Below are 55,042 nucleotides of genomic sequence, written 5' to 3' on the forward strand. Positions count from 1 at the left end.
TCCACATAATCGGCAAGAGAGGGCGACACATCGAAAGGTGCACTGTCGCCATGCCCCGGCAGATCGACCGCGCTCACCTCATAGTGCTCCGCCAGAGCCGGAATCTGCCGCGCCCAGCTTTCGGACCGGAGACCAACACCATGAATCAGAACAACGGCTGGGCCCGATCCGGAGCGGGAGAGCGCGAGTCCCGACGGACCATCAGATCGCGGCGGGATTGTCCAGGTCATGGCCAAGCTCCTCCAGATCCTGATACCGGTCGCCGATCCGGTGATGCGGGCGGCCGCCGAGGGAGCCGCCAAGAGCCACGACGATCTCGTCCGGCCCCGGCGCATCGGGAATGGCGAACTGAACGGTCAGATAATGCGACCGGCGGCCTGCATCGTTCTTGTCCATCAACGGGATCGAGATCTGCGCATTCGCCGGGCCACGCGTATTTGTGAATGCAAGATAGGATGAGGCGCCGACGGCCGTTCGGTAATGGTTCCCGAACCGCAGGGTGTGGATCAGACCGGACGCATGTTCAATCTCACCGTTGAGCCCGACAATCGCGGCTTTGCCATAGGCCTCAATCGCATCGCCACCCCCGGCAAGATCGAGGATACGCTGCGTCAACAACGCGCCAAGCTCCGGCCCATAGCTGCGGATTTCCGTCGTCAGATCCTCGACGAACCGCCCCGCCCACGGGTTTTTCACCACAGCGGCGACGGCGAACATCCGAAGCCGCGGCTCCGCTTTCCTGAAGCCCTCGATCAGGGTTTCCTCATCGAATTGAACGAATTTCCGGATCTCAAGTGACATGCCGTTGCCCTTCACTCTGTGCTGCAGCAACTCTCTCGTATGGACAGAACGACAACAAACAACCAATTATAGGCCAAGTACATTAGTCAAACTTATAGCTTGGTTTTCCATGGCACGTTTTGCCCCGCCACTGAACTGGTTCCGGGTCTTCCAGTCCGCCGCCCGCCACCTCAGCTTCACGGCGGCAGCCCGTGAACTCGGCCTGACGCAATCTGCCGTCAGCCAGCAGGTTCGCGCGCTGGAAGGGCGGCTCGGCGTGGCGCTGTTTCATCGTCAGGCACGCGGCATCGCACTCACCGACAACGGGCGCCGGCTATTGCCGGAGATCACTTCCGGCCTCTCAATGCTGGATAATGCGGTCAGCCAGTTCGACTTCGGACCGAGGGAAGAGCTGGTGACGGTGGCGACATCCATCAGCTTCGCCCATTGGCGGCTGGCGCCGGTGCTCTCCCGCTTCCTCTCGGTGCATCCCACAATCAAGGTGCGCTTGCTCAGCACTGTCTGGTCAGATGAGTTCAACAGCACATTCGGGGATATCGAAATCCGCTTCGGTTCGGCCGAGCTTGTCGGCAAGGACTCCGAACGGCTGCAACATGACAGCCTGATCGCCGTGGCTGCACCGTCCCTGCTTTCAAGCGGACGGGCATTCGAAGAGCATCCACTGATCGAAGCCGTCGGCACCTCCGGCGGATGGGCTGAGTGGTGCGCACAATCGGGTTATGCGCCAGCACCGCAGCCAAGCCTGTTCGTCGACCATCATGGCATTGCAGTGCAGATGGCAACGAACGGTGTCGGCATCGCACTGACCAGCTCACTGCTCGCCCGCCCTAGTCTGGAGAAAGGCACTCTTGTGCAGGTCAACTCCTACGAGATGGCGAGCCAGGACGGCTATTTCATCGCACTCAGGAAGCAGACTAACCCGGCGACGGCGACTCTCTTCCAGTGGATTAAGGAAGCAGCGGCGGCGTGAGACGGCACAAGGCAAGCCTATCTTGAGGTGCGGATCGAGTGCCTGCATGCAGGCGCTCTGATAGCCGAAACCAGATACTAAGAGACTTAGCCAGTTCTCGGCACCAATTCCCAGAGACGCCTCAGATCTATCGCGCTCGAATGTTCAGTTTTGGTAACAGCAAAGCGCTTTAGCCACGCTTTGCGCAGCGTGAGAATACGCACCTTACCGTGCTATCAATTAACAAAAAACCCTCAGTGATTGAAATCATAAAAACAAACGAGTATCTAATTACTCAACAACCAAAAACCCGGCTCTTCATCGCATTACGCAGACGCCGACAGCGATGCGGCGGGGGCAAGCCTCGGCAACCTATGCCGGCGGGGACATCAAGCGGGACCTCTGGGGGAGTGACTTTTGGACCTGATCAAACTGATACGGCAAGAGTCCAGCTCCTCCTGGTTCGGTTTCGCATTTTTTGCCGCCGTTTCCGGACTTGCAAATGCCCTTGTGCTTGCCGTGATCAACCTGGCGGCGAGCGATGTTGCAGAGCTCGATGACGAACGGCGGACTCATCAACTAACGATCTTTCTCATTGTCGTCGGAATCTATGTTGTTGCCCAACGAACTGTGATGATTTCCTCAACCCGCGAGGTTGAGGAAATCATTCACAAGATCCGGATACGCCTCATAGAGAAGATCCGAACGGCTGATCTCATCCCTCTGGAGCGGATTGGGCGCTCTTTCATCTATGCCAGCATCAACAAGGACACCCTGACCCTTTCGCAGGCAGCGCAGTCGCTCGTCGTCGGCGCACAGTCCGCTATTTTGGTGATCTTTACGCTGCTCTACATCGCCTGGCTCTCGCGCATCGCTTTTGCCGTCTGCGTTGCCTTCATCGTGGCAGCGACCTGGTTCTATGGGAAAAACCTCAAAGGCCTGAACGCCGAACTGCAGGAAGCTGCAATTACCGAAAACCGATTGTTCGACCTCCTGACGGACCTGCTGGAAGGGTTCAAGGAAGTTCGGTTAAACAAGGCCCGCAGCGACGCTCTCTACGCCGACCTGGAGCAGATCTCCCTAGAGGCCAAGGAAAAGAAAAAAAGCAGTCAGTCGGGGATTGCCAAAAGCTTCATTCTTTCTCAGACAATGTTCTATTTTCTTGTCGCCGCGATGGTTTTCCTCGTCCCGCAGTTTGGAAAATTCTTCCATAGCGTTGGCACCGATTACCATGAAGTCGTCATCAAAACCGCGACAGCGACCTTGTTCCTGATCGGTCCGATCGGCTTTCTCGTCAACTTCATGGCGATCTTCGCAAACGCAAATTCAGCGGCCGAGAACATCAAACGTCTCGATCAAACTCTCTCCGAAGCAGTGAGCGAGAACGAGGAGCAGCGGCCCAACCTTCTCGGCGAAAGCTTCGAGGAGCTCGAACTGAAGCAGGTCAGTTTCCACTACAAAGGCCTAAAGGACGACAATCCGTTTGTTATGGGGCCTGTTGATCTGACGATCCGGAAAGGCGAGCTGATATTCATCACCGGCGGAAATGGCTCCGGGAAGTCGACCCTGATCAAGATCCTCGCCGGTCTCTACTATCCTGTTTCAGGCTCTATTCTCGTCAACCGCCAGGAAATTGGGCCGGAGACCTATGACGAGTACAGAAACCTGATCTCCATAATCTTCGGCGACTTCCATCTCTTCAAACGCCTTTACGGCGTCAATCTCGGAGATGGCGAAAAAGCCAGGCGCCTGATGGAACACATGGAGATCCAGGACAAGACCCAATTGATCTCCGACGAGTTTTCCACAGTCGAACTCTCGACCGGCCAGCGCAAAAGGCTCGCTCTTGTCGTCAGCCTGCTTGAGGAGCGCTCCATCTACATTCTGGACGAATGGGCCGCCGATCAGGATCCGCAGTTCAGGCGGAAATTCTACCGAGAGCTCCTGCCGGAGATGAAACGGGACGGCAAGACAGTTATCGCCGTAACCCATGACGACCAGTATTTCGACATCGCAGACCGTTGCATGCATATGGTCGAGGGCCGTCTCGCGACATCACGGTCATCCGAAAATGATACTGCGCATTGAGTAGTCCGAAAGGATCACGGGACAGATGAAGCGTAACAATTCAGAAAAATACCATCAGTTGTATTTATTCGAACTAATAATCATATACCGAGAACAAGATACATCTCAGCTAATGAGAAAAACATTCGCTAGTTGGACATAAACCCTGCTTCAGCGCTGAGAGCGCTCGCGAGGAAATCCAGAGCATGAAAGCTTTGAAAAAATATGTAATGCGCAGCCTTCCCAGCGTGACCATAGCCTTCATGATCGCCGCGTTCGTCTTCGTCTATTTCATGCCAAACATGGTGACCACAATTCCAGCCGGTTATATCGGCGTCCTTTGGAAACGGTTCGACGACGGAACAGTGATCAATCACTTCTTCCGCGAAGGCAACAGGATGATCCTGCCCTGGAACAAGATCATTTCCTACGATGCACGCATGCAGAGGGTCAGCGAAGATTACGACATCATCTCGGCCAACGGACTGGCAATCGGCGCAAATATCACCTTCCGGTATCGCGTTTCCCGCAAGCGGATCGGATTGCTGCACAAATATCTAGGGCCCAATTACCTGAATACTGTGCTGATCCCGAAGATCGGGGCCATCGCCCGGGCAGAGGCGGCAAAATACTCGCCCGTCCAGCTTTACTCCACGAACAGAGGCGATGTGGAAGAAGCGATCCTTGCAGTCGCAACCGAACAACTGATTCAGGTGACCAAGGATGTGATCACGACCGAAGAGAAAGAACGTGCGGCCAGAAGGTTGCCGCGTTTACCGGATGAGCCCGATCCTATTGTTACGCTGCACGATATATCCTTTCGTAGCGTCACCCTCCCGCAATTGGTTGAGAGAGCCATCGAGCGTAAGGAAGAACAGTTCCACATCAATCTGGAATACAATTTCCGCCTGGACCGTGAGCGCAAAGAGAGTGAGCGTAAAGCCATCGAGGCCAGAGGCATCCAATCCTTTCAGAGGATTGTGAGCGATGGAATTACAGACGCTTACCTGCGATGGAAAGGCATCGACGCCACCCTGCAACTGGCACAATCGAACAACAGCAAGATTGTCCTTATCGGTTCGGGGAAAGATGGACTTCCGATCATTCTCGGCCCCATTGACACTACCTCCAACAATGCTGACCCGTCCGTGCCAAGCACACAACGTGGAGGTGGACTTGAAGCGCAATTCAATCGCCAAACAGACACCTCTGACACGCGACCAAATCAGAACGCCATACTGAATTCGAACCCCGTTCCCGACGAGACCGGGCATTCAAATTCTTCCCCCTCACGGATCACGACAACGCCTCCAACCAAGAGCACTGGCGCGACTACACCTCCTTCAGATCAAAAAACATCACTCTATTAATAATTGTATAGAAACGCCTGAAAGAAGAGCACATCAAGCTCCAGCTATCTCATTTTATGTATTTTTTATCCGGTATAGGCTTTCCGCCCCACAAGCGCCTCCTCAAAAATTGGCGACAACACCCGCATTACGATAAATATGTTTTTACTCAAAGAAAAACATGATATTCTCTTTTATAATGAAAATTATAAATGTGATGCACCTATAAATACACGCCACAAATCACGCAAAGAGCTTGCCCCCGCCAGAAGATATCGAGGTTCCAGAAGTGCCCGAAAATCCGAACAACATTCAGGACCTCAAGCGAGAAATTTCCCGACTAAAGAGGCAAGCCAAAGCGGCAGAACGCGAGAAGCTTGACGCAAAGAAGGCGATCGACGCGGCCAACGCACACCGCCGGAAGGCAGAGAATGAAACCGCTAATCTGAGAGAACTTCAGTCCGATCGCGAACGTGAGGCAAAAGCAATTCAAAGGAGAAACGACAATTCAACCAGAGCGCAAGAGAAGCTGAAAAAAGAAGCGGCGGATCGAAACCGGGAACTCAAGCGCCTCGAAAGCTCCATGCGGGCATTACAGGAACAAACGGACAGGCTGAAGAAGGAACTGGAAATAAAGACAGAGAAACCCGGCCAACCCGACGGACAGGCCGGAACCAACGTGACCAGAGTCACGGAAGTCAGTTCGGATAACCGCGAACAGCGCATTCCGAAAAACGATCGAGGCAATAGAAAGGAAACTCTAGCAATGACCGCACAAACCGACGCAGCCAGTGCTGCCAAAAACCCGCAAACCGGACAACCAGACCAGACCGGGTCCACCTCAAACGCCCATAGCGCCCAGCCTGACGAACAGCATGTCGTCAAATATGAACAGGCGAAAACCCAGATGCGTCAGCAGGAGCGGATCGCAGCAAACCAGATCGTCTCCACATACAGCGCCATTGGAGCCGGTGTCGGCATCATCCCCATTCCAGCAGTCGATATTGCCGGCCTTGCGGGTGTTCAACTCATGATGCTGAGCAAGTTGGCCGCCGTCTACAAGGTGCCTTTCTCCGGCAATCTTGCACGCGCTCTGATTTCTGCGGTTCTGGGCGCCATCATCCCGACGACGCTGAAGGCTGGCACGATCGGGCTGATCCGCTCAATACCACTCTTCGGACAGCTGCTCGGCTTTGCCGCAATGCCGGCATATTCGTGGATGGTCACCTATGCCATCGGCACTGTATTTGCCGATATGTTCGAGCAAAATCAGGACATTGGCTCTCTGAGCGTCGAAGAAACCACGGCAAAGGTCAAAAAAGTCATGGACGACATTAAGACCAAGGAAAAGGCCACCGCTGCTACCGTGCAGCAGGCCGCGTAACCGTCCATGAGCCTGACGCGCCCGCGGCGAACCTTCCCACCCCGCGGGCGCGCAGGACTCAAAGACTAAACTATCGAGACAGATATATAGACGAACACACATACCCCATTAGAAAATAGCTACAAAGAGAGGGCTAAACGTGGAGTATTTCTGGCCACCAAGACTTACATTCGCGACACTTGTTATAATTTATATAATCAGCTGTACACTGGTCGGCCTATATGGACGAAACCGGGTTCTCGGCTTCTGGGGCTTTTTCATTTTATCCTATGTCGTTTCGCCCTTTGTCACGTTTCTTTTCCTGGTTGTGACCAACACGCGAAGCACCTCGAGCTGATCCTCCGGCGGATAAAAGAGCCTTCAACTGCCCTCGGCACCCGGCCTAAAGCCGGATAGGAAACCACCTCAATTTCTCTCTCCACACCGGGTAAAAGCACACCAATCCAGCCTTGGGCGATCGACACACCCAAACGCATGAAACTCATCGGCTGCAAGAAAGAACGGCGCGACCACCATCCCCAACCACGACTTCCGGTTGGTCATAAACCAGGGCGCCATCACTACAATACCATCCAATATACAAGAGCCTTTGCACCTTGCTGAGAGGGCCGCAGATCAATTCGCGCCGTAGTTCTGTGTGCTCGCCACTATCGGACCATTGTGTTCCGATATAGGGAAGCGAGACAGTGCAAGAGTCGCGACCGTTACAGATGCGCGCCACCCACCCCCGGCCGGAGCACCACTGATCCGCAGAACCGTACTTGGCGCTCGACACCCGGATCCAGGAACCAAAGCTACCCGCAGCATCAGGCACTTTCGGGAGGTCTTTTTCGGCTTCACATCCCGCCTCAGCTTCGGCCATGCTTACTGCAACCCCAGCGGCATCTCGCATCTCCCCACGAACGCATTCGGACCGCGCGGCGTTCGAATCAAACAACGCCAAGAACAAGACCGATCCAACGATAACGGGCAACCGACTCATCATTTCCATACGCATAAGCGGTCCCCCACAGCAGACCATCCAAATCGACGTGCATGAGATTCGAGAGGCATCCGGGCAGGACTTTTCCGGACACGGCAAAGGGCGGCAAGCGCATCTGGCGTGACCTCGCGGAATCTGTAGCGCAGCGCGCCAGATGATCCGCCACGCGCGACCACTGCCAGTGTATATCCCGGCACTGGCCGGGCCAGGCGGACGCTCCAGCCTTCCCCGTCGCCAGCCTCTGGATCGGCGGACAGAGACGCACCGATCATGAGAGATGGTGGATTAAGACAAACAGAAAAAGCATCCAGAGGAATCGACAATCCTCTTCCGACAGCTTTTGTATAAGCCTCTTTCACGGTCCACATCGCGAAGAAAGCCTCCCGGTGCGCTCGCCCGGTAAATCGTTGAAGACAGGCCACCTCATCGGGCGCAAAGACCTGAGCTGCCAGGTCGCCAACATCAACATCGCGGACATCTCCCTCGACATCGATACCAATATCAAGTTCCCAGGTGACCGCACAGCAAACGAGACCGCGTGAATGTGAGAGATTGAAGCGCAACCGACCCTGCTCCGGTTCCGCATCGACTTCCGGCTTTCCGTGACGCCCAATCCGGAAGACAAAATCCCGTGCTGAGATCCCGGACACGGCTTCGAGGGCACATCTGGTTAGCGCATGTGCACAAATGTAGCTCCGCCGGTCGTCTGCAAAATGGAAGCGCCTGGCCCTGATCCGTTCTTCATCGTTGAGAACCAGATCAAAAGACTGAAGATGTCCGCCGACTATCAAGTCAGGCCTTAGCCACCAGATCTCAACCTCATTCGCTCTCACGTGACCACCTCGCCCTTCGGTCGGAACGGCTGCCAGCAGTTGACACATCCAGATCACGACCTAGAATTGAATATATAGTTATTCAACTATCTTGAAGTGCGTTTTTTGTCCATCAGTTCGCGACCAGAAATTAACAATTTTTAGTTACATCACTGAAAATTTTGAAAATGAGCAGAGTCTCGTGGAGCGCCCGATCAATGCGCTTCACTCTCTATTTTTCATCAAAAATAAGGTCTCTTGTGCTGAGTAAAATATTATGCATATACTCGACATGGTTGCATTTTAAGAGTTTCAAATTGCCATGCAGAATCCTCGACACACCATTGAAATCGGCACCGTTAGAGCTAGCACTTCACACCTTTCCGGGACCGCTATTCGTTTGCTTCAAGAGGGAGCGGTGTTGTGACATCCACCCCAGTCACACTGATGGATCTGCTCGACCGGCGCGCGGCATCATCGACGGGTAAATACCACTTCCTGAAGGATGGTCGGGACGCCACCGCAACCATTGGATACGCCACCCTCCGCGCGCACGCTCAAGCGGTCGCAAACCAGCTGAGGCACCAAGTAGGCGAAGGATGCCGCGCGCTGTTGCTCTATCCGCCGGGGCTCGATGTCCTCCCCGCATTTTTCGGATGCATGAATGCCGGCATTGTCGCGGTTCCGGTGCCGCCGCCGGACGGAGTTCGGCTCAAACACTCCCTGCCGCGCCTTCAAGGCATCGTGGCGGACGCAGAGGCCGACGTCATCCTGACGACCGCCGGCCTGCAGCAGGATCTCGAGGGCCGGCTGGGCGAAGCCATGCCGCAGGTGCACTGGATCGCGACAGACATACTGGAAGCGGCTGACGCACCTGATTTCAAACGGCCGAACATTACCTCCGAGAGCCTCGCCTATCTGCAATACACATCCGGCTCCACCTCCGCACCACGCGGCGTGATGCTTTCGCACGGAAATGTGCTGGCCAATCTGGCCTATCTGCAGGAGGGTTTTGCGTGCGACGCGGGCAGTGTCTGTGTCACTTGGATGCCCTACTTCCACGATTATGGACTGGTCGAGGGACTGCTGCAGCCCATGTTCAGCGGCGCGGACTGCTACGTTCTCTCTCCGCTCACACTTCTGAAGCGCCCTATCCGCTGGCTTGAAGCAATGGACCGGTTCGGCGGCACCCATACCCATGCCCCCAACTTCGCCTACGAACTATGCCTCGAACGCGTAACTGCGGAGCAACGCGAGACGCTCGATCTGTCACGCTGGCAGGTCGCCGGCAACGGCGCCGAGCCCGTTCGCGCGGAGACACTGCGCCGTTTCACCGAGACTTTCGGGCCGCAGGGCTTCCGGGCCGAGACGTTCTATCCGGCCTACGGAATGGCTGAGGCGACACTTTTTGTCACCGCCCGCGCCCATGATCAAAGCCCACATGCATCGCACCTGAGCGCCGAAGCTCTGGAGCAGAACCGCGTGGTTCCGGCCGATGCGCCCACTCCCAAGAGCACGACACGCACAGTTGCGAGCTGTGGCGTGCCCCGGCCCGGGACCGACCTTCGGATCGTCGATCCCGCGAGCGGGCGTACATGTGCGCCGGATGCGGTTGGTGAGCTCTGGATCTCAAGTCCCAGCGTGGGGCTCGGCTACTGGCGTCGTACTGAAGAAACCGAAGCCACTTTCCAGGCCCGCCTGAGAGACAACCCAGAAGCAGGTCCATTCCTGCGTACCGGCGATCTCGGCTTCCTCAAAGATGGAGAACTCCACATCACCGGGCGCCTGAAAGATCTGATCGTCGTCGCGGGTGTAAACCACTACCCCCAGGATATCGAATGGACAGTTCTGGACTCCTGCCCCGACCTCCGGCGAGAGCATTGCGCGGCATTCTCTGTGGAACGGGATGCCGAGGAACGCCTCGTCATTCTCGCCGAGGCGGGAAAGCGCACGAAGGACTGGGAGGCCGCATTCGGCATAATCCGTCAGGCGGTGGCCCGGAGCCATGGTCTGGCGACCGCTGAGATTCTGATCCTTGAGCGCGGGCAGATCCGCAAAACCTCGAGCGGCAAGGTTCAGCGCCGCGCTTGCAGGCAGGCTTATCTCGACGATGAGCTCAAGTGCGTTGCCCGCTGGAGCCGTGAGCAAGCATCTAGCGCTCAGACTGATCGGCCGACTGGCCCCGCGCTTCGGGACTGGCTGAGCCGAGAGCTCGGCCGGATGTTGTCACTCGCACCCGAGGCAATCGACCAGCAGGCTCTGTTCGCGGAACTCGGGCTCGACTCCCGCTCCGCCGTCGCCCTTGTTGCGGCCCTGGAAGACCATCTCGGCGGAGCGACACTTGATCCGACCCTGCTCTGGCAACATCCGACAATCGCAGCATTAGCCGACTTTCTAAGCGGCTCTGAAGTGAAACCGGCGCCCGCCCCGGCAGAGCCCGCTGCCGCTGCCTCTGCCACCGCCGGTCCGGCATTGGAAAAAGCATCCGCCATCGCGATCATCGGCCTGGCGTGCCGCCTGCCCGGCGCTCCCAATGCCGATGCCTATTGGGATCTCCTTAGCGACGGAACCTGCGCCGTTCGGACGGACCCGCGCCTTCCCGGAGTCGAAGCCGGCTTTCTCGAGGATTTCGAAAGCTTCGATGCGCCCTTCTTTGGCCTTTCGGAGAGTGAAGCCCGCAACATGGACCCGCAACAGCGCATCCTGCTCGAAGTGGCCTGGCATGCTCTGGAGCATGCCGGCGTGCCGGCGGATAGGCTGGAGGGCACGAAGACCGGCGTGTTCGTCGGAATTTCCTCAGCGGATTTCGCCTTCGATCAGTTCAGCCGGAGTGACGCCGAGGCATTGATGAACGCTTACAGCGGGACCGGCGTTGCCTTCAGCATCGCTGCCAACCGGCTTTCCTATCACCTCGACCTGCGTGGGCCGAGCATGGCCATCGATACGGCCTGTTCCTCGTCGCTCGTCGCCGTTCACCAGGCATGCCAGAGTCTACGCAGCGGGGAATGCGACGTCGCGCTTGCGGGTGGCGTCAACATCATCGGCGGCCCACATCTCCAGCTTGCCCTCGAGCGTGCGGGCATGCTCTCCCCGAACTGGAGAAGCCGCACTTTCGCTTTCGATGCGGACGGTTATGTCCGTGGCGAGGGCTGCGCAATGGTGGTGCTGAAGCCGCTCGCCGCCGCCGAACGTGACGGCGACCGCGTGCTGGCCGTCATTCGCGGCTCCGCAGTCAACCAGGACGGCCGCAGCAACGGGCTAACCGCCCCCAGCCCGCTGGCGCAGCAAAACGTCATAAGGGATGCGCTCAAAAACTCCAGACTGGAACCCGCCGACATCGATTTTGTTGAAACTCACGGCACCGGAACACGGCTCGGTGACCCCATTGAAGTTGGCGCTCTACAATCTGTTCTCGACCGGGCGCAGTCAAGCGAGCGACCGTGCCTGCTAGGCTCCGCAAAGGCCAATATCGGCCATCTGGAAGCTGCGGCCGGGATCGCCGGGCTGGTCAAAACCGTGCTTTGTCTCCGCCATGGCGAAGTCCCGGCGCAACCCAACCTCGACACGATAAACCCATTGATAAAGCTGGATGATTCAGCGCTGGAGATACCGCGTGTTTCGACACGCCTGCCGAAGGGCGCACGGGCAGCGGTCAGCTCATTCGGTTTCGGCGGCACCAACGCGCATGTGGTTCTGGAGCAGGCCCCGGATCGGGCTCAACCGGAGCAGAAACAGGCCGCGCCGCCGCCGTATCTTCTGACGCTCTCTGCCCGCGACCCGAGCGCGCTGCGCGACCTCGCAGGTCGGTACGCGGCCCTGTGCCGCAAAGAGGTCCCGACGATCGAAGCGGAACAACTCTGCCGCGCGGCAACCACGCGCCGCCCTCATCTCGATCACCGGCTCGCGATCACTGGCAACTCCACCCTCGACTTTGCCGCACAGCTCGAGACGATCGCTTCCGGAGAGGGCGGCCTTCATCGAGCACCAGTGAACCCGCCGTCAGTTGCCTTTCTTTTCACAGGGCAGGGCTCCCAGTATCTCGACATGGGGCGGTCTCTTTATGATCGCCACGCCGGTTTCCGCGCGACATTGGATCGCTGCGATCAATTGCTCGCGAAAACGCTGGATCGTTCCCTGCTATCGGTCATGTTCGGCACAGACCCGGAACTGCTTGGTCAAACCGCCTATACCCAGCCTGCCCTCTTCGCTCTCGAATATGCGCTGACCGAAACCTGGCGTGGCTGGGATATCCAGCCGGCAGCCCTTCTTGGCCATAGCGTCGGTGAATATGTGGCTGCCTGTATCGCGGATGTCTTCGATCTGGAGACAGGGCTGCAGCTGATAGCAGAACGGGCCCGGCTGATTCAAAGCCTGCCGCTCAACGGTGCGATGCTCGCCGTGATGGCCGATGAAGAGCAAGTCGCCATTGTTGCCGCGCAGTATGCCGACGATATCTCGGTCGCCGCCGTAAACGGACCTCGCAATATCGTGCTTTCAGGGCGACGCAAAACCCTGACGCAGATTGAAAAGAGCCTGGAGAGCGCGGGCCTTCGCAGCCGGTTTCTCCCGGTATCCCACGCCTTCCACTCTCCACTCATAGACCCGATCATGGAGCCGTTCCACAAGATCGCCTCCCGCTTCGGCTTTGGGACGCCCACGATACCGCTGATCAGCAATATCGACGGCAAGGTTCTGGAGACGGCTCCCGACGCGGAGTACTGGGCACGCCATATGCGTGGCGCAGTGCGCTTCGCCGACGGTATGGACTACCTGGCGAAACAACATCGTGTCTTCCTCGAAATCGGCCCGAAACCCCTACTGACCGCGCTAGGCGCGCAATGCATCTCGGAGCCGAAGACACTCTGGTTACCGAGCCTGCGCGACGGCAAGAATGACTGGTCCTCCATCACGGAAAGCCTGTCCGCGCTCTATACCGCCGGCGTCACGCCGGAATGGGCGGCCTTCCATGGTGACTCTGATGAGCCAATGCTGCCGGAACTGCCATCTTATCCGTTTCGCAGGCAGAGCTTTCCAATGCCGACCCGACCAGAACATGGCGACGCTGCAGCCCCTGTGCGCGCCGCCCTGGCTTCCGGTAAGGGTCAGCCTGTAAATGCCGCGTCAGCCGTTCCGGTAGAGGAATGGGGGTTCGTGCCGCGCTGGAAGCCGATTTCCTCCGTGCCATGCGAGGATCGTGCGCCCGCCGAATGGTTGCTCCTGGCCGACAGGAACGGAACCGCGAAAGCACTGGCTAAAAAGCTCACCAAGGCCGGTGACAACGTTACCGTTATCACCGGGGAGGCGCCTGACAGCCTTCCCGATGGGACAGACGCTTTGAACATCATCTGTCTCTGGCCGCTGGATCTGACCGCGCCGGACCAAATGACCGATGCAGAAGTCTCCGGCGCTATTTCCGCCCTCACCATTCGGCTTACCAGACTGATACGAAATCTGGCGACACAGGCTGACCGTCCGCTCAAACTCTCCATGGTGAGTCGCCAGGCTTTCGCCATGGCTGAAACAGCGGTTCCGAAGGCAGGCAGCGGGTTACTTCAATCCATCGTCTGGGGCCTCGGACGGAGCTTGCGGCACGAGCATCCGGACTGGAATCTCTGCCTGATCGATGTGGATGGTTCCCCGCGCGACGCCGCGTTGCAGCTTTTTGCCGAAATCAGCAGCAACCAGCCGGGGAAAGAGGTGCTCTGGCGGCAGGAAAAGGACAATTCGGTCCGGTTCGAACTCACGCTTGAGGCTGAGCCGCTGCCAAGACCGGAGCAGGCGCCTGAACAAGATGGAACATGGCTGGTGACAGGCGGCCTTGGCCGTCTTGGGCAACTCATGGCCGAACGGCTGGTCGAGCGCGGGGTACGGCATCTGGCGCTCATCTCCAGAAGTACGCCAGAAGGCGATGCGGCAAAACAAATTGAAGAGTGGCGCGACAGAGGTATTGACGTTCAGATCGGCGCCATTGATGTCACCGATGCCCAAGCCCTTTCGGCATTTGTAGAGGCCCTGCCGGCGCACTGGCCCTCTCTGACAGGAATACTCCATGCAGCGGGCGTTCTGGACGATGCGGTCCTGCACCAGCAATCCGCCGAACGCGCGCTCGCCGTGATGGCGCCGAAGGTTCTCGGTGGCTGGGCACTCCATCGCCTCGCGGACAACCATCCGATCCGGCACTTCATGCTTGTATCCTCCGCCAGCGGGCTGCTCGGCAATCCGGGCCAGACCGCATACGGAGCCGCAAACAGCATGCTGGATGCGCTCGCGCTTTACCGCCATCGTCGCCGACTTCCTGCACAGAGCCTCTGCTGGAGTGCATGGGCCGACGCCTCTCGCGACGCGACCCTTGCCGACAGATTGGCGCGTCACGGGCTGGCGCCCATCGAAATAGCGCAGGGCCTGGACGCTTTGGAAAGAGCCGCCGCGCGCGACCTTCCGCACATGGCGATTTTACCCCGACGGAGTGGCGCCAGCCTTGCTCACCCGCTGCTTGACAGCGCTTCGCATCAAACGCAGAGCATTCGCCCCCCGCGCGCTCCGGCGGACAATGCCTTGACTGCGGAGTTGCGGGCTCTGGCTCCGGAAAAGCGGCAGGACCGGCTCACGGCCTACATCCTCTCGCAAATCGGTGACGTTGCCCCGGCAGGGGCGGAGGCACCGGACGCCGATCGCGGATTCTTCGATCAGGGGCTCGACTCGATGAATGCGATCGAACTCCGCAATCGCCTGCAAAGCGCTCTTGGCGGCGTCCTTCCGGCAACCCTCGCCTTCGACTACCCGACCCCGAAACGGTTGGCGCAGTACCTGCTGGAACGCGACGGGCTCGACAGTGCTGAGCGGATAATCGCGGCCACGACCGAAAACACTCACGCGGACGCCGGGGACGGGATCGCTATCCTTTCTCTCGGATGCCGCATACCGGGCGGAGTCAATGACCCCGAAGCGTTCTGGACTCTTCTCAAGAACGGCGTTGACGCAATCACGGAAATTCCGGGTAACCGCTGGGACGTTGATCGGTATTACAGCGCCGATCCCGAGGCGCCCGGAACAATCCAGACACGTTATGGCGGTTTCATCGACAACATCGATCTTTTCGATCCGGGGTTTTTCGGAATCTCACCGCGCGAGGCAACGCATCTCGACCCGCAACAGCGTCTCCTGCTGGAGGTCTGCTGGGAGGTTCTGGAGCGCGCCGGCATCCCGCCGAGCAGCCTTGAAGGCAGCCAGACCGGCGTTTTCGTCGGCATCAGCACAAACGACTACCTGCATCGCCTGAACCGCACGCCTGACCGGATCGACGCCTATCTCGGCACCGGCAATGCGCTCAGTGTCGCGGCGAACCGGTTGTCCTTCCTCCTCGGGCTGGAAGGGCCCAGTCTGGCCATCGACACAGCCTGCTCCTCCTCGCTGGTCGCGCTTCACCAGGCTTGCATGAGTCTCAGGAGCGGGGAGTCCGACCTCGCAATCGGCGGCGGGGTCAACCTGTTGCTAGATCCCACCGTCAGCATCAACCATTCCCGCGCGCGGATGCTCGCCCCCGACGGACGCTGCAAAGCGTTCTCGGCAGAGGCAGACGGGTTTGTTCGCTCCGAGGGCTGCGGTCTCGTGTTGCTGAAGAGACTTTCCGATGCAGTGCGCGACGGCGACCGTATCATGGCCGTCATCAGGGGCATGGCGGTGAACCAGGACGGCCGCACCAGCGGCCTGACGGTTCCGAACGGACCGGCGCAGGAGCGGGTTATCCGCCGCGCACTCAATCAGGCCGGCCTCGTGCCGGAGCAGATCGACTATGTCGAGGCGCACGGCACCGGAACCGCCCTGGGCGATCCGATTGAGGCCGGAGCGCTGGATGCCGTATTCGGGAGAAAAGGCCGGGACCGCCCGCTGACGATCGGATCAGTCAAATCGAATATCGGCCATCTGGAGTCAGCCGCCGGTGTGGCCGGATTGCAGAAAGTCGTGCTGTCCCTTAATCATGGTGCTGTCCCTCCGAGCCTGCACAGCAGCAATCGCAATCCCACTATCGACTGGGCACGTATCGGGCTCCGCTTGCCGGAGGGCACCGAGCCCTGGCCGACATCGGGAACAGTACGGCGGGCGGGCGTCAGCTCGTTCGGGTTCGGCGGCACCAATGCCCACCTGATCGTGGAGCAGGCGCCGGATCCCGCCCCGCGCCAGGTGCCGGAATTCAGCCGCTACCTGCTGCCCCTCTCCGCCAAGAGCCGCCCGGCACTTCGCCAGCTCGCGCGGCGCGTTCTGGATACTCTGAATGAGAGCCTGGCGCCGCTTGCCGACCTTTGCTTCACGGCAGCATGCGGGCGCGACCATTTCCCCCACCGCCTTGCCCTTCTCGGTAGCGACAAACCTGCGCTGATCTCAGCTCTGAAGAACTGGCTTAAGGGCCAAGACAACGAAGGCGCCATCGCGCGTGACGAGGCGGTCACAAGGCAACGTTCCACTGCAGAGAAGATATCCGCCGGACAAGCCAGTCCCGGCACATGGCGCGTCCTGGCCGGACGTTACGCAGACGGCGAGAACCCGGACTGGTCAGCGCTCTATGCCGGCCTGCCTTTGCGACTGGCCGACCTGCCAGGGCATCCCTTCGAGCGGCAACGATATTGGGTCGAGGCCGAGAGCGAACGGCGCAGCGCAGCGCCAGCCACCTACAAGGTGAATTGGGAGCCTGTCGCTCCCTCTGCGGAAGAGCCAGCACCTCCGCATGGAAACTGGCTGATCCTCGCTGACGAAAGCGGCTTCGGACAGGCGCTGGCGAATGAGCTTCAAGCACGCGGCGGTGACAACGTGCACTGCACGCTGATCTTCAAAGCACCGCTCAACGGGCATCGCCGCAACCTCGTTCCAGGAGACGAGGCCGCCGCACGTGCTCTGCTGGATGAGTTGGGGTCGCTTGAGGGCATTGTCCATCTCTGGAGCCTCGATGGCCCAGATGCCGAAGAGCTCACCCCAAGGAGCCTTACGGATGGGACCGGAGGCCTCGCAAGCCTGCTTCCGCTGACACGCGCATTACTGGATCTCTCGCATCCTCCTCGGCTCTGGATCCTGACAAGGGACGCAGTCGGCGCTCGCCCGGATGACCGGCTCGACGGTCTGGCCCATGCGCCGGTCTGGGGTTTTGGCCGCAGCATCGCGCTTGAGGCGCCGCACATCTGGGGCGGGCTGATCGACCTGCCGTTCATTCCTGACATGTCCCAGATCGCGGACGCCCTTACCACTGCCGGAAGCGAAAGCGAACTGGCGCTGCGGGACGGACAAGTCCTGGCGCCACGCCTCCACCCGGAAGAAAAGGCCGTGCAGCAGGCTGTCTCCATACGGCCGGACGCGAGTTACCTCATCTCCGGAGGCTTCGGCAGTCTCGGCCGCGCGTTTGGCCTTTGGCTGGCGCGGCAGGGAGCGGGACGGATTTTGCTGACAAGCCGACGAGGCGCGCAATCGGCAACGGCACAAGAGCATTTGAAAGCACTTCTGGACCTCGGAACAGCCGTGGAAACGGCCGCCCTTGACGTCTCCGACACAGAAGCCCTGACCGCGCAGATTGCAAAATGGGGGCAAAACGGCCCGCCGCTTCGGGGTGTGATCCATGCCGCCGGCATCGGCGAGGTGCGTAACCTCATCGACCAGACCTGGCCGGATTGCGCCGCGGTGCTCGCCGGCAAAGCTGGCGGCGCCTGGGCTCTTCACAGTGCGACGGCAAAAGAAAAACTGGATTTCTTCCTCAATTGCGCGTCGATCGCCGGGCTCTGGGGCGGACAGAAACAGGCATCCTACGCTGCAGCGAACGCATTCCTCGATGGACTGGCAGCCTTCCGACGGGCCCAGGGCCTGTGCGGCACGAGCCTCGATCTAGGACCCCTCGCCGACACTGGCATGGTGAACGAGGAGACCGGTTACGAGTTGCGCCGAATGGGGCTCGAGCCTTTCCCGGCGGACCGCCTTCTGGACCGGTTACCGGAGCTTTTAAATCCGGTTGAGGCGCGCATTGCATTTGTTGCCGCTGACTGGCCGCGCTTTGCCGACCTTTATCGCAGTCAACGGCAGACGAAACTATTCGATCCTGTTCTTGCTGACGCGGCGATGTTCCGGCCGACACCGGCACCTACGGCGGCACCGAGCGACAATACACAGACGCGCAAACAGCCACGACAATCACCCCGCGACTGGCTCGCAGCCACCATGAGCGCGGTTCTGCGCCTGCCGCCCGAGCGCCTCGCCCCCGACATCCCTCTTCCCATGCTCGGGCTGGACTCCCTGCTCGCCATGGAAGTCAGAACCCTCATCGAACGGGAACTCGGTTTGACGATCGGCCTGCCGGACCTTCTTGGCAGCCACAGCCTGAACGATCTGGCCGAGCGCCTTTCGCGAGATCTCCCGGCCGGAACCGCTTCCCCTGAACCAGACAACGCGTGGATCGCAGGTCAGATATGACAATTGCAGAATTTGTAAAAAGCCTGGCAGAGCGCCGGGTCGAGCTTTCCGTGACCGAAGGCCAGATCCGTTACAACGGCCCGAGCGAAGCCCTCGACGAGGAGGTGCTGACAGAAATTCGCGAACGGAAATCCGACTTGATCGACTATCTGCGTCGCGCGCCGGAAACCCTTCCCGAGGAAATGCGTACCGGAGCGGAGCCGCTCTCAATAGGTCAGGAAGCGCTCTGGTTCCTCTATGAACTCGACCGGCGGAGCACCGCCTACAACACCTTGTTCGCCGCACGGATGAGACGCGATCTCGATATGTCGGCGCTGCAGGCCGCGATCGACAAACTGACGGAACGCCATGACGGACTCCGCAGCCGTTTTGCCTCCACCGGAGGCAACCCCTTCCGCACAGTGACCCTGCCCGCGCCCGTCGACCTCCATATCACGGATGTTACCGGCTGGAGCCCGGCGGAGGTCGAAGCGGCGATTGCAGAGTTCGCCGATGTTCCATTCGATCTCGAAGGCGCGCCGCCCGTCCGATGGCACCTCTTCACCGGCGTTTCGAACGGAACATTGCCAACTCCGGTTCTCGCCTTCGTGGCGCATCACATAACGGTCGATTTCCGCTCTCTCGAAATCCTCATGGCGGAGCTTTCCAGTCTTTACAATGCGGAGTGCGGGAAGGAAGCCGCAACACTGCCGCCTTTGGCCTGGACGAGCCGTGACTACGCCGAAAAATCGCGGGCGGCCCTCGCCGCCACGTCGGGAAAGCGCGACGAAGCCTATTGGCTGGACAAGCTGGAAGGCGAACTCCCCGCACTCGACCTGCCAACAGACGCACCGCGCCCGCCCCGGCAGGATTATGCCGGTACCACCCAAGTTCAGGAATTTGATTTCGAACTCAGCGAGAAAGTCAGGGAAGCCGCCCGGCAAATGCAGGTTACGCCCTATGTCCTGCTGCTCGGGATATTCGGTCTTCTGCTCCGCCGCTATAGCGGTCAGCGCGAAATCCTGATCGGCTCCCCCATGCTCGGACGAACCCAGCCGGAGCTGAAAGATCTCGTTGGTTACTTCGTCAATCCGGTGACCCTGCGCCTCGATGTGACCGATGATCAGACGGGGCCGGACTATCTCGCGGGACTGCGCGAAACCGTTCTCGGTGCATTGGAACATCAGTCCTATCCGTTCCCGCTTCTGGTCGAACGGCTGCAACCCGAACGCGACACCAGCCGTTCACCCCTCTTTCAGGTTGCCTTCGTCTATGAGCGCGAAACCGGAACACCGCTCCTTGAGCAGGGCCTTTTCAGCGAACTGCTGATCGGCGGACAGCGCGGCGCGGTCTTCGACCTGACGCTGACCACCCTCGACCGGGCGGAGGGTTTCCGCCTGACCTGGGAATATGCCAGCGCCCTCTTCGAAGCCGACACAATCACCCGCATGCAAGGCCATTTCGAGCGGCTGCTGGAAGCGCTGCTGGTCCAGCCGGATCAACCGCTTCAGAGACTGTCCCTGCTTTCGGAGGCGGAAACCGCCCTTATCCGGGGCTGGAACGGGACCGACTGTCAGGTTCCCTCCGCAGCGAATCTGGTTGAGCTGATTGCAGACAGGGTCGCGGCATGTCCCGATGCCATTGCCCTGGATACCGGCGACACGCAGGTGAGTTATGCCGAGCTCGACGCCAGAGCCTGCCGGCTGGCGCGCTATCTCCAGAAACGCAGTGTCGGCGCGAACAGCGTCGTGGCAATCGCCCTGCCACGTTCCGCCGAACAACTCATCGCTGTTTTCGGCGTCTTGCGGGCTGGCGGCGCCTGCCTGCCCGTCAATCCTGAGGACCCGCCTGAGCGTATCAACTTTCTTCTCCGGGAGAGCGAAGCGACACTTCTGCTGACCGATCCGGCAAGCGCCACGAGCATGCCTGACGATGCCGTCCCCATCGTCACTCTCGTCCCTGACGATCCAATCCTGACTACCGGCAACGCCGAAGCACCCGCCTGTCCCGCAGGTCCCGAAGATCTGGTTTATGTGTTGTTCACCTCCGGCTCCACAGGCCGTCCGAAAGGTGTCGCAATGCCGCATCGGGCACTTGTCAATCTGACAGGCTGGCAGGCGACACAGGCCGGTTTGGAGAACCCGGCGCGCACCCTTCAATACACGCCGCTGACCTTCGATGTCGCGTTTCAGGAAATCGCCTCGACCTGGTGCTCCGGCGGAACGCTGGTGCTGATCGACGAGGACCGCCGCCGCGACGGCCGCGCCCTGCTCGACTGGATTGACAACCGGAATGTCGAGCGTGCCTTTATGCCCTTCGTCGCGCTGCAGCACCTGACGGAGAGTGCCGGCGGGAAAGCGCTTCCCGCGTGCCTCCAAGACATCGTGACCGCTGGCGAGCAATTGCGGATTACGCCAGCGATAAAGGCGGTCTTCCGGCGCAGCACCTGCCGCCTGCATAACCATTACGGCCCGACCGAAAGCCATGTCGCGACCGCCCATTGCCTGCCTTGTGACGTGGTGGAATGGGACGATCTGCCGCCCATCGGAAGACCGATCGGCAATGTCGCGATTCACCTTCTGGACGAGACAGGCCAACCGGTTCCGGTCGGCGTTCCAGGCGAGCTCTGCATCTCCGGCCCTTGCCTCGCTTCCGGATATCTGAAACGTCCCGACCTCACCGCCGAACGTTTCGTGGACCATCCTGAACATGGAAGGATTTACCAGACCGGGGACTTCGCCCGTTGGCGCGCGGATGGGCTGATCGATTATCTCGGACGCCGTGACGACCAGATCAAACTACGCGGTGTGCGCGTCGAGCTGGGCGAGATCGAAGCCGTTCTGAGCGGACACCCCGCCGTAGGCGAAGCCGCCGTCATTCTGACGGGGGTCGACGCTTCCAAGCGCCTCGCCGCCTATGTCGCTCCCGCTGACGGAACAACCGTGTCCGCCTCGTTGCAAGCGGACCTCATGGATCATCTGCGCGCGAATCTGTCCGCACCGATGGTTCCGGCCAGCCTCGCTTTGTTGACTGAACTCCCCAAAACCTCCAGCGGGAAGCTCAACCGCCGGGCCCTGCCCGAGCCTTCGGTTGAGACGGAAGAGGCATTCATCGCACCGCGCAACGAGGCCGAGGCGCTTCTTGCCGGGATATGGTCCGATCTGCTCGGCCATGACCGGATCGGGGTTACCGAAAACTTCTTCGAACGCGGCGGCCACTCCCTAATCGCCATGCGTCTCGTCACCCGCCTACGCAACAGTTTTGACGTGGACCTGCCGCTCACCGCCTTGTTTGAGGCGCCGACAATCGCCGGACTGGCGGAACGGATCGAGCAGCTTCAGGGCGGAGACCGCCTGCCGCCCATCAGGCACGCGCCGGACGCGCGAACCGCACCGCTCTCCTTCGTCCAGCGCAGGCTGTGGTTTCTGGAACAGCTGGAAGGTCCCAGCGCGACCTACAACATGCCGGCAACGCTGGAGTTGCGCGGCTCAATGGATGTGGAAGCGCTCGGCGCCGCCGCGAGGGCGCTTGTCGAACGGCACACCAGCCTCAGAAGCCGCTTCTCCTCCGCCCAGGGCGAACCCGTCGCGGAGATAACAAAGCCGTACGATCCCCTGCGCATCACGGACCTTACATCGCTCCCCGTCAGCGAGCGCGGAACCGAGGCCCGGCGCCTTGCCCGCAGCCATGGCTCCCAGCCCTTCGATCTGTCTGAAGGCCCTCTCTTCCGTCTGCACCTATTGCGCTTCGACGACGAGTCTCACTGGCTGCTCTTCAACATTCACCATATCGTCAGTGACGGTTGGACCATCGATATCCTCGTGCGCGATATTGCAGCTCTGTACCGCGCGGAAACACATGGTGTGGAAACGCCCCTCGCAGATCTGTCCGTCACCTATGGCGACTTCGCCCACTGGCAAAACGCGTGGCTACAGGGCGAGCCGCTGACACGTCAGCTTGACCATTGGGTCGCTGAGCTTGACGGCGCGCCAACCTTGCTTGAGTTGCCGTCCGACCGCCCTCACCCGAAGACACGCAGTTATCGCGGCGGCCTCCTGACACGCACCCTCGACGCGGCTCTCGGCGACAGGATGCGGAGTTTCAACAGGGCTCATAGCGCGACGGATTTCATGACCATGATCTCCGCCTTCGGCCTCCTGCTATCGCGCTACAGCGGGCAGCGTGATCTCCTGATCGGCTCCCCGGTCGCCAACCGGCGCCTGCGCGAGTGCGAGGATCTGGCTGGCATGTTTGTAAACACCATCGCGCTCCGCTGGCGCGACGAGGACGCACCGGATTTCGCCGCGCTGGTAGCAGAGACGCGGCAGCGCTGTCTCCGTGCCTACGCCAACCAGGATCTGCCATTCGAGCTGCTTGTCGATCATCTGCAACCAGAGCGCAGCCTCATACACAGCCCGCTTTTCCAGGTGATGTTCGTGATGCAGAACGCACCGCTGGAACATTTGGTGTTCGATGGCACAGAAACCCGTCTGCTGGAGCCGCCGGTGACGGTATCGAAATTCGATCTGACACTTTATGTCGAGCCGAGCGGAGACGGTTTCGTCACGCGCTGGGAATATAACGCCGACATCTTCGATGAATCCCGCATCGAACGGATGGCCGACCATTTCGAGCAACTTCTGCAAAGCGCATTGGCCGATCCGGAACACCATCTCGCCCGCATCGACCTCCTCACCAAACAGGAACATCGCGACATCGCCAGCTGGCGCTATGGACCGAAGACAGACCTCGCCTCAACAACCCTGGTCCACGCCATAGAGGAACGGGCCGCCCGGCATCCGAACGCACCGGCACTGGTCGACCGGAAGGAAAGCCTCGATTACGGCGAGGTCAACGAGAGCGCCAACCAGCTTGCCCACTATCTCGACCGGCACGGCATCGGACGCGGAGACATCGTCGCTCTCTGCCTCGAGCCCGGACCGGAAGCGGTGGTCGCCCTTCTCGGCATCGTCAAGGCGGGCGCCGCCTACCTGCCGCTCGACCCTGCCTATCCCGCCGAGCGGCTGGCGGCCATGCTCTCCGGCTCCAAGGCCCGGCTGGTCCTGAGCAAGGGCGATCTTGTGGACCAGTTGCCATCCGGGACTGAAATTTGCCGGCTGGATGCGATCGCGGCGACGCTCGCGGAAGAGAGCGTCGTCAATCCGGCGACACGTCCGGCACCCGACGATCTGCTTTATGTCATCTTCACATCGGGCTCCACCGGCGCTCCCAAGGGCGCTGGGGTTTATCACAAGGGTTTCGCCAACCTGCTGCAATGGTATTGCGCGGCGCTCGATCTTGGCCCTCACGACCGCGGCCTGCTCGTCAGCGCGCTTGGTTTCGACCTGACGCAGAAGAACCTGTTCGCGCCTCTCATCTCCGGTGCCGCTCTTCACTTCCCGGAACCCGGCCTCGGCTTCGATCCCACCGCCCTACGTCGCACCATCGCGGAAGACGCGATTACCTGGATCAACTGCACGCCAAGCGCCTTCTATCCACTGCTGGCAGAAGACGATTACACCCCGCTCTCTTCCTTGCGCCATATCATACTCGGCGGTGAACCGATTCAGACGGACAGGCTCCGCGACTGGCTGGCCGCGCCAACCTGCAAGGCAACAGTGCTGAACAGTTACGGCCCAACGGAATGCACTGACGTTGCGGTGGCGGGTGCGTTCGACCCCGCTTCGGATGCCGCGGGCGTGCCGCTCGGCCGTCCGATCGACAATGTCCGTGTTCATGTACTCGATCCCGACGGCGCACCTGTGCCCGTCGGCCATCCGGGCGAACTCTTCATTGGCGGGGTCGGCATCGGCGCCGGTTATGTCGGCCAACCGGATCTGACTGCGGCCAAGTTCGTCGACTTGAAAATCGACGGCCGCACGCGGCGCTACTACGCGACGGGCGATCTCGCCTGCTGGCGCGCTGACGGAACGCTCGACTATCTCGGTCGCCGGGATCAGCAGATCAAACTGCGCGGCTTCCGGATCGAACTGGAAGAGATCGAGGCCAGCTTGCGAGCAGCCCCCAGAGTGAAGGACGCCGCCGTCATCGTCTCCCGAACCGGGGCACAGGATCAACTTGTCGGCTATGTCACAGCCGGCGCCGAATGGGACCCGGAAGAGCTGCGCGCGCCTCTGGAACGGCACTTGCCTGCTTACATGGTCCCATCCCGGCTGATCCGTCTCGACGCTCTGCCGGTCACCCCCAACGGCAAACTCGACCGCCGCGCACTTGCGAGCCTGATAGTGGCCCCGCGCAAGGAACAGCCACCGCGCGGACAGACAGAATCCGCCTTGTCGGAAATCTGGGCCGCTCTGCTCGGTTTCGATGCGATTGATCGCGACACAAGCTTCTTTTCCATTGGCGGCCATTCCCTGCTGGCAGTGCAACTCCTCGCGCGCGTCACGGATACATTCGCGATCGAACTGTCGCTGCGTGAGCTGTTCGAAAAGCCCACCCTTGCAGGGCTCGCCGAGCTTATCGAAACAGGACGGAACCGGACAAGACCGGAGATCACACGACTTCCAACAGGCGAGCATCCAGAGCCCTCTTTCGCGCAGCAGCGCCTGATGTTCCTGGATCAACTCGAAGGCCCCAGTGCCGCCTACAGCATGCCGGCCACACTTGAGCTCCGGGGCGACCTTGACCGCATGGCCCTTCGCCGGGCTCTGACAGCACTCGTCGCCCGGCACGATAGCCTGAGACTCTGCTTCGCCTTTGACGACGGCCGTCCGGTCTCGCGTTACCTCGAAGCCTACGATCCGCTGACGGAACGGGACCTGAGCGACCTCCCTGAGGAAGACGCTGAAGCCGAAGCGCTGCGGCTTGGCGAGGAACACGCGCGCATGCCTTTCGATCTCGCCACCGGGCCGTTGTTCCGCCTCAGCCTGATCACGCTGGCACCGGAGCGGCACCGTCTGCTCTTCAACATGCATCACATCATCAGCGACGGCTGGTCCATCGATCTTTTGATCGCCGATCTTGCCCGTCTCTACACGGCATTCCGCACGGGATCGGAAGCAATCCCGCCCGCGCCTGCGCTGAACTACTCCGGCTACGCCAGATGGCAGAACCAATGGCTCCGCGACGAGACGCTGGAACGCGCGCTCACCTTCTGGCGGGATCACCTCGCCGGGGCGCCAGAGCTGCTTGATCTGCCGACGGATCACCCCCGCCCCGCCATCCAGGTCCACAAAGGCGGAGCCGTGCCCCTGCGGATCGACGACAAGCTCGGCGGCGCGCTGCGGGCACTCGCGCGCGGGAATGACGCCACCCTCTTCATGGTCCTGCTGGCCGCTTACGACCTGCTGCTGTTCCGCTTCAGCGGCGAGCGCGACATCAGTGTCGGCGTTCCCGTAGCCAACCGGGGGGACAGCAGGCTCGAAGACATTGTGGGTCTGTTTCTGAATACCCTCGTCATGCGCACGCAAGTGCCTACTGCCGGGAGTTTCCGGGACTTCCTCTCCGCAATCCGGCAGACAACGCTCGCCGCCTATGCCCACCAGGATGTTCCATTCGAGTATCTTGTCGAGCAACTACGCCCGGCACGCTCTCTCAGCCACAACCCGCTGTTCCAGGTGATGATCAACCTGGTCAACACACGGCGCGAGCAGATCACGCTGGACGGGCTGGAGGTGGAGCAGACTGGCCAGACGGACGATCTCTTGGCCAAGTTCGATCTGAATCTGAGTTTCACGGAACAGCCGGACGGCTCGCTCGACGGAGAGCTACAATATAATGCGGCCTTGTTCGAGCATGAGACCGTTGCCTTCCTCGGTGACTATTTCCTTACTCTCCTCCGCGGCATAACGGCAGAGCCGGACGCGCCGCTGACAGAGATATCGCTCTATCGCGACGAACCTACGGCGCTGCGCGAGATGCCGAAACCGGCGGGAGCACCCGTCCGTTTCGGGTCAATCGAACGCTCCATTCCGAACCGCTTCGCCGAACAGGTGGCCCTGCACCGTGATCGCATCGCAGTCCAGACACAGACACAATCGCTCACCTATGGCGCTCTGGATCTGGAAAGCCGGCGCCTCGCCGCCGCGCTGCTTGAGCACCCCGAGTGCAAACGGGTAGCCCTGTTGCTGCCGCACGACACAAGCATGGCAGTCGGCATACTCGGAACGTTGCAAGCCGGACGGGCCTATGTCCCGCTTGATCCGTCGCAACCGGCTGAAAGACTGCGCACGATCCTGGAAGATGTCGGCGCCGAGATCATCGTCTGCACTGCGGCGCATGAAGAGCGCGCCACAATGCTCGCGGGGACGGGGTGCTCCCTACAGTCACTCGACCGACTGGAGCAAGTCTCCGCAGCGACTCTCCCGGAACCCTCCCCGGACAGTGTCGCCTATCTGCTCTACACCTCCGGCTCGACCGGACGGCCCAAGGGTGTGGTGCAGAACCATCGCAACGTGCTGCACTTCATCCGGCGCTATAGCGAAAACCTGCGACTCACTCCGGACGACCGGCTGCTCCAGGTCGCGTCCTATGCCTTCGACGCTGCGGTGATGGATTTCTATGGCGCTCTGCTCAACGGCGCCACGCTCTGCCTTTTCGACGCGCGCAACCAGTCCATAGCGGACTGTGCGCCCTGGCTGGAACAGGAAGGCATTACAGTCTGGCACTCTACGCCGAGTGTCTTCCGCGCTTTCACTACCGATCTGGAGACCCGCCTGCCGTCGGTCCGGCTCGTGGTCATGGGTGGGGAGGCCGTCAGCCGGACGGATTTCGAAACCTTCCGGCAACGGTTCGAGCCCGGCACCCTGTTCGTCAACGGCCTCGGCCCGACCGAGTCGACCGTGACCTTGCAATTCTTCGCTGATCATCAAACCGATCTGCGCCGGCAGTCGATGCCTGTCGGCTATCCGGTCGACGACACAATGATCGAGCTCCTCGACGAAAACGGCGCGCCAACGGACCTGTGCGGCGAAATCGCGATCTGCAGCCCGTATGTCGCACTCGGCTACTGGCAGCAGGAGTCCGCCGCATTCGAAACCGACCCGGCACGCCCGGGCGCAATCCGCTACCGCAGCGGCGATATGGCCCGCCGTCTGCCTGACGGCAGCCTGGAGATGGTCGGGCGCCGCGACGGGCAGATCAAGCTGCGCGGGTTCCGTATCGAGCTTGGAGAGATCGAGGCGGTTCTCCGCAACCACCCCGATATTCGCGAAGCCGCAGCCATCCTCTATACGCCGGAAGAAACAACGGCCGAACCGAGACTGATCGCCTATCTGACCGGGACGGCTAATCCGGAAACCGCTCTTGCATGGTGCCGCGACCAGCTCCCGAGCTACATGGTGCCGTCGGAGGTAGTGGTCCTCGACGCCCTCCCGCTGACGGTGACAGGCAAGCTCGACCGCAAAGCATTGCCCGTGCCGGACATGACTCCGGAGCGTACTGGTTCGGGTGCGCCGGTGACGCCGGGCGAGGAGCTGCTCGCGGGCCTCTGGGCGGACGTGCTGAAGACCGGCGCCGTCGGGCGTTCGGACAGCTTCTTCGATCTCGGCGGGCATTCCCTGCTGGCAACACAGCTGCTCTCCCGCATCCGTGCCGCCTTCGGAACCGACATCCCCCTCCGCCTGATCTTCGAGCATCCCACACTCTCCGCTCAAGCCACCGCCATCGAGGCCGAACGACGCGGAACACCCCCACCACCGATCATGCCGCGTGAAGATCGCGATGCCTTGCCCCTCTCCTTCGCGCAACAGCGCCTCTGGTTCCTCGCCGAGCTGGAAGACGGCGATCATGCCGCTACCTACAACATCACAGCCGCCCTCGGCCTTGACGCTGCCCTCGACGTGGACGCCCTCAGGTCCGCGCTGCTCGCCCTCACCGCACGGCACGACAGCCTGCGCATATCTGTCCGCGCCGAGAACGGACAGCCCGTGCTGGGCTTGCGTGATCCCTATGACCCGCTGGTGGTCGAGGATCTGCTGCTTGAAGAAGGAGAAGACCGCGACGCTGCTGTCCATGCAAGCGCCGCTCTGCATGCCGCCGCCCCCTTCGATCTGGCAGCCGACCCGCTGCTCCGCCTCACACTGCTTCGTCTCGACACAGACGCCGAGGTCCTGCTGGTCAACCTGCACCACATCGCCGCAGACGGCTGGTCCCTCGGCGTGCTGGTCCGCGATCTCAGCGCGCTTTACGCGGCTGCGCTTGAGGATAGAGAGGCGAATCTACCGCCTCTGCCGATCCAATACGCCGACTATGCCGCCTGGCAGCGTGACTGGCTCTCAGGAGACGTCCTGGAGACACAGCTCGCCTACTGGCGCGACCGCCTTGGTGATGCGCCAGCCTTGCTGGAGCTTCCCGCCGATCATCCCCGCCCCGCCGTCAAGACCTATCGCGGCGGACAGCGTGCCCTCACCCTTGATCCCGAACTTGCCAAACGGCTGGAGGCCTTCAGCAGAGCCAGAGGCGCGACCCTCTTCATGACCCTGCTTGCCGCCTTCAAGGTGCTGCTGCACCGCTATAGCGGACAGGAAGACATTCTCGTCGGAAGTCCCATCGCCAACCGCACACAGGCAGAGAGCGAGGATCTGGTCGGCTTCTTCGTCAACACACTCGTCATGCGCAGCACCGTCTCACGAGATCTCTCCTTCGAGGATCTGCTCTCCCAACTGCGCGAGACGGCGCTCGACGCCTATGCCCATCAGGATCTCCCCTTCGAGACCCTGGTGACGGAGCTGCAACCCGAACGCTCACTCTCCCACAGCCCGCTCTTCCAGGTCATGTTCGCCCTGCAGAACGCGCCCCAGGAAGCGCTGGCCCTCGGCGAGGCGACAATCCAGCCCCTCGCTCCCGACCTCGAGACCGCGAAGTTCGATCTCACCCTCAGTATCGATGCGGGGCCGAACGGGCTCAGCTGCAACTGGGAATATGCCGCAGATCTCTTCGAGCCTTCCCGCATCGACCGCATGGCGGCCCATTACCGGGAACTTCTGGAGAGCATGCTTGCCGCGCCCGAGGCGCCGGTCGGCACCCTGCCGCTGCTCACCCGGGCCGAGCGGGACGAGATCGCGGGCTGGAGTGGTGGAGAGAGCCCCTATCCCCGTGACGCCTCTCTCGTTGCGCTCTTTGCCGAACAGGTACAGGCGGCACCGCACGCCGTTGCCCTCCGCTCCGGCGACGAGACACTCACATACGCCGAACTGGATGAACGGTCGGACAGGTTGGCTGCATATATCGCCACGCAGCACCAGCCCGCACCGGGCGCCGTCATCGGCCTTTGCCTGCCGCGCGGGGTCGATCTGATTGTTGCCATGCTCGCCACCCTGAAGACGGGCGCCGCCTATCTGCCCCTTGATCCCGACCTGCCGGACAACCGGATCGGCTATATGCTCGAGGAAGCCGAAGTCGCACTGGTCCTCAGCCACGAGGCGCTGGCGGGCGTGCTGCCAGAGGGCGAACACGCCCTGCTGCTGCTGGAGCGCGATGCAAATCAGATCGCCGCCTGTGACGCGGATGTTCCTGCCGAGGGTGCCGACGGCGGCAGCCTCGCCTATGTCATGTACACATCCGGCTCAACCGGACGCCCCAAGGGCGTCATGGTGCCACAGCGCGCCGTCACGCGGCTGGTCCGCAACACGGATTATATCGACATCAAACCCGGCGACCGTATCGCCCAGGCCGCGACACCCGTCTTCGATGCCGCAACATTCGAGATCTGGGGCGCGCTCCTCAACGGCGCCGCCATCGAACTCCTCGAACGAGACGACATCCTCGATCCGGACCGCTTCGCAAAAATGCTGCGCGACGGCAGGTTCAACATCATTCTTCTGACAACATCACTCTTCAATCGCCAAGCTCAGGCCGATCCAGGCGTCTTTTCCAACCTCGACACCCTGCTTTTTGGCGGGGAGGCAGCCGACCCCCGATGCGTCCGTGCCGTGCTCCGCGCCGGGCCGCCGAAGCATTTGCTAAATGCTTATGGTCCCACTGAATGCACCACCATGGGCACATGGCACGAGGTCCATGACGTTCCCGTGGACGCCACTTCGATCCCCATTGGCACACCCATCGCCAATACCACCGCGCACATCCTCGATCCGGACGGCAATCCCGTCCCCGCAGGCATTGCGGGCGAGCTGCATCTCGGCGGAGATGGCCTGGCCGACGGCTATCTGGCACAGCCCGAACTGACCAGCGAGCGCTTCATTACCCATCCGACCCTCGGACGCCTCTACCGCACGGGCGATCTCTGCCGCTGGAACCAAGCCGGCGCCATCGACTATCTGGGCCGTACCGATCATCAGATCAAGCTCCGCGGCTTCCGCATCGAACTCGGAGAGATCGAGGCCGCTCTCCGCGCCATCGACGCCGTCGAGGAAGCCGTCACGCTCCTCGCGGGCGAAGGAGAACATCGCCGCATCATTGCCTATGTCACCGGCACAGGCCTCGACGGCACAACACTGCGCCGCGACCTCCACAGAGCCCTCCCGAGCTACATGGTGCCGTCGGAGGTGATGGTGCTCGATACCCTGCCCCTCACCGTCACAGGCAAACTCGACCGCAAAGCATTGCCAGTGCCGGAGGTGGCACCGGAGCGCACTGGTTCTGGTGCGCCGGTGACGCCGGGCGAGGAGCTGCTCGCGGGTCTCTGGGCGGACGTGCTGAAGCGTTCGTCCGTCGGGCGTTTCGACAACTTCTTCGATCTCGGCGGGCATTCCTTGCTGGCGACACAGCTGCTCTCCCGTATCCGCGCCGCCTTCGGGGCCGACATCCCCCTCCGCCTGATCTTCGAGCACCCCACACTCTCGGCCCAGGCCGCCGCTATCGAGACAGAACGACGCGGAACGCCACCCCCGCCTATCCTGCCGCGTGAAGACCGTGATGCCTTGCCTCTCTCCTTCGCGCAACAGCGCCTCTGGTTCCTCGCCGAGCTGGAAGACGGCGATCATGCCGCTACCTACAACATCACAGCCGCCCTCGGGCTTGACGCTGCCCTCGACGAGAGCGCCCTGCGTGCGGCGTTCCTCGCCCTCACCGCACGGCACGACAGCCTGCGCATATCTGTCCGCGCCGTAAACGGACAGCCCGTGCTGGGCTTGCGCGATCCCTACGACCCGCTGGTGGTCAAGGATCTTCTGCCGGAAGCGGGAGAAGACCGCGACGCTGCTGTCCATGCAAGCGCCGCTCTGCATGCCGCCGCCCCCTTCGATCTGGCGGACGACCCGCTGCTCCGCCTCACCCTGCTGCGTCTCGACACAGACGCAGAGGTGCTGCTGGTCAACCTGCACCATATCGCCGCAGACGGCTGGTCCCTCGGCGTGCTGGTCCGCGATCTCAGCGCGCTCTATGCCGCTGCGCTGGAAGAGCGTGAAGCCGATCTCTCCGCTGTATTACCGCCTCTGCCCATCCAATACGCCGACTATGCCGCCTGGCAGCGTGACTGGCTCTCAGGAGATGTCCTGGAGACACAGCTCGCCTACTGGCGCGACCGCCTTGGTGATGCGCCAGCCTTGCTGGAGCTTCCCGCCGATCACCCCCGCACCGCCGTCAAGACCTATCGCGGCGGACAGCGTGCCCTCACCCTTGATCCGGAACTGGCGGAACGGCTGGAGGCCTTCAGCAGAGCCAGAGGCGCGACCCTCTTCATGACCCTGCTCGCCGCCTTCAAGGTGCTGCTGCACCGCTATAGCGGACAGGAAGACATTCTGGTCGGCTCACCCATCGCCAACCGCACCCAGGCAGAGAGTGAGGAGCTGGTCGGCTTCTTCGTCAACACCCTCGTCCTGCGCAGTACTATTGAACGCGCGCAGAGCTTCGAGACCGTTCTCTCTGACACCCGCGAGACAGCGCTGGACGCCTATGCCCATCAGGATCTCCCCTTCGAGACCCTGGTGACAGAGCTGCAACCGGAACGCTCACTCTCCCACAGCCCGCTCTTCCAGGTCATGTTTGCCCTGCAGAACGCCCCCCAGGAAGCGCTGGCCCTCGGTGACGCAACGATCCAGCCCCTCGCGCCCGATCTCGAGACCGCCAAGTTCGATCTCACCCTCAGTATCGATGCGGGGCCGAACGGGCTCAGCTGCAACTGGGAATATGCCGCAGATCTCTTCGAGCCAGCCCGGATCGACCGTATGGCGGCCCATTACCGGGAGCTGCTCGAAAGCATGCTTGCCGCGCCCGAGGCACCGGTCGGCACCCTGCCGCTGCTGACAGAGGCAGAGCGCCATGAGATTGCGGGCTGGTGCGGTGGAGAGAGCCTCTATCCCCGTGACGCCTCTCTCGCTGCGCTCTTCGAGGAGCAGGTGCAGGCGGCACCAGACGCCGTCGCCCTTCGCTCCGGAGAGACGGAGGTGACCTACGCCGAGCTCAATGAACGTGCGAGCCGCCTGGCCGCGTATATCGCCGCGCAGTATCAGCCCGCACCAGATGCCGTCATTGGCCTCTGCCTGCCGCGCGGGGTCGATCTGATTGTGGCCATGCTCGCCACCCTGAAGACGGGAGGCGCCTATCTGCCGCTTGATCCGGATCTGCCCGCTGACAGGCTCAGCTACATGCTTGAGGAAGCCCAGATCACGCTGGTCCTCACCCACGAGGTGCTGGCGGGCGTGCTGCCAGAGGGCGGGCACGCCCTGCTGCTGGATCGCGATGCAAATCGGATCGCTGCCTGCGATGCGGATGTTCCAGCATCACAGAGCGACGGCGGCAGCCTCGCCTATGTCATGTACACATCCGGCTCAACCGGACGCCCCAAGGGCGTCATGGTGCCACAGCGCGCCGTCACGCGCCTCGTCCGCAACACGGATTATATCGACATCAAACCCGGCGACCGTATCGCACAGGCCGCAACACCCGTCTTCGATGCAGCAACCTTCGAGATCTGGGGCGCGCTCCTCAACGGTGCCGCAATCGAACTCCTCGAACGAGACGACATCCTCGATCCAGACCGCTTCGCAAAAATGCTGCGTGAGGGCAGGTTCAATACGATGTTCCTGACCGCCACCCTGTTCAACAGGATGGCGCAGATCGACCCAAGCCTCTTTGCAAAGCTCGATACCCTGTTGGTCGGTGGTGAAGCGCTTGATCCGCGTTGGATACGTGCCGTGCTCGAGGCCGAGCCACCGACCCGTCTTTTGAACGGGTACGGGCCGACCGAATGCACCACCTTCGCGGTCTGCCATCACATTACGGAGGTTCCTGAAGACGCCACCTCGATCCCCATTGGCACCCCAATAGCCAACACGGTGGCGCACATCCTCGATCCGGACGGCAACCCCGTCCCGACAGGTATCGCAGGCGAGCTGCATCTCGGTGGCGACGGCCTAGCCGACGGGTACCTGGCGCAGCCGGAGCTGACCGGCGAGCGCTTCGTCACCCATCCAACCCTCGGGCGGCTCTACCGCACGGGCGATCTCTGCCGCTGGAACCAGTCCGGCGCCATCGACTATCTCGGACGCACCGATCACCAGATCAAGCTCCGCGGCTTCCGTATCGAGCTTGGAGAGATCGAAGCCGCTCTCCGCGCCATACACGTCGTCGAGGAAGCCGTCACGCTCCTCGCAGGCGAAGGGGAGCATCGCCGCATCATTGCCTATGTCACTGGCACAGGCCTCGACGGCACAGCCCTCCGCCGCGACCTCCAGGCCGCACTCCCAAGCTACATGGTCCCCTCCGAGGTGATCCTCCTCGACGCCCTGCCGCTGACGGTGACAGGCAAACTCGACCGCAAGGCATTGCCCCTGCCGGATATGGCGCCTGAGCGTGCTAGTTCGGGTGCGTCGGTGACGCCGGGCGAGGAGCTGCTTGCGGGGCTCTGGGCGGACGTGCTGAAGACCGGCTCCGTCGGCCGCGCTGACAGCTTCTTCGATCTCGGCGGGCATTCCCTGCTGGCAACACAGCTGCTCTCCCGCATCCGTGCCGCCTTCGGAACCGACATCCCTCTCCGCCTGATCTTCGAGCATCCCACGCTCTCCGCCCAGGCCGCCGCCATCGAGACGGAACGACGCGGCGCACCGCCGCCGCCGATCACGCCGCGTGAAGATCGCGATGCCTTGCCCCTCTCCTTCGCACAGCAACGACTCTGGTTCCTCGCTGAGCTGGAGCCGGACAATCCGTTCTACAACACGCCGCTCGCGCTGCGCCTCACAGGGAAGCTCGACAAGGCCGCGCTGAAACAGGCCATCGACCAATTGATCGACCGTCACGAAGTACTGCGGACCGCATTCCGGAACGAGCACGGAGAGCCGGTTCAGGTCATCCTCGACCATCTCGACGTGCCATTGCAGGAAATCGACCTCACCGCGACACCGAAGGGCGCACGCGAGACCGCTATGCTGGCGGAGGCGGAACGAGCCGCCCGCGCGCCCTTCAAAGATCTCGGCGCGCCGCCTCTGCTGCGTGTGGAACTCGTCATCCTGGGGCCAGAAGAGCATGTACTGCTGCTGACCGTGCATCACATCATCATCGACGGCTGGTCACTCAACGTCCTGACCCGCGAACTCGCTCACGCTTATCGAGCCCATTTGCACGGTGCGCCGGAAACCCTCCCGCCATTGCCGGTCCAGTATGCGGATTTCGCCGCATGGCAACGAAGCTGGCTGCGCGGCGAGGTTCTGGAGCAACAACTTTCCTATTGGCGCCAACAACTTGCAGACGCGCCTCCGATGCTCTCACTGCCAACAGACAGACCACGCCCGGCGATACAGAGCTTCCGGGGAGGCAGCCTGCGCTTCACCATTGATGCCGTAACGCGCGATCGGCTGAAGGAGCTGAGCCGGACTCATAACGCGACCCTGTTCATGACCCTGCTGACCGGCTTTGCCGCGCTGCTGTACCGCTATAGCGGCCAGGACGACATCGTCATCGGATCGCCGATCGCCAACCGCACCAACGCCCAGAGCGAGGATCTCGTTGGCTTCTTCGTCAATACACTGGCCTTGCGGGTGAGGCTGTCAGAGCATTCCGACATTCCGAGCCTGCTCGATCAGGTCCGCCAGACCGCACTCGATGCCTATGCGCATCAGGACCTCCCGTTCGAACATCTGGTCGACGAGTTGCAGCCGGACCGGGACCTCAGCCGCAATCCGGTCTTCCAGGTCATGATGGCGCTGCAGAACATGCCGCTTGAGCAAAGCGATGTGGAAGGCCTGCAGCTCAGCCCTGTCCATATCGACCGCCGTGCCGCTTTGTTCGATCTGGTGCTGGACTTCTGGGACGTGGATGACGGACTGCAGGGCGTCATCGAATATAACCGCGACCTCTTCGACCATCAGACGGTCGAGCGCATGGTCGGTCACTTCGCGGTACTGTTGCAGGCAATCGCGGAGACGCCCGAGCGGACGATCGATGCGTTACCGCTGATGGAGACGGACGAGCGGGCGGCGGTCCTGGCACTGTCGAACGGGCCGGAAATTGTACATCCGGTCTCACAGAGCCTAGCCGAAGCGTTCGAGAGCCAGGTCTCAGCGACGCCGGAGCGGGTGGCGGCCGAGGCGCACGGGATCAGCATCGATTATGCGGAGCTGAACCGGAGAGCCAACCGGCTCGCCAATCTGCTGATCGCGCTGGATGTCGCCCCGGGCGACCCGGTCGCCATCCTGGTGCCGCGCGGCCTCGATTACCTCGCGAGCGTGCTCGGGATCATCAAGGCGGGGGGAATGTTCCTGCCGCTCGACACGGCTTATCCGGGCGCCCGGCTGCGTCACATGCTGGAGGACAGCAGTGCCGCCATACTGGTGGCGAACGGAGTAGATCTCTCGGCGCTCTCGGAGGACGGCCTGCCGGAGACGCTCGGTGATGTGGTTCTCGTCGGCGGCGCCACGAAACTGGAGGACAGTCCGGTCGGAGTCCGGCTGCATATGGCCAGCGCGCTCTCCGCGCAATCGGACACAAACCCGCCAATCGTCAACGGCCCCCGCGATCCGCTCTACCTACTCTACACATCGGGCTCGACGGGACGGCCGAAAGGCGCGCTGGTGCGTCACGAAGGGGCCCTCAACCACATCTTCGCCGAGTTCCGCCTGCTCGATTTCGGGGCCGACGGGGCCATCCTGCAAAGCGCGCCCGCATCCTCGGACATCTCTGTCTGGCAATGCCTGGGTCCGCTTCTGGTCGGTGGACGTGTCGTCTTCGCTGATTTCGAAACCGTCGCCTCTCCACGCGCCCTTTTCTCATTGATCAGAGAAAGCCACGTCAGCCTGATTGAGCTGGTACCGGTGGTGCTCGAAAGCCTGATGAACGAGGCGGACGGAATGCCTGACGACCGCAGGGCACTTCCCGATCTCGCCTCGGCGATGGTTACGGGAGAGGCCGTCTCGGTCGCTCTGGTGAACCGCTGGCTCTCGCTCTGGCCCGATATCTCGCTGATCAATGCCTACGGGCCGACTGAAGCGGCCGACGATGTATGCCAGAGCGTGATCGATACACCGCTTCCGGCTGAACAGGTTACGGTCCCGATCGGGATGCCCGTCGACAACATGTCCACCCTCATTCTGGACACATCGCTCGCGCTGCAGCCTATCGGCGTGCCCGGCGAGATCTGCGTCAGCGGTATCGGCGTCGGGGACGGATACTGGCGCCGTCCGGAACTGACTGCGGAGGTGTTCGTCGACAACCCGCATTCGGAAGAAACATTTGGCAAGCGTCTTTACCGGACGGGCGATCTCGGACGCCGGCGTCCCGACGGCACTCTGGAATATCTCGGCCGCATCGACGGACAGGTGAAAATCCGGGGCTTCCGGGTCGAGCTGGGCGAGATCGAAGCAGCCATCGCCCGTAACACGCAGATCCGTGAGGTTCTGGTCCAGGACTATCTGGACACCGAGGGCGAGCGCCGTCTCGCCGCCTATTTGCAGGTCCGGATGCCGAGCGCCGAGGCCTCCGAGCTGGTGCAGGATCAGGTCGCGCTCTGGAAAGAGCTGCACGAGGCCAGCTACGCGGACGAAAGCGTCGCTGAAGAGGATGCCACCTTCAACACCATCGGGTGGGACAGCACCTTCACTGGCGAGCCTCTTTCCGAGGAAGAAATGCGGGAATGCGTGGATAACGCGATTTCACGCATTCTGGAGCTTAACCCGAAACACCTGCTGGAAATCGGCTGCGGCACCGGCCTGCTGCTCTATCGCCTTGTGCCGGAATGCGAGAGCTATCTAGGAACTGATCTTTCGGCTGTTGCCATCGAGCAATTGAAGGTGCGGCAGAACCGGCTTCCGGTCGAGCGGCTGAGCCAGGCCGCGTTGCGTGCGCAGACTGCCGACGACTTCCAGGGGATCGCAGCGGGCAGCTTCGACACGCTCGTGCTGAATTCGGTGATCCAGTATTTCCCGAGCCACGATTACCTCCTGGCCGTCCTGCGCGAAGCCGTCGAGCGCTGCGCCGATGGCGGCTCGATCTTTGTCGGAGACGTGCGGAGCCTGCCGCTGCTGCGCGGCTATCACGGTGCCGTGCAATGCTTCAAGGCGGAGTCCGACCTCACCAGCGCCGACCTTTCGGAGCGGATCGAGGATCACCTGGCGCGCGAGCAGGAACTTGCCGTCGCGCCCGCCTTCTTCGATGTTCTTGGCCGCATGTTGCCGCGTGTCGCGGGTGTGGAGATCCGGCCGAAACGCGGCGCGGTCCATAACGAGATGACCTGCTTCCGCTATGACGTGGTCATCCGCGTCGGAGCGGAAACGGCCGACCCGGCGCCGATCGACTGGGAGGACTGGCGAGCCGATCGTCCCGGTCTGGACGACATCCGGAACCGGCTTCAGACGGAAGGCGGTCAGCTCGCGATCCGTAATATTCCCAATGCACGGCTCGACGAGATGCGGGCTCTGCTCGACTGGCTCGACGAGGCAGATACGGGCGATAAGGTCGAGGCAGCACGGACCCGGATGCAGGCAGCAACCGGTCAGGGGCTCGATCCCGAAGCTCTCTGGAGCCTGCAGGAGACACTTCCTGTCACGGCCGAGATTTTCTGGGAGCCCGAAAGCGATTGCGGCGCGCTCGCGGTACTGTTCCGGCCAACGGGTCACGCCCCCATAGATGGCGCCTGGTCCAGCCTGACGGGACAGGAGGAAACTCCATCTTCTCTGCCGTCCGACGATCCATTCTTCGGGCTGACCAACAATCCGCTGAGCGAAAGCTTTACCCGGCACCTGTTGCCACGGCTGCGGCAGGACCTGAGAGACAGCCTGCCCGAGCACATGATCCCGTCCGGCTTCGTCGTGTTGGACCGCTTCCCACTGATGCCGAACGGCAAGGTCGACCGGCAGGCGCTTCCGGCGCCCCGGATGCAGACGCTTGCTTCGGGCACGGGATCCGCGCCCACCACAGCAACCGAAACCGCCATGCAGGAAATCTGGGCGGAAGTGCTCGGCATCGCACCGCCGGGCACGGAGGAGAATTTCTTCGAGCTGGGCGGGCACAGCCTCAAGGCGACCCAGGTGCTCAGCCGCTTGCAGGACCGGCTTCGGAAAGAGCTGACGCTGCGCGACATCTTCAGCAACCCGACCATCTCGGCCCTTTCGGAGCTGCTTGACCAACAGGTCGACGTCGACGCGACACCGATCGCGAAAGTGCCAGACGAAGCGGATTATCCGGTCTCCTATGCACAACAACGCCTCTGGTTCCTGTCCCAGATGGACGGCGGCGAGGCCTACCACATGGTCGACAGCCTGCGGGTCCGGGGACTGCTCGACGTGGAGAGCCTGCGTTTCGCACTCGGCTCCGTCGTCGCGCGCCACGAAAGTCTCAGGACCTCCTTCTTCGAGCGCGACGGGGTATTGCGCCAGCGCGTCGAGGAGCCAGACGAGGCCCCGTTGGACCTTGTCGATCTGAGCGATGCGCCGGATCCGCTCGAAGCAGCCCGGCAACGCGCCCTTACCGATGCGGGCCAGGGATTCGACCTGACGCGGGCGCCGCTCATCCGATTGCATCTTCTCCAGCTCGGCGCAGACGATCATGTGCTGCTGTTCAACATGCACCACATCGTCTCGGACGGCTGGAGCATGGACGTGCTGGTCCGCGAGGTTATCGCGCTCTATCGGGCCAGAACAGAGAACGGCAGCGCAAACCTGCCATCGCTCCCGATCCAGCACCGCGACTGTGTCGCCTGGCAGACGGAACGGCTTAGCAAACGTGCCGAAGAGCATCGTGAATTCTGGCGCGCCAAATTGGGAGACCTGCCGCCGCCGCTGGACCTGCCGGCCGATTTCCCGCGCCCGCCGGTCAAGACCTACAGCGGCGGAAAGCTCCGGCAAACCCTCGACGCGGGCACTCTGGGTGCTCTAAACGATCTCGCCAGAGCGCACGGCACGAGCCTCTTCATGGTGCTAACAGCGCTGGTGAAAATCTTCCTGCACCGGATCAGCGGCGCGGAAGATATCAGCCTCGGTGTTCCTGCCGCCGGGCGCGGCCATATCGACCTGGAAAACCAGATCGGTTTCTTCGTCAACACCCTGGTCCTGCGCGACCGGATGAGTGGGGCGGAAAGTTTCACCGACATTCTCGACCGGGTGCGCCGGACCTCCATCGCGGCCTACGCCCACGAGGATTACCCCTTCGACGAGATCGTGCGCGATCTCAATGTGCCGCGCGACCCAAGCCGCAATCCACTGTTCGACGTGATGGTCGCGTTCCAGAACACGGAGAATGTCGCCTTCGATCTTCCGGGTCTGGAAGTCTCCTCGCTCTCCCTCGATTACGGCACGACCCAGTTCGACCAGCTCTGGAGCTTCACGGAGACCGATACGGGGCTGCAGGTGGAACTCCGCTTCAACAGGGATCTGTTCGAGGAAGCCAGCATCGCGCGTCAGCTCGAATGCTGGGTGACGCTTGTCGAAAATGCTCTCGAAACACCGGAAGACTCCATCGGGCGCCTGCCGCTTCTCACTTCCGACGAACGGTCGGCGCTGCTCTCCAGAGCCACTCCCGATATCACCGTCAAACCGGCGCACCGGAGCCTGACGAAATGGTTCGAGGCGCAGGCTGCCGCCAGCCCGGATGCCATCGCGGTCAGCGACGGCGAAACACAGCTGAGCTATGCGGAACTGAACAGGCAGGCAAACCGGCTGGCCCACCGCTTGGGTACGCTGATGGACATTCCGGACGGCGGTCCACCGCCGCTGATCGGACTCTGCCTGCCGCGCAGCCCGGAGCTCATCGTCGGTATGCTCGCTATCCTGAAAGCGGGCGGGGCCTATCTGCCGCTGGATCCGAACGCTCCGGCCGCGCGTCTTGAATTCATCCTGAAGGACGCGCAGGCGCCGGCTCTGATCACGCGCAGCGAGTTCGCGTCCCTCGCCGAAGAGGGGAGCTGCGCGCTCTGCCTGCTCGACGAGGCCTATACCCACGACACGGAGGAAGACAGCAATCCGGACCTCCCGCAAAACCCGGACCGTGCGGCCTATGTCATCTACACGTCCGGCAGCACCGGACAGCCGAAAGGCACCGTTATCACCCACGCCAACGCGATGCGTCTGTTCACCGCGACGGATCACTGGTTCGACTTCGGCCCCGAAGACGTCTGGACACTGTTCCATTCCTTCGCCTTCGATTTTTCTGTCTGGGAGTGCTGGGGCGCGCTTCTGCATGGCGGGCGGCTGGTTATCGTTCCCTTCGACGTCAGCCGTGCGCCCGACCGCTTCCTTGAGCTACTCGAGCGGGAACAGGTCACGGTTCTGAACCAGACGCCTTCCGCCTTCCGGCAGTTGCTGAAAGCCGATCCGGAGCAGGCCACCCCGCTTGCCCTGCGCTATGTGATCTTCGGCGGCGAAGCCCTTGATCCGACGATGCTTCGGCCCTGGTTCGAGCAGCGCGGCGACAGCACTCCGCAACTCGTAAACATGTACGGTATTACCGAGACGACAGTTCACGTGACCTATCGGCCGCTTTCTGCCTCCGACGCGGAAAGACCGGCCAGCCTGATCGGCGAGCCGATCCCCGACTTGCAGCTCTATGTCCTGAATGACGCTCTGGAACCCGTGCCAGATGGAATTCCGGGCGAGCTGCTTGTCGGCGGCGCCGGCCTTGCCATGGGCTACCTGGAGCGCCCGGACCTTACTGCCGAGCGCTTCATCGAGAATCCGTACCGTCCCGGTGAACGGCTCTACCGGACCGGCGACAAGGTGCGGCGGCGCAATGACGGAGAACTTGAGTACCTCGGCCGTCTCGACAGCCAGGTGAAGATACGTGGCTTCCGTATCGAGCTTGGCGAGATATCCGCCTGTCTCAATCAGCACGAGGATGTGCGCGAGGCTGCCGTCAGCATCCATGAACGGGACGGCGACAAATTCCTCGCCGGCTATTACGTGCCGCAAGGGGCGGCCCACGACGCCGAGGACCTGCGCCGTCATCTTCAGGCGCAGCTTCCCGCCTACATGGTGCCGTCGCGTTTCATCGCGCTTGAGCATCTGCCGCTGACGATCAACGGCAAGCTCGACCACCGCGCCTTGCCCGCCCCGGAGACAATCGAGGTCGAAGAGGCTGGACGTGCGCCGGGCACCGGGATGGAAGAGCAAGTCCTCAATATCTGGCGCGAATTGCTCGGCCATCCGGGGCTCGGTGTCGAACAGAATGTGTTCGAGCACGGCGCGCATTCCGTGCTCGCCGTCCGCGCCCGCGCCCGCATTCAGACCCTACTGGGGCGCGAGTTGAACATCGTCCTGCTGTTCCAGCACCCGACACCCGCCGCCCTCGCAGCGGCCCTTGAAGCACCGGAGGAAACCTCCGGCGGGGCCAAGGGCTTCGGAGACGGTAGCGACCGGGCAGCAAAGCGGCGAGGGGCTGCGCGCGGGCGCAAAACACCACGAGCACGTGGCAAACAACAAGGAGCGCAAACCTGATGACCGCAGAAAATACAGTTCCGGACAGGGACCTGATCGCGATTGTTGGTATGGCGGGGCGTTTTCCGCAGGCGGACGGGGTGGAAGCCCTCTGGCAGCTTCTGCGCGAGGGACGCGAGGGGCTGACACATTTCGAGGCCGATGAGCTGCACCAAGCGGGCGTTCCTGAAGAATTGTCCGGACACCCCGCCTACGTGCCGGTGAACGGCGCACTCTCCGATATTGAGATGTTCGACTCTGCCTTCTTCCAGATGCCCCCGAGCGAGGCCCGGATCACCGATCCGCAACACCGGGTCATGCTGGAGCTGGCATGGAACGCACTGGAAAACAGTGGCCACGATCCGGACCTCTATGGCGGCAGCATCGGCGTTTATGTCGGCTGCGGGCCCAGCAGCTACCTGCTCAACAATCTGTATCCCAATCGTGCCGCACTCTCTGGAAACGGCGAGTTGCCGATCCAGATCGGCAACAACAAGGATTATCTGGCGACCAGGATTTCCTACAAGCTGAACCTCACCGGGCCTAGTGTGGGCATCGCAACCGCCTGCTCGACATCGCTCGTGGCAGTCCATTTCGCGGCTCAGGCCCTGCTCGGTTTCGAATGCGATATGGCGCTGGCGGGCGGGGCGTCGATCCAGCTTCCACAGGACATGGGGTATCTGCATCAGGACGGCGGAATTCTTTCCCCCGACGGCCACTGCCGCGCTTTCGATGCCGATGCCAAAGGCACAGTAGGCGGCAATGGAGCAGCCATTGTCGTTCTCAAGCGCCTTGCTGACGCTGAGGCAGACGGTGACCGCATTCACGCAATCATCCGGGGTTCCGCCGTCAACAATGACGGCGCACACAAGGCCGGATACACCGCGCCCAGCGTTGCCGGTCAGGCAAGCGTCATCGCCGAAGCGCAGGACGTGGGTGAGGTCGATCCCGCGAGCATCGGCTATATCGAAGCCCACGGCACAGGGACCACGCTGGGCGATCCAATCGAGATCGCAGCACTCAACGAGGTTTTCGGCGCAAGCGACACGGAACGCCATCTGGGTTCGGTCAAAACCAATCTCGGCCATCTGGACGAGGCCGCCGGCATAACGGGCCTGATCAAGGCGACGCTGGCACTCCAGCACCAGGAGATTCCGCCGAGCCTGCATTTCAAACGCCCGAACCCGGAAATCGACCTTTCCGCTTCCAGCTTTACCGTGAACGACACTCTCCGCCCGTGGCCTGCGCCGTCGCGCAACGCACCGCGGCGGGCCGGTGTCAGCTCCTTCGGTATCGGCGGCACCAACGCCCATGTGGTTCTAGAGGAAGCGCCGGAGAGAGAGGTCAGTCCCGACACGCGACCGTTCCAGCTCCTGCCGGTCAGCGCGCGGAGTGGACCTGCCCTTGCCAAACGCATTCAGGAATTGGCGTCCTGGCTTGAAGCGCATCCGGAAGAGTCCCTTGGCGACACCGCCTTCACGCTGCAATGCGGACGCCGGGCGTTCAGCCATCGCGCCACCATTGTGGCCGGAGACAGCGCGGAAGCGCGCGAAGCGCTGCGCCGGGTCGATGCCAGCGCATACTCGGCCACGCCGGAAAATGCACCGCCCGTCGTATTCCTCTGCAGCGGACAGGGAAGCCAGTATCCGGGCATGACCCGGGTACTTTACCGGGACGAGCCGGTTTTCCGTGCCGCAATGGATGACTGCGCAGACCGCCTGCATCCCCATCTCGGACTAGACCTTCGCGGCCTGCTTTATCCTGAACCGGGAATGAACGAGGAAGAGGCGGCAGACCGGCTGCGTCAGACGGCCATCGCCCAGCCTGCCCTGTTCGCGGTCGAATACGCGATGGCCGCTCTCTGGCGTCATTGGGGCGTAGAGCCGACGGCATTGATCGGCCACAGCCTCGGCGAATATGTCGCGGCCTGCCTTTCCGGTGTGATGGATCTCGATACCGCACTGGCGCTCGTCGCCGCCCGTGGCCGCCTGATGCAATCCGCCCCGTCCGGCGCCATGCTGGCCGTCGCGCTGCCGCGTCGGAAGCTGGAAGAATTTCTCGGCGATGGGTTGGAGATCGCCGCAATCAACGCGCCCGACCGCTGCGTGATCAGCGGCACCTGCGATGCGATCGAAGCGCTCTCCGAACAGCTCGAAAAAGCGGGACATCAGGCGCAGAGGCTGGCTGTGTCCCATGCCTTTCATTCCGCCCTGATGGACCCGATCCTGGAGGATTTCGCCCGCGAACTCGAACGCCACACGCTGAACGCTCCCTCGGTCCCATACGTGTCCAACGTGACCGGAACCTGGATCACCAATGAAGAAGCGCGCGGCCCCGCTGCCTACCTGCGTCATCTGCGCGCGCCGGTCGCCTTTGCCGCCGGGATCGAGTGCGTGTTGAAAGACCATCCTGACGCCGTGTTCCTGGAAATCGGCCCTGGTCGCGCGCTGGCAAGCACGGCTGGCCGCATTGCAGGACCGAAGGTGCGAACGCTCTCCTCCCTGCCCGCCGCCGGAAGCGACGTTGACGACCACAAAGTCCTGCTCGCAAGCCTCGGCGCCCTCTGGTGCGCCGGGTTTGCCGTCGACTGGGACAATTTCTCGGAGCCGGATCTCGGCCGGGTGCCGTTGCCCGGCTACCCGTTCGAACGCACCCGCCACTGGGTCAATGCGGGAGCCACCGCCGAAATCGCCGCACCGGAACCGGAGGCCGGAAAACGGGCGGATATCGCCACATGGTTCTACACCCCCACCTGGAAACGACTGCCCTGGGGTGACGGGGGGCACGTCGCCACCGACGACAAATCTCCCTGGCTCCTGCTGGGCGATGGTGACGGGCTCGGCCTCGCCCTGGCAGAGCGCTTACGGGCACGCGGCGAGAATGTTGTCACGGTACGCAGAGGTCCCGGTTTTTTCAGCCTCACAGCCGACTCCTTTCTGGTCCGCCCGACGGCACATCAGGATTTCACCGCGATGCTGGAGGCACTGTCTCGCGATGGAAAAGCGCCTGCCCGCATTGTGCATCTCTGGTCTCTCGCGCCGGATGATCCCGACCAGGACGGCTTTGTCTTCCAGAGCCTGATCGCCACGGCGAGAGCACTCTCCGAACATGGCGCCGGACAGTCAGCGGAAATCACGCTCGTCTGCCGCGGCGTGGAGGAAGTTCACGGCGCGGAAGAGCTTTCTCCGCACGCCGCCGCCGCGATGGGTCCGGCCCTGGTGATCCCCCAGGAATTCCCCGGTCTTTCCTGCCGCAGCGTCGACATCGTCGATCCGGGCGACGACGAGGCTGCACGGCGCACATGCCTCGACACGCTGCTCCGCGTGCTGACCACCCCCAGCGCAGAGAAACGCATCGCCTTGCGTGGCCGGTACAAGTGGGGGCAAGTATTCGAGCCCGCCTCCCCGACCGCGCCTGAAGAAAGCCAGCCGAGCAAGCTCCGCCATCAGGGCGTCTATCTCATCACAGGCGGCCTCGGCCGGATTGGCCTGTTGCTGGCATCCTATCTTGCGGAACGCGCGGACGCCCGGCTCGTGCTGATCGGCCGCTCCGCCCCGACGGACGCACAATCCGGGCATATCGCCGCGATCGAACGAAACGGCGGCCGCGTGCTCGCCTTTCGTGCCGATGTAGGCAATCCGGAGGAAATGCGCGGCGCCAAGGCCAGAGCCGAAGCCGCGTTCGGCCGGATCGACGGGGTCATCCACGCCGCAGCCCTGCCCGCTTCCGAGAGCTATCGCGAAATCCCGATACTCACCGCCACCGAGCGTGCGCGGGAGTTCCACGCCAAAGTCGACGGATTGGCCGTGCTCGAGGAGGTCTTCGAGGAAACGCCGCCCGATTTCTTCATGCTCTTCTCCTCCCTCTCCGCCGTGCTCGGCGGCCTCGGTTTTGCAGCTTACGCAGCAGCCAACAGCATCCTCGACGCAACTGCCCGTGACCGCCAGCGCGCGGGCAACGCGGACTGGATCAGCGTCAATTGGGACGGGTGGGATTTCGAGACGACACGCGCCAGCGGCTCCGCACTCGAAAGCCGGCTGCGTAAGGCATCCATCACGACAGAGGAAGGAACACGCGCGTTCGACCTGCTGTTCAACAGCGCCTTCACCGGCCAGATCGCAGTCTCGACCAGTGACCTTTCGGCCCGGCTCGCACGTCAGCAAGTCCCGCATCGTCCCGAGGTAGACGAAAAAACCGCCTCTTCTTCCGATAACGAGAGTGCGGAATGCGGGACGGAGGCAATCATGACGTCAATCTGGTGTGCAGTTCTCGGCGTCGAGAAAATCGGCCCGAATGACGACTTTTTTGCCCTGAACGGGGATTCCCTGCTCGGCACGCAGCTGATGGCGCAGATCAACCGGCGTTTCGGCAGCCGGCTCCAGATTAAAACTCTCTTCGAGAAGCCGACCGTGGCCGGGCTCAGCGCCTTGATCGAGCAGGATCGATCGGCGGAAGACAGCGCGGAAGAGACGGCGAGCATCACCCCCGCCGAGACCGCCGCAGACTATCCCCTGACCCATGGCCAGAAACGGCTTTGGATCCTGTCCCAATCCCGCGAGGCCTCGGTTGCTTACAACATGGCCTACAATATGCGCCTTGGGGGAGCGCTGGACACAGAAGCGCTTCGTGGCGCATTTGCCCACATCGTCGATCGCCATGAAAGCCTCCGCACCGCCTTCACCACTCGGGAGGGCGAGCCGTGCCAGAGCGTGCGATCCGGTCTGCCTTTCATGCTGCCAGTTCGCGATCTTTCAGGCAGGGTAGATCCTGTCGCAGCGGCAAAAGAGACCGCCAGGACGGAAGCCAGACGGCCCTTCGACCTGACCCAGCCGCCGCTTCTGCGCGCCGAGCTGCTCCGCCTGTCAGACGAGGATCACGTGCTGCTGGTCAGCCTGCATCACATCGTCTGCGATGGGCTCAGCCTCAATGTTCTGATGCGCGAGTTGCACGAGGCTTACAACGCGCTGCGCGACAACACCAAACCGGCACATCAGCCGCTAACGCTGCAATACCGGGATTTCGCGGTCTGGCAGAACAGGCAGGTCGAAGGCGCGGCCATGACACAGCACCGCGCCTATTGGCTGGACAAGCTTCAAGGCGAGATACCGGCCCTGGACCTCGGCGGCCGCCGCATCGTCGGCACACGCGCCAGCTTCGACGGCGGGCAAGTCTTCGTCACCCTGGCGCGGACGGACCAGCAGCTCCTGGAAGATCTTTGCCGCGAGCAGCAGGTCACGCTTTTCATGGTGCTGACGGCAGCCTTCAAAATCCTGCTTCATCAGGCCAGCGGCCAGGAAGATATCGTCATCGGCACCCCCGTCGCGGGCCGTGAGGTGGCGGAACTCGACGGCCAGATCGGGCTTTACCTCAACAATCTGGTTCTGCGGGACCGTGTCACCCGGCGCGAAAGCTTCAAGGATCTGCTGCGTCAGGTGCGTACCACAGTGTCCGAAGCCTTCGCACATCAATCCTATCCTTACGACCGGCTGGTTGAGGACCTCTCTTCCACCGTCGTCGATGGGCGCACGCCACTCTTCGATGTGATGCTCAATCTGATGCCAAGTCAGGATCTGGATCTGCGCCTAGGCGATCTGAAGCTCGAAAGTTTCATGGCCGAGAACGAAACGACACTGTTCGGCCTGAACGTCATGGTCAACAACGGCGCATCGGGCCTCGCCATGGAGTTCGCCTATAACACCGATCGGCATGATGCGGTGACGATACGGGCGCTTGCCGACGGCTACCTGATCCTGCTCCGAAGCCTGGCGGCAGACCCGGAGCAAAGTGTGCGCGCTCTCTGCGCACGGCTCGGCAGGCGGACCGGAGAAGCCCCCTCCGAAACAGTAACCGCGAAAGCAGACTTCCTCTCCGGCGCACTCAATCTCGACGAGGTGTTCTAGGGATGTGTGGTTTTGTTGGATGCCATAGCCCGGGCATGTCGGCCGATTTCGACATGGCGCTTCTCCGGCGCATGACCGCCACCCTGGCGCACCGGGGGCCAGACAGTGAGATCGTCACCACCGAGCCTGGCCTCGCGCTCGGCTTTCGCCGGCTTGCGATTATCGATCTGGAAGGTGGCGAGCAACCGGTCAGGAACGAGGATGACGCAATCACCGTCGTCTGTAACGGCGAGATCTACAATCACCGGGAATTGCGCGACGACCTGATCCAGCGCGGTCACAGCTTCCGCGTCCGGGTCGACGTGGAGGTCCTGCCGCATCTCTACGAAGAATACGGCCCGTCCTTCGTCTCCCGGCTGAACGGCCAGTTCGCCTTTGTGCTCCATGACCGCACGCGCGGCAGGTTGCTGCTCGGACGGGATCAGGCCGGGATCGCGCCACTCTTCTATGTCTTTCGCGAGGGGACGCTGCTTTTCGCATCGGAAATCAAGGCACTGCTGCAACATCCGATGGTGAGCAGCAAGGTCGACATGACAGGTCTCGACCAGGTGCTGACCTTTCCGGGACCGGTAAGCCCGAACAGCCTTTTCGCGGACGTGCACAGCCTTCCGCCCGGCCATCTGCTCACACTGGAAAACGGCAAGCTCACCACCGAGGCCTATTGGGATCTCGACTATCCGCTGGCGAAGGATCTCGATCCGGCGGCGGAACCGGATTACGAAGATCTGGATCAGCGGCTGCGAAGCTCGGTCGCACGGCGCCTGCAGGCCGATGTCGATGTCGGTTTCTATCTGAGCGGTGGCCTCGATTCCTCCCTGATCGCCGCGCTGATCTGCGAACATGACCACGTACATAACCTGAACCGGCCCCGCCACGCCTTCTCCATCGGGTTCACCGACCAGCTGATCGACGAGCGCGAGCCGCAAGACCTGGTCGCCCGCCAGGTTGGTGCCCGCCACCACACGGAGGTCTTCGATGGCGAGGCGATCCGGGCCCGTCTGCGCCAGGCAGTCTGGCACGCCGAGGCGCCGCTTAAGGAATCTTACAACACCTGCTCTCTCGCCCTCTCCGGCCTCGTCCGCAACAACGCCCTCAAGGTTGTCCTGACGGGAGAGGGAGCGGATGAACTTTTCGGCGGTTATGTCGGCTACCGTCTCGACCAACAGCGCCGTGCGGGCGCGGATGATTTCAGCCTCGAGGCACAAAGCGCCCGCGAGGTCCAGGAACGTCTCTGGGGCGATCCGGACTTTTTCTACGAGCGTGACTACGGGGCGTTTGCGGAGATCAAGGCGGCGCTCTACGCGCCCGATGTCGCTGCCGGTCTTACTTCCTTCGATTGCTGCCGGGACACACCGCTCGACCGCTCAAAAATGATCGGACGCCACCCCCTGCACCAGAGATCCTATGCGGATTTCAAGCTTCGCCTCGCGGACCATCTGCTGTCCGATCATGGCGACAGGGTCGCCTATGCCCATTCGGTCGAGGCCCGCTATCCGTTTCTCGATCCCGACGTCATCGACTGGGTCCGCACGGCACCGCCCGATTGCCTAGTTCAGGGCATGACTGAAAAATATCCGCTGCGCCGTCTCGCCGCGCACCGCCTGCCGCCGGAAGTGACCAAGCGCGAGAAATTCGGCTTCGTCGCCCCCTCCAGCGCGTCGCTGCTGCAGGACGGCGCCGACTGGGTCGAGGACCTGCTGAGCCATGAACGGATCAAGCGCGCCGGTTATTTCAACGCCGACACGGTAGAGCGTCTGAAATCCCGTTATCGGCAACCCGGCTTCCGGCTGAACACAACTTTTGAGCCCGACCTTTTGATGATCGTCCTCTCCTTCGAACTCTTTCGGGAGTGTTTCGATGTCCCCCCTCTGTAAGCCCGCAAGGACCGTATCCATGAGTAAGTTGATTCCGCACCGCGTTTTCGAGCAAACCGCAGCCGCGAACGAAACCCGGACGGCGATAGAGGAACCGGGGCGCACAATCACCTACGCGGCGTTGAACGAGGCCGCCAACCGGGCTGCCCACGGACTGACGAAGAATCGCGCGCTGGGCCACGGCGATGTCGTCGCCCTGTCGATGCCAACCGGTGTGGACTACGTGATCGCCCTCCTCGCCGTGGCCAAGGCGGGCGGCGTCTTCCTGCCACTGGACCCAGCTGCCCCGCCCCGGCGTCAGGCGCAGATGCTCTCCGTCGCAGACCCAGTTCTGGCAATCTCCGACCAGGCTATCGAGCAACAACCCGGCCTCAAGGTTTGCAGCCTTGGGGAGCTGTCACTCGACCGGCCTGAAAACCCGGAACTCACGATCGAGGGAGACGATGCAAGCTACATCATCTTCACATCCGGCTCGACCGGCATGCCGAAAGCGATCCTCGGCAATCAGAAGGGCCTCAGCCATTTCCTGCATTGGGAGATCGGCGAATTTCAGCTCGGTGCGGAGAGCCGGATCAGCCAGCTCGCGCCCGCCACTTTCGATGTCAGCCTGCGTGATATTCTCGCGCCGCTGCTGGCAGGCGGAACGCTCTGTATCCCGCCGGACGACGCCCGCACCGACAGTCGTCGCCTGCTTAGCTGGCTGGAAACTGCAAAGGTCTCGCTGATCCATTGCGTGCCCTCGCTCTTCCGGCAACTCATGGCGGAACTAGCAGTGGGACCCACGTCTGAAGCGCACCTTCCCGATCTGCAGCATCTGCTTCTGGCGGGAGAACCGCTCTACGGCGCGGACGTCCAGCGCTGGCACGCGCTCATGGGGCAGCGCATCCAGCTCACCAATCTATATGGCCCATCCGAGACCACCCTCGCCAAGGCGTTCCATCGGATCGCGGAGACACCGGACGAGCCCGGCCGCATGGTGCCTGTCGGCAAACCGCTGCCCAACAGTGCACTTCTGATCATCAAGGACGGCGAGCTCTGCGATCCGGGCGAGATCGGAGAAGTCTTCATCAAGACGCCGTTCATGAGCAAGGGATATCTCGGGGCGCCCGAGCTAATGGCGGAGAGCTTCGTACAGAATCCTCTGACCCCGGATACGCCCGACATTATCTATCGGAGCGGGGATATCGGCCGTTATCTGGAAAACCATACGGTCGAGCTACTTGGCCGCAAGGACCAGCAGGTCAAGATCAACGGCATCCGGATCGAGTTGGCGGAGGTGGAAGCCGCAGTCCGGCAACATCACGGGATCGAGACCGCCATCGTCATCGCGCACCGTTCCTTGGCGGGTGAGCAGAGTTTGACCGCCTATTTCACAGCCGGACATGACCTTACCAGCGCCGATCTCCGGCACCATCTGACTGACTGGCTGCCGCCCGCTATGCAGCCCGCCCACTATGTGCAGATGGAGCAGTTCCCACTGAATCTGCACGGCAAGATCGACCGCCGCGCCCTGCCCCTGCCCGCCGACCTGCTTTACCAGGATGCGCCCTGTATCGCTCCTGCGAACGAAACCGAGACCAGCTTGGCCGCGCTTTGGGGCGAGGTGCTTGAGCTGGGGAAAGTCGGTGTGACGCACAGTTTCGTCGATCTCGGTGGCGACTCCCTGAAAGCCATCCGCGTGCTCTCACGCATCTACCAGACATTCCGTGTCGAGGTGAAGCTCCAGGAGCTTTTCCCGCATGGCACCGTGCGTGGACTTTCCCGTCTGCTCGCCAAACGCCCCGCCCGGCAGGAGCACTCATCTGAACCGAAGACAATCACGGCAGCAGCGGAAGGCGATCAGCCCTTCACAGAAAGCGGTCAAAGACGAAATGAAGCGGGAGGCCTGATATGACCACACCGGGACTCTCCCCGCTGAGCGACGCCGGATTGGACTTGCAGGATATCGGCCCGGCGCCTGCCTCTGAAACGCCCGGTTCCGCTGCCTGCATACAGGAAATAATCTATCCGGCATCCTTTGCGCAGCAACGCATCTGGGTCCTGTCCCAGATGGACAGTTCAGCCGATTCCTATGTCATCACGCGCGCTCTCAGGCTGCGCGGCCCAGTGGATATAGCCACCCTCTCGGTCACTCTAGACGGTATGATGGCCCGGCACGACATTCTCCGGACTCACTTCGTCATGCAGGAGGATGCGATGCGCCAGATCGTAGAGCCGCGCGTGTCGGCACTGCTGGTGGAGACTGACCTCAGCGGCACATCAGATCCGGACGCAGCCTGCCGCGCACTGCTTCAGAGCGACATGATGACCCCGTTTGATTTTGCCAGGGCGCCGCTCTGGCGAGCCCGGTTATGCAAGCTCGGGGACGAGGACTGGGTGCTTGCGCTGAACATCCATCACATCATCGCCGACGCCTGGTCGATTGAATTGCTTCAGCAGGAACTCGCTCTTCGCTATCAGGCGATCATCAAGGGGGCAGAGCCCACCATACCAAAGCCGTTACTCAAATACGGGGAATATGCGATCCGGCAACGAGCGCCGGATGCAGCACGAGCCATGCATATGGCCAAAGCCTACTGGCTTGAGAAGCTGGCGGCCCCCTCCCTTCTGGAGCTTCCGTCCGACAGGCTGAGCCCGTTCCGAAGCGGGCGGTCCGGAGCCCGCCTCAGGATCGATTTCGACCCGATCCATGTCCGCGGCTTGAAGGTATTGACCACACGACACGGTGCCTCCCTCTTCATGGCACTGACGGCCTTGCTCAAATTGCTGCTCTATCGCTACAGCCACCAGCGCGACATCATCGTCGGCACACCCGTCGCCGGGCGTGATCAGGCAGAGCTGGAGACGATTGTCGGTCTCTTCATGAATGTGGTCGCGCTGAGGGACGAGGTTGACCCAGGCGCGGGCTTCACCGCACTGCTCGATCAGGTCGCACGCACAGCCTTTGAGGCCTTTGCACATCAGCATTATCCACTGGAAGAACTGATCCGCGAACTCGGCATCGAGCGCGATGCCGCACGGGCGCCGCTCTTCAACGTGCTGATTGCATTGCAAAACGTCCCCGCGGCTGAAGCACTGGTCGCGGACCTGAAGGTCAGCCAATTCGAGGCCGGACCGGAGGCTGCTAAATACGACCTGCTCTTCGAATTCGCCGAGCATGCTGAAGGCCTTGTCCTCAATCTGATCTACAGCACAGACCTCTTCAGTGAAACCGCCATGGCGCGCCTTTGCGGCCATCTCCATCGACTGCTGGAGAGCATTCTTGCCGCACCCGAAGCGCCGGTCGGCACCCTGCCCTTGCTGACCCGTGCGGAGCGCCATGAGATCGACGGCTGGAGTGGTGGCGCCTCTGCATATCCGCGAGACGCTTCTCTCGCTGCGCTCTTCGAGGAGCAGGTGCAGGCGGCACCAGATGCAACCGCCCTTCGCTGCGGAGAGACGGAGGTAACCTACGCCGAACTGGACGAGCAGTCGGACAGGCTGGCCGCGTATATCGCCGCGCAGCATCAGCCCGCACCGGGCACCATCATCGGCCTCTGCCTGCCGCGCGGGGTCGATCTGATTGTGGCCATGCTCGCCACCCTGAAGACGGGCGCCGCCTATCTGCCGCTGGATCCGGATCTGCCTGCTGACCGCCTCGGCTATATGCTTGAGGAAGCCGAAGTCGCACTGGTTCTCAGCCATGAGGCGCTGGCGGGCGTTCTGCCAGAGGGCGGGCATGCATCCCTGCTGCTGGAGCGCGATGCGGATCTGATCGCCGCCTGTGACGCGGATGTTCCAGCGCCACAAAGCGACGGCGCAAGCCTCGCCTATGTCATGTACACCTCTGGCTCAACAGGACGCCCCAAGGGCGTCATGGTGCCACAGCGCGCCGTCACGCGGCTGGTCCGCAACACGGACTATATCGACATCAAACCCGGCGACCGTATCGCCCAGGCCGCAACACCCGTCTTCGATGCCGCCACCTTCGAGATCTGGGGAGCCCTGCTCAACGGTGCCGCCATCGAGCTCCTCGAACGCGACGACATCCTCGATCCAGACCGCTTCGCAACACTCCTGCGCGACGGCAGGTTCAATACGATGTTCCTGACCGCCACCCTGTTCAACAGGATGGCGCAGATCGACCCAAGCCTCTTTGCAAAGCTCGATACCCTGTTGGTCGGTGGTGAAGCACTTGACCCGCGTTGGATACGTGCGGTGCTCGAGGCCGAGCCGCCAACCCGTCTTCTGAACGGATACGGGCCGACCGAATGCACCACCTTCGCGGTCTGCCATCACATTACGGAGGTTCCTGAAGACGCCACTTCGATCCCCATTGGCGGGCCGATCGCCAACACCGTGGCCCACATTCTCGACCCGGACGGCACTCCCGTCCCGACAGGTATCGCAGGCGAGCTGCATCTCGGTGGCGACGGTCTCGCAGACGGGTACCTGGCGCAGCCGGAGCTGACCGGCGAGCGCTTCGTCACCCACCCGACCCTCGGGCGGCTCTACCGCACGGGCGATCTCTGCCGCTGGAACCAGTCCGGTGCCATCGACTATCTCGGACGCACCGATCACCAGATCAAGCTCCGCGGGTTCCGCATCGAACTCGGAGAGATCGAAGCCGCTCTCCGCGCCATACCCGCCGTCGAGGAAGCCGTCACCCTCCTCGCAGGCGAAGGAGAACACCGCCGCATCATTGCCTATGTCACTGGAACAGGTCTCGATAGCGCAACACTGCGGCGAGAACTCCAGACAGCTCTC

The 55,042-nt window shown here is 62.1% G+C and carries 13 protein-coding genes (1 of these 13 only partly in view); 10 read left to right on the forward strand and 3 right to left on the reverse strand.

All coding sequences use genetic code 11. The annotated features are described in order from the left end of the window. On the reverse strand, window positions 1-230 hold the 5' end (the start) of the coding sequence (locus tag ABJ076_RS04640; protein ID WP_348190282.1) for an alpha/beta hydrolase. Its footprint begins 568 nt before the window's first position; only the first 230 of its 798 coding nucleotides appear in the window; it begins with the start codon at window positions 228-230; its stop codon lies beyond the left edge, outside the window. Beyond that, window positions 202-801, reverse strand: a complete 600-nt coding sequence (locus tag ABJ076_RS04645) for an amino acid synthesis family protein (protein WP_348190280.1) — start codon at window positions 799-801, stop codon at window positions 202-204. The genes ABJ076_RS04640 and ABJ076_RS04645 overlap by 29 nt, the downstream gene beginning before the upstream one ends. Window positions 802-910: 109 nt before the next feature. Here ABJ076_RS04645 and ABJ076_RS04650 point away from each other — a divergent pair, with 109 nt between their 5' ends. The 4 genes from ABJ076_RS04650 to ABJ076_RS04665 all read left to right on the forward strand — a co-directional run bounded on the left by ABJ076_RS04650 (window position 911) and on the right by ABJ076_RS04665 (window position 6,550). Then, complete coding sequence (locus tag ABJ076_RS04650; protein WP_348190278.1) at window positions 911-1,771, forward strand: LysR family transcriptional regulator; 861 nt, start codon at window positions 911-913, stop codon at window positions 1,769-1,771. Between the two features lie 396 nt (window positions 1,772-2,167). Continuing rightward, a complete protein-coding gene (locus ABJ076_RS04655; protein ID WP_348190276.1) occupies window positions 2,168-3,838 on the forward strand; it encodes a cyclic peptide export ABC transporter in 1,671 nt (556 codons plus the stop codon). Between the two features lie 185 nt (window positions 3,839-4,023). Further along, complete coding sequence (locus ABJ076_RS04660) at window positions 4,024-5,187, forward strand: prohibitin family protein (protein ID WP_348190274.1); 1,164 nt, start codon at window positions 4,024-4,026, stop codon at window positions 5,185-5,187. Between the two features lie 745 nt (window positions 5,188-5,932). Next, window positions 5,933-6,550 (forward strand): DUF697 domain-containing protein, encoded by a 618-nt coding sequence (locus ABJ076_RS04665; protein ID WP_348202566.1) that lies wholly within the window; start codon window positions 5,933-5,935, stop codon window positions 6,548-6,550. 981 nt (window positions 6,551-7,531) lie between these two features. Here ABJ076_RS04665 and ABJ076_RS04670 read toward each other — a convergent pair. Further along, a complete protein-coding gene (locus tag ABJ076_RS04670) occupies window positions 7,532-8,365 on the reverse strand; it encodes a 4'-phosphopantetheinyl transferase superfamily protein (RefSeq protein ID WP_348190270.1) in 834 nt (277 codons plus the stop codon). Between the two features lie 402 nt (window positions 8,366-8,767). Between ABJ076_RS04670 and ABJ076_RS04675 the strand changes: the two genes are divergently transcribed. From ABJ076_RS04675 to ABJ076_RS04700, 6 genes are all read left to right on the forward strand, one after another. Continuing rightward, a complete protein-coding gene (locus ABJ076_RS04675) occupies window positions 8,768-18,790 on the forward strand; it encodes an SDR family NAD(P)-dependent oxidoreductase (protein WP_348190268.1) in 10,023 nt (3,340 codons plus the stop codon). Continuing rightward, window positions 18,787-42,543 (forward strand): non-ribosomal peptide synthase/polyketide synthase, encoded by a 23,757-nt coding sequence (locus ABJ076_RS04680; protein ID WP_348190266.1) that lies wholly within the window; start codon window positions 18,787-18,789, stop codon window positions 42,541-42,543. Before ABJ076_RS04675 ends, ABJ076_RS04680 begins: the two co-directional genes overlap by 4 nt. Continuing rightward, window positions 42,543-48,422, forward strand: coding sequence for an SDR family NAD(P)-dependent oxidoreductase (locus ABJ076_RS04685; RefSeq protein ID WP_348190264.1), 5,880 nt, complete (start codon window positions 42,543-42,545; stop codon window positions 48,420-48,422). Before ABJ076_RS04680 ends, ABJ076_RS04685 begins: the two co-directional genes overlap by 1 nt. A 2-nt stretch (window positions 48,423-48,424) precedes the next feature. Beyond that, window positions 48,425-50,296, forward strand: a complete 1,872-nt coding sequence (asnB, locus tag ABJ076_RS04690) for an asparagine synthase (glutamine-hydrolyzing) (protein ID WP_348190262.1) — start codon at window positions 48,425-48,427, stop codon at window positions 50,294-50,296. Window positions 50,297-50,315: 19 nt separating this feature from the next. Then, window positions 50,316-52,190: a non-ribosomal peptide synthetase gene (locus ABJ076_RS04695; protein ID WP_348190260.1), complete on the forward strand. Its 1,875-nt coding sequence runs from the start codon at window positions 50,316-50,318 to the stop codon at window positions 52,188-52,190. Beyond that, the coding region (locus tag ABJ076_RS04700; protein ID WP_348202567.1) for an amino acid adenylation domain-containing protein at window positions 52,187-55,042 on the forward strand (2,856 nt) is incomplete at its 3' end. The genes ABJ076_RS04695 and ABJ076_RS04700, both read left to right, overlap by 4 nt.

The organism is Nisaea sp., assembly GCF_039990255.1.
In the GTDB taxonomy this organism is placed as follows: Bacteria; Pseudomonadota; Alphaproteobacteria; order Thalassobaculales; family Thalassobaculaceae; genus Nisaea.

Coding starts and splice junctions, on each gene's coding strand:
- ABJ076_RS04645 (WP_348190280.1), bottom strand. CDS start 801: ATGTCACTTGAGATCCGGAAATTCGTTCAATTCGATGAGGAAACCCTG.
- ABJ076_RS04650 (WP_348190278.1), top strand. CDS start 911: ATGGCACGTTTTGCCCCGCCACTGAACTGGTTCCGGGTCTTCCAGTCC.
- ABJ076_RS04660 (WP_348190274.1), top strand. CDS start 4,024: ATGAAAGCTTTGAAAAAATATGTAATGCGCAGCCTTCCCAGCGTGACC.
- ABJ076_RS04665 (WP_348202566.1), top strand. CDS start 5,933: ATGACCGCACAAACCGACGCAGCCAGTGCTGCCAAAAACCCGCAAACC.
- ABJ076_RS04680 (WP_348190266.1), top strand. CDS start 18,787: ATGACAATTGCAGAATTTGTAAAAAGCCTGGCAGAGCGCCGGGTCGAG.
- ABJ076_RS04685 (WP_348190264.1), top strand. CDS start 42,543: ATGACCGCAGAAAATACAGTTCCGGACAGGGACCTGATCGCGATTGTT.
- asnB (WP_348190262.1), top strand. CDS start 48,425: ATGTGTGGTTTTGTTGGATGCCATAGCCCGGGCATGTCGGCCGATTTC.
- ABJ076_RS04695 (WP_348190260.1), top strand. CDS start 50,316: ATGAGTAAGTTGATTCCGCACCGCGTTTTCGAGCAAACCGCAGCCGCG.